This window comes from Mycobacterium sp. PDNC021 (assembly GCF_048282635.1).
GTDB classification, from domain to species: Bacteria; Actinomycetota; Actinomycetes; order Mycobacteriales; family Mycobacteriaceae; genus Mycobacterium; species Mycobacterium llatzerense.
In genome coordinates this window covers 5,190,642-5,246,905 of sequence record NZ_CP182502.1, presented here as the reverse complement: position 1 = coordinate 5,246,905, position 56,264 = coordinate 5,190,642, and the positions used below count along the sequence as shown (strand labels likewise).

55 protein-coding genes (2 of these 55 cut by a window edge) are annotated in these 56,264 nt (G+C 67.8%); 30 read left to right on the top strand and 25 right to left on the bottom strand.

The features are described 5' to 3' along the window. From dapE to ACNO8X_RS24990, 3 genes are all read left to right on the top strand, one after another. A protein-coding gene (gene dapE, locus ACNO8X_RS25000) for a succinyl-diaminopimelate desuccinylase (RefSeq protein ID WP_418003179.1) crosses the window boundary here: on the top strand, nt 1–967 show its 3' portion. Its footprint begins 98 nt before the window's first position; only the last 967 of its 1,065 coding nucleotides appear in the window; its start codon lies beyond the left edge, outside the window; its stop codon occupies nt 965–967. Then, complete coding sequence (locus tag ACNO8X_RS24995) at nt 964–1,326, top strand: RNA-binding S4 domain-containing protein (protein WP_043395497.1); 363 nt, start codon at nt 964–966, stop codon at nt 1,324–1,326. The genes dapE and ACNO8X_RS24995 overlap by 4 nt, the downstream gene beginning before the upstream one ends. Nucleotides 1,327–1,470: 144 nt before the next feature. After that, nucleotides 1,471–3,060 (top strand): ABC-F family ATP-binding cassette domain-containing protein, encoded by a 1,590-nt coding sequence (locus ACNO8X_RS24990; RefSeq protein WP_418003178.1) that lies wholly within the window; start codon nt 1,471–1,473, stop codon nt 3,058–3,060. A 165-nt stretch (nt 3,061–3,225) separates the two neighbouring features. Here ACNO8X_RS24990 and ACNO8X_RS24985 read toward each other — a convergent pair whose 3' ends face one another. After that, nucleotides 3,226–4,056, bottom strand: a complete 831-nt coding sequence (locus ACNO8X_RS24985) for a type VII secretion target (RefSeq protein ID WP_418003177.1) — start codon at nt 4,054–4,056, stop codon at nt 3,226–3,228. Between the two features lie 71 nt (nt 4,057–4,127). Continuing rightward, entirely contained in the window at nt 4,128–5,783 is a 1,656-nt protein-coding gene (locus tag ACNO8X_RS24980) for an AAA family ATPase (RefSeq protein WP_418006027.1), read from the bottom strand. 101 nt (nt 5,784–5,884) lie between these two features. Here ACNO8X_RS24980 and ACNO8X_RS24975 point away from each other — a divergent pair, with 101 nt between their 5' ends. The 7 genes from ACNO8X_RS24975 to ACNO8X_RS24945 all read left to right on the top strand — a co-directional run bounded on the left by ACNO8X_RS24975 (nt 5,885) and on the right by ACNO8X_RS24945 (nt 11,475). Beyond that, the gene (locus ACNO8X_RS24975) at nt 5,885–6,460 is read left to right on the top strand and encodes a TIGR00730 family Rossman fold protein (RefSeq protein ID WP_418003176.1); all 576 of its coding nucleotides are present in this window, start codon (nt 5,885–5,887) and stop codon (nt 6,458–6,460) included. Nucleotides 6,461–6,471: 11 nt separating this feature from the next. After that, nucleotides 6,472–8,253, top strand: a complete 1,782-nt coding sequence (gene fadD6 / locus ACNO8X_RS24970) for a long-chain-acyl-CoA synthetase FadD6 (protein WP_418003175.1) — start codon at nt 6,472–6,474, stop codon at nt 8,251–8,253. A 214-nt stretch (nt 8,254–8,467) separates the two neighbouring features. Continuing rightward, nucleotides 8,468–9,292, top strand: a complete 825-nt coding sequence (folP, locus tag ACNO8X_RS24965; RefSeq protein WP_043984842.1) for a dihydropteroate synthase — start codon at nt 8,468–8,470, stop codon at nt 9,290–9,292. 14 nt (nt 9,293–9,306) lie between these two features. Next, nucleotides 9,307–10,230, top strand: a complete 924-nt coding sequence (locus ACNO8X_RS24960) for a glucosyl-3-phosphoglycerate synthase (protein ID WP_418006026.1) — start codon at nt 9,307–9,309, stop codon at nt 10,228–10,230. Nucleotides 10,231–10,267: 37 nt separating this feature from the next. Beyond that, complete coding sequence (locus ACNO8X_RS24955) at nt 10,268–10,573, top strand: DivIVA domain-containing protein (RefSeq protein ID WP_418003174.1); 306 nt, start codon at nt 10,268–10,270, stop codon at nt 10,571–10,573. Continuing rightward, complete coding sequence (locus tag ACNO8X_RS24950; protein ID WP_418003173.1) at nt 10,570–11,154, top strand: DNA-3-methyladenine glycosylase I; 585 nt, start codon at nt 10,570–10,572, stop codon at nt 11,152–11,154. The genes ACNO8X_RS24955 and ACNO8X_RS24950 overlap by 4 nt, the downstream gene beginning before the upstream one ends. Before the next feature lie 153 nt (nt 11,155–11,307). Then, on the top strand, nt 11,308–11,475 hold the full coding sequence (locus ACNO8X_RS24945; protein WP_005059648.1) for a DUF3117 domain-containing protein: 168 nt from the start codon (nt 11,308–11,310) through the stop codon (nt 11,473–11,475). Nucleotide 11,476: 1 nt separating this feature from the next. Here the strand turns inward: ACNO8X_RS24945 and glgA are convergent, their stop codons facing one another. Continuing rightward, nucleotides 11,477–12,646 (bottom strand): glycogen synthase, encoded by a 1,170-nt coding sequence (glgA, locus tag ACNO8X_RS24940; protein WP_082067846.1) that lies wholly within the window; start codon nt 12,644–12,646, stop codon nt 11,477–11,479. A 75-nt stretch (nt 12,647–12,721) separates the two neighbouring features. Here glgA and glgC point away from each other — a divergent pair, with 75 nt between their 5' ends. Further along, nucleotides 12,722–13,936 (top strand): glucose-1-phosphate adenylyltransferase, encoded by a 1,215-nt coding sequence (glgC, locus tag ACNO8X_RS24935; RefSeq protein WP_043395484.1) that lies wholly within the window; start codon nt 12,722–12,724, stop codon nt 13,934–13,936. Here glgC and ACNO8X_RS24930 read toward each other — a convergent pair. From ACNO8X_RS24930 to ACNO8X_RS24905, 6 genes are all read right to left on the bottom strand, one after another. Then, nucleotides 13,933–14,541: a DUF4126 domain-containing protein gene (locus ACNO8X_RS24930; protein WP_418003172.1), complete on the bottom strand. Its 609-nt coding sequence runs from the start codon at nt 14,539–14,541 to the stop codon at nt 13,933–13,935. The genes glgC and ACNO8X_RS24930 overlap by 4 nt on opposite strands. A 72-nt stretch (nt 14,542–14,613) precedes the next feature. Beyond that, nucleotides 14,614–15,288 (bottom strand): methyltransferase family protein, encoded by a 675-nt coding sequence (locus tag ACNO8X_RS24925; protein WP_418003171.1) that lies wholly within the window; start codon nt 15,286–15,288, stop codon nt 14,614–14,616. 8 nt (nt 15,289–15,296) lie between these two features. After that, nucleotides 15,297–16,934: an ABC transporter permease gene (locus ACNO8X_RS24920; protein ID WP_418003170.1), complete on the bottom strand. Its 1,638-nt coding sequence runs from the start codon at nt 16,932–16,934 to the stop codon at nt 15,297–15,299. Beyond that, the gene (locus tag ACNO8X_RS24915; protein ID WP_418003169.1) at nt 16,931–17,854 is read right to left on the bottom strand and encodes an ATP-binding cassette domain-containing protein; all 924 of its coding nucleotides are present in this window, start codon (nt 17,852–17,854) and stop codon (nt 16,931–16,933) included. Before ACNO8X_RS24915 ends, ACNO8X_RS24920 begins: the two co-directional genes overlap by 4 nt. Then, on the bottom strand, nt 17,851–18,504 hold the full coding sequence (locus tag ACNO8X_RS24910; RefSeq protein ID WP_418003168.1) for a TetR family transcriptional regulator: 654 nt from the start codon (nt 18,502–18,504) through the stop codon (nt 17,851–17,853). Before ACNO8X_RS24910 ends, ACNO8X_RS24915 begins: the two co-directional genes overlap by 4 nt. Before the next feature lie 187 nt (nt 18,505–18,691). Continuing rightward, nucleotides 18,692–19,447: an O-methyltransferase gene (locus tag ACNO8X_RS24905; protein WP_418003167.1), complete on the bottom strand. Its 756-nt coding sequence runs from the start codon at nt 19,445–19,447 to the stop codon at nt 18,692–18,694. A 249-nt stretch (nt 19,448–19,696) separates the two neighbouring features. On the opposite strand from ACNO8X_RS24905, the gene sigE reads away from it, so the two are divergent. The 4 genes from sigE to tatB all read left to right on the top strand — a co-directional run bounded on the left by sigE (nt 19,697) and on the right by tatB (nt 23,019). Next, nucleotides 19,697–20,530, top strand: coding sequence for an RNA polymerase sigma factor SigE (gene sigE / locus ACNO8X_RS24900; protein ID WP_418003166.1), 834 nt, complete (start codon nt 19,697–19,699; stop codon nt 20,528–20,530). Nucleotides 20,531–20,614: 84 nt separating this feature from the next. Next, on the top strand, nt 20,615–21,022 hold the full coding sequence (gene rseA / locus ACNO8X_RS24895; protein ID WP_133764405.1) for an anti-sigma E factor RseA: 408 nt from the start codon (nt 20,615–20,617) through the stop codon (nt 21,020–21,022). A gap of 84 nt (nt 21,023–21,106) precedes the next feature. After that, nucleotides 21,107–22,600 carry a S1C family serine protease gene (locus tag ACNO8X_RS24890; protein ID WP_418003165.1) on the top strand — a complete coding sequence of 498 codons (1,494 nt, stop codon included), beginning with the start codon at nt 21,107–21,109 and terminating at the stop codon, nt 22,598–22,600. After that, nucleotides 22,600–23,019 carry a Sec-independent protein translocase protein TatB gene (gene tatB, locus ACNO8X_RS24885; protein ID WP_418003164.1) on the top strand — a complete coding sequence of 140 codons (420 nt, stop codon included), beginning with the start codon at nt 22,600–22,602 and terminating at the stop codon, nt 23,017–23,019. Before ACNO8X_RS24890 ends, tatB begins: the two co-directional genes overlap by 1 nt. Before the next feature lie 5 nt (nt 23,020–23,024). On the opposite strand, the gene ACNO8X_RS24880 is transcribed toward tatB, so the two are convergent. After that, nucleotides 23,025–23,732, bottom strand: coding sequence for a TetR/AcrR family transcriptional regulator (locus tag ACNO8X_RS24880; RefSeq protein WP_081936675.1), 708 nt, complete (start codon nt 23,730–23,732; stop codon nt 23,025–23,027). Nucleotides 23,733–23,875: 143 nt separating this feature from the next. Here ACNO8X_RS24880 and ACNO8X_RS24875 point away from each other — a divergent pair, with 143 nt between their 5' ends. Both ACNO8X_RS24875 and ACNO8X_RS24870 read left to right on the top strand, forming a co-directional pair. Beyond that, a complete protein-coding gene (locus tag ACNO8X_RS24875; RefSeq protein WP_418003163.1) occupies nt 23,876–24,961 on the top strand; it encodes an oxygenase MpaB family protein in 1,086 nt (361 codons plus the stop codon). A 42-nt stretch (nt 24,962–25,003) separates the two neighbouring features. Then, the gene (locus tag ACNO8X_RS24870; RefSeq protein ID WP_418003162.1) at nt 25,004–26,695 is read left to right on the top strand and encodes an aldehyde dehydrogenase family protein; all 1,692 of its coding nucleotides are present in this window, start codon (nt 25,004–25,006) and stop codon (nt 26,693–26,695) included. Between the two features lie 290 nt (nt 26,696–26,985). Here the strand turns inward: ACNO8X_RS24870 and ACNO8X_RS24865 are convergent, their stop codons facing one another. Then, nucleotides 26,986–27,933 carry a DUF222 domain-containing protein gene (locus tag ACNO8X_RS24865; protein ID WP_418003161.1) on the bottom strand — a complete coding sequence of 316 codons (948 nt, stop codon included), beginning with the start codon at nt 27,931–27,933 and terminating at the stop codon, nt 26,986–26,988. A gap of 103 nt (nt 27,934–28,036) precedes the next feature. Here ACNO8X_RS24865 and ACNO8X_RS24860 point away from each other — a divergent pair, with 103 nt between their 5' ends. Beyond that, entirely contained in the window at nt 28,037–29,422 is a 1,386-nt protein-coding gene (locus ACNO8X_RS24860) for an IS256 family transposase (RefSeq protein ID WP_418002103.1), read from the top strand. On the opposite strand, the gene ACNO8X_RS24855 is transcribed toward ACNO8X_RS24860, so the two are convergent. Next, nucleotides 29,385–29,876, bottom strand: a complete 492-nt coding sequence (locus ACNO8X_RS24855; protein ID WP_418003160.1) for a DUF222 domain-containing protein — start codon at nt 29,874–29,876, stop codon at nt 29,385–29,387. The two genes, ACNO8X_RS24860 and ACNO8X_RS24855, sit on opposite strands and share 38 nt — an antisense overlap. A gap of 265 nt (nt 29,877–30,141) precedes the next feature. Here ACNO8X_RS24855 and ACNO8X_RS24850 point away from each other — a divergent pair, with 265 nt between their 5' ends. Further along, entirely contained in the window at nt 30,142–31,053 is a 912-nt protein-coding gene (locus tag ACNO8X_RS24850) for an acyl-ACP desaturase (RefSeq protein WP_418003159.1), read from the top strand. Between the two features lie 10 nt (nt 31,054–31,063). On the opposite strand, the gene ACNO8X_RS24845 is transcribed toward ACNO8X_RS24850, so the two are convergent. The 5 genes from ACNO8X_RS24845 to ACNO8X_RS24825 form a co-directional block, all read right to left on the bottom strand. Beyond that, entirely contained in the window at nt 31,064–32,068 is a 1,005-nt protein-coding gene (locus tag ACNO8X_RS24845) for a beta-ketoacyl-ACP synthase III (RefSeq protein WP_418003158.1), read from the bottom strand. 28 nt (nt 32,069–32,096) lie between these two features. Then, nucleotides 32,097–33,230, bottom strand: a complete 1,134-nt coding sequence (locus ACNO8X_RS24840; protein WP_418003157.1) for an Mrp/NBP35 family ATP-binding protein — start codon at nt 33,228–33,230, stop codon at nt 32,097–32,099. A gap of 43 nt (nt 33,231–33,273) precedes the next feature. Next, nucleotides 33,274–34,779 (bottom strand): lytic transglycosylase domain-containing protein, encoded by a 1,506-nt coding sequence (locus tag ACNO8X_RS24835; protein WP_418003156.1) that lies wholly within the window; start codon nt 34,777–34,779, stop codon nt 33,274–33,276. Nucleotides 34,780–34,849: 70 nt separating this feature from the next. Next, nucleotides 34,850–35,482 (bottom strand): DUF1003 domain-containing protein, encoded by a 633-nt coding sequence (locus ACNO8X_RS24830; protein ID WP_418003155.1) that lies wholly within the window; start codon nt 35,480–35,482, stop codon nt 34,850–34,852. Beyond that, the gene (locus ACNO8X_RS24825; RefSeq protein WP_418003154.1) at nt 35,479–36,792 is read right to left on the bottom strand and encodes a magnesium transporter MgtE N-terminal domain-containing protein; all 1,314 of its coding nucleotides are present in this window, start codon (nt 36,790–36,792) and stop codon (nt 35,479–35,481) included. The genes ACNO8X_RS24830 and ACNO8X_RS24825 overlap by 4 nt, the downstream gene beginning before the upstream one ends. A 25-nt stretch (nt 36,793–36,817) precedes the next feature. Between ACNO8X_RS24825 and ACNO8X_RS24820 the strand changes: the two genes are divergently transcribed. Continuing rightward, entirely contained in the window at nt 36,818–37,783 is a 966-nt protein-coding gene (locus tag ACNO8X_RS24820) for an HpcH/HpaI aldolase/citrate lyase family protein (protein WP_043984806.1), read from the top strand. A 9-nt stretch (nt 37,784–37,792) separates the two neighbouring features. Here the strand turns inward: ACNO8X_RS24820 and ACNO8X_RS24815 are convergent, their stop codons facing one another. Both ACNO8X_RS24815 and ACNO8X_RS24810 read right to left on the bottom strand, forming a co-directional pair. Next, nucleotides 37,793–38,017, bottom strand: a complete 225-nt coding sequence (locus ACNO8X_RS24815) for a DUF4190 domain-containing protein (RefSeq protein WP_418003153.1) — start codon at nt 38,015–38,017, stop codon at nt 37,793–37,795. 5 nt (nt 38,018–38,022) lie between these two features. Next, nucleotides 38,023–38,658 carry a DUF4190 domain-containing protein gene (locus tag ACNO8X_RS24810; protein ID WP_418003152.1) on the bottom strand — a complete coding sequence of 212 codons (636 nt, stop codon included), beginning with the start codon at nt 38,656–38,658 and terminating at the stop codon, nt 38,023–38,025. Between the two features lie 80 nt (nt 38,659–38,738). Here ACNO8X_RS24810 and ACNO8X_RS24805 point away from each other — a divergent pair, with 80 nt between their 5' ends. The 6 genes from ACNO8X_RS24805 to ACNO8X_RS24780 all read left to right on the top strand — a co-directional run bounded on the left by ACNO8X_RS24805 (nt 38,739) and on the right by ACNO8X_RS24780 (nt 44,247). Next, complete coding sequence (locus ACNO8X_RS24805; RefSeq protein ID WP_260942470.1) at nt 38,739–39,239, top strand: general stress protein; 501 nt, start codon at nt 38,739–38,741, stop codon at nt 39,237–39,239. A 113-nt stretch (nt 39,240–39,352) separates the two neighbouring features. Then, complete coding sequence (locus ACNO8X_RS24800; RefSeq protein WP_418006025.1) at nt 39,353–40,762, top strand: ABC transporter substrate-binding protein; 1,410 nt, start codon at nt 39,353–39,355, stop codon at nt 40,760–40,762. Continuing rightward, on the top strand, nt 40,759–41,637 hold the full coding sequence (locus ACNO8X_RS24795) for a carbohydrate ABC transporter permease (protein WP_418003151.1): 879 nt from the start codon (nt 40,759–40,761) through the stop codon (nt 41,635–41,637). Before ACNO8X_RS24800 ends, ACNO8X_RS24795 begins: the two co-directional genes overlap by 4 nt. A gap of 1 nt (nt 41,638) precedes the next feature. Next, nucleotides 41,639–42,475, top strand: coding sequence for a carbohydrate ABC transporter permease (locus tag ACNO8X_RS24790; protein ID WP_133764677.1), 837 nt, complete (start codon nt 41,639–41,641; stop codon nt 42,473–42,475). A 3-nt stretch (nt 42,476–42,478) separates the two neighbouring features. Continuing rightward, the gene (locus tag ACNO8X_RS24785; protein WP_418003150.1) at nt 42,479–43,654 is read left to right on the top strand and encodes an ABC transporter ATP-binding protein; all 1,176 of its coding nucleotides are present in this window, start codon (nt 42,479–42,481) and stop codon (nt 43,652–43,654) included. Further along, the gene (locus ACNO8X_RS24780; RefSeq protein WP_418003149.1) at nt 43,651–44,247 is read left to right on the top strand and encodes a suppressor of fused domain protein; all 597 of its coding nucleotides are present in this window, start codon (nt 43,651–43,653) and stop codon (nt 44,245–44,247) included. The genes ACNO8X_RS24785 and ACNO8X_RS24780 overlap by 4 nt, the downstream gene beginning before the upstream one ends. Here the strand turns inward: ACNO8X_RS24780 and ACNO8X_RS24775 are convergent. Together ACNO8X_RS24775 and corA are read right to left on the bottom strand one after the other, a co-directional pair. Further along, nucleotides 44,244–44,522: a hypothetical protein gene (locus tag ACNO8X_RS24775; protein WP_418003148.1), complete on the bottom strand. Its 279-nt coding sequence runs from the start codon at nt 44,520–44,522 to the stop codon at nt 44,244–44,246. The two genes, ACNO8X_RS24780 and ACNO8X_RS24775, sit on opposite strands and share 4 nt — an antisense overlap. 89 nt (nt 44,523–44,611) lie before the next feature. After that, complete coding sequence (gene corA / locus ACNO8X_RS24770) at nt 44,612–45,718, bottom strand: magnesium/cobalt transporter CorA (protein WP_418003147.1); 1,107 nt, start codon at nt 45,716–45,718, stop codon at nt 44,612–44,614. 136 nt (nt 45,719–45,854) lie between these two features. Here corA and ACNO8X_RS24765 point away from each other — a divergent pair, with 136 nt between their 5' ends. Continuing rightward, nucleotides 45,855–46,997 carry an NAD(P)-dependent malic enzyme gene (locus tag ACNO8X_RS24765; protein WP_418006024.1) on the top strand — a complete coding sequence of 381 codons (1,143 nt, stop codon included), beginning with the start codon at nt 45,855–45,857 and terminating at the stop codon, nt 46,995–46,997. Between the two features lie 5 nt (nt 46,998–47,002). After that, entirely contained in the window at nt 47,003–47,863 is an 861-nt protein-coding gene (locus ACNO8X_RS24760) for a glycine betaine ABC transporter substrate-binding protein (RefSeq protein ID WP_418003146.1), read from the top strand. Here ACNO8X_RS24760 and ACNO8X_RS24755 read toward each other — a convergent pair. Then, complete coding sequence (locus ACNO8X_RS24755; RefSeq protein ID WP_133764669.1) at nt 47,860–48,690, bottom strand: SDR family NAD(P)-dependent oxidoreductase; 831 nt, start codon at nt 48,688–48,690, stop codon at nt 47,860–47,862. The two genes, ACNO8X_RS24760 and ACNO8X_RS24755, sit on opposite strands and share 4 nt — an antisense overlap. A gap of 27 nt (nt 48,691–48,717) precedes the next feature. After that, on the bottom strand, nt 48,718–49,554 hold the full coding sequence (locus ACNO8X_RS24750) for an SDR family NAD(P)-dependent oxidoreductase (protein ID WP_260942439.1): 837 nt from the start codon (nt 49,552–49,554) through the stop codon (nt 48,718–48,720). Nucleotides 49,555–49,647: 93 nt separating this feature from the next. Between ACNO8X_RS24750 and ACNO8X_RS24745 the strand changes: the two genes are divergently transcribed. Further along, the gene (locus ACNO8X_RS24745) at nt 49,648–50,622 is read left to right on the top strand and encodes a TIGR04222 domain-containing membrane protein (protein WP_418003145.1); all 975 of its coding nucleotides are present in this window, start codon (nt 49,648–49,650) and stop codon (nt 50,620–50,622) included. After that, nucleotides 50,619–51,698 (top strand): DUF692 domain-containing protein, encoded by a 1,080-nt coding sequence (locus tag ACNO8X_RS24740; RefSeq protein WP_418003144.1) that lies wholly within the window; start codon nt 50,619–50,621, stop codon nt 51,696–51,698. Before ACNO8X_RS24745 ends, ACNO8X_RS24740 begins: the two co-directional genes overlap by 4 nt. On the opposite strand, the gene ACNO8X_RS24735 is transcribed toward ACNO8X_RS24740, so the two are convergent. Together ACNO8X_RS24735 and ACNO8X_RS24730 are read right to left on the bottom strand one after the other, a co-directional pair. Next, nucleotides 51,695–55,417: a multifunctional oxoglutarate decarboxylase/oxoglutarate dehydrogenase thiamine pyrophosphate-binding subunit/dihydrolipoyllysine-residue succinyltransferase subunit gene (locus tag ACNO8X_RS24735; RefSeq protein ID WP_418003143.1), complete on the bottom strand. Its 3,723-nt coding sequence runs from the start codon at nt 55,415–55,417 to the stop codon at nt 51,695–51,697. The two genes, ACNO8X_RS24740 and ACNO8X_RS24735, sit on opposite strands and share 4 nt — an antisense overlap. 187 nt (nt 55,418–55,604) lie before the next feature. Continuing rightward, nucleotides 55,605–56,264 carry the 3' portion of a hypothetical protein gene (locus ACNO8X_RS24730; protein ID WP_260942430.1) on the bottom strand. Its footprint extends 93 nt past the window's final position, so 660 of the gene's 753 nt are visible here — the last part of the coding sequence; its start codon lies off the right edge, out of view — the gene reads right to left on this strand; its stop codon occupies nt 55,605–55,607.

The following is a 56,264-nucleotide window of genomic DNA, read 5'->3' as shown; positions in this document are numbered from 1 at the left end:
GACCGCGCTCAAGGCGCAGGCCCCGCACTTCGAAGTGATTCGCAACGGCGACGCGGTGCTGGCCCGGACCAACCTGGGCCGGCCGTCGCGAGTGCTGCTCGCCGGGCACACCGACACCGTCCCCGCCGCCGACAACCTGCCCAGCCGAATCGAAGGCGACGAACTCTGGGGCTGCGGCACCTCCGACATGAAGGCCGGCGACGCGGTGTTCCTGCACCTGGCGGCCACCATCGCCGAGCCGACGCACGACATCACCCTCGTCATGTACGACTGCGAAGAGATCGAGTCCAGCGCCAACGGTCTCGGTCGTATCGAGCGTGAACTGCCCGACTGGCTCAAGGCCGACGTCGCGATTCTCGGCGAGCCCTCGGGCGGCCTCATCGAAGCCGGCTGCCAGGGCACGTTGCGCGTCATCATCCACGCCACCGGCACGCGCGCGCATTCGGCGCGATCGTGGCTGGGCGACAACGCGATTCACAAGCTCGGCGCCGTGCTGGATCGGCTCACCGCCTACCAGTCGCGCTCGGTCGACATCGACGGCTGCGTCTACCGCGAGGGCCTCTCCGCGGTCCGGATCGACGGCGGCATCGCGGGCAACGTCATCCCCGATGCCGCGTCGGTCACCGTCAACTTCCGGTTCGCCCCGGACCGCAGCGTCGAACAGGCGCTCGCGCACGTGCACGAGGTCTTTGCCGGTCTCGATGTGACCATCGAGCTGACCGATTCCGCAGCGGGTGCGCTGCCCGGTCTGGCGCAACCGGCCGCGGCCGCGCTGGTGGCGGCCGCCGGGGGACAGGTGCGGGCCAAGTACGGCTGGACCGACGTGGCGCGCTTTGCCGCCCTTGGCATTCCGGCGGTCAACTACGGGCCGGGTGACCCGAACCTCGCACACAAGGTCGACGAGCGGGTGTCGACGCAGGACATCACCGCGGTCACCGACATCTTGCGGCGGTACCTGACAAGTTGAGTAGCGTCCGCGTCGACAGCTGGATTTTCGCGGTCCGGATCACCAAGACCCGGGCGCTCGCTGCCGCTGCGTGCCGGGCCGGACATGTCCGCGTCAACGGCGTCACCGTCAAACCGGCCCAGCTGGTCAGTCCGGGTGACGAGGTTCGCGTCCGGATCGAGGGCCGTGAGCGCATCGTCGAGGTCATCCGGCCGATCGCCAAGCGGGTGGGCGCGGCCGTCGTGCCGGAATGCCTGATCGACCGCAGCCCGCCGCCACCGGCCAAAGAGACGATGCCCGCGGTGCCCATCCGGGACCGGGGCGCCGGCCGGCCCACCAAACGTGAACGGCGACAGCTGGATCAGCTGCGCGGCTACTGAGCGACGATAAATCAGTTGCGCCCGTGCGTATGGTGGGTTTTGCAACTGCTGTCAACGAAGGTGGGCCGAAAAACATGCTGGGAGAAGACATCTCCGGATAACCGGAGTACGCCCTCGCCCTGTCACTCTCACGAGAGCTCTTGCATGTCTTCTATCACCTGTGCCCATTTGTCGTTTTCCTGGCCCGATGACACCGAGGTGTTCTCGGATCTGTCGTTCACCGTCGGCGCCGGCCGCACCGGACTGGTAGCTCCCAACGGCGCCGGTAAGAGCACACTGCTCAAACTCATCGCCGGAGAGCTCCAGCCGACCGGCGGCGGCGTAACCGTCGACGGGTCGGTGGGCTACCTGCCGCAGACGCTGCCGTTCGCCACAGACCTGACCGTCGCCGAAATGCTCGGGGTGGCACCCATTTTGGCCGCGCTCACGGCGCTGGCGGATGGCGACGCGTCCGAGGCTGTCTTCGCCGCCATCGGCGACGAGTGGGACATCGAGGAACGTAGTGCGGCGCAGCTGGCGCGACTCGGCCTCGACGTCCCCCTCGACCGGGTGCTCGGCGCGCTGTCCGGCGGAGAGGTGATCACTCTCGGGCTGGCCGCGCAGTTGCTGCGGCGGCCCGACGTCCTGCTGCTCGACGAACCCACCAACAACCTGGATATTGCTGCACGACAACGGCTCTACGACGAACTCGACCGCTACCCGGGCGCCTTGCTGCTGATCAGCCACGACCGTGCGCTGCTCGATCGGATGGATCGCATTGCCGAACTGCGCGACGGTGACGTCCAGTTCTACGGCGGGAATTTCACGGCGTACCAGGACGCGGTCGCCGACGCGCAACGTGCCGCTGCAGATGAGATGCGCAATGCGGAGTCGCAGCTCAAACTTCAGAAGCGCCAGATGCAGCAGGCCCGGGAACGCGCGGCCCGCCGAGCCGGCACCGCCGCCCGCAACCTGAAGGACGCCGGACTGCCGAAAATCGTTGCCGGAAAGCTCAAACGCAATGCCCAGGAATCGGCCGGCCGCGCCGACGAGGTCCATGCGCGCCGGGTCGACGACGCCCGGGCGCGCCTCGACGCCGCCGAACGGGCGGTGCGCGACGACGACGTCATCGCCCTCGATCTGCCGAACACGGAAGTCCCCGCAGGCCGTACCGTGCTGAGTGCGAGTGGCCTGAACATCCAGCGTGGTGGTCGGATGCTGTTCGCCGACAACGGAATCGACCTCGACATCCGCGGCCCGGAGCGCATCGCCCTGACCGGTCGTAACGGTGCGGGCAAGTCCACGCTGCTCCGGATGATCAACGGCGACATAGAGCCCGATGCCGGCACCCTGACTCGCGGCGACGGCCGGGTCGCGTACCTGTCACAGCGCCTCGACCTACTGGACGAGCAGCGCAAGGTCTTGGAGAACCTGATGTCCTGGGCGCCGACCCTCAGTATCACGCGGAGGCGGCACCTGCTGGCGCAGTTCCTGTTCCAGGACAACAGGATTGATCTACCTGTATCGGTGCTCTCCGGCGGCGAGCGGCTGCGCGCGACGCTGGCCTGCGTGCTGTACGCGGAACCGGCGCCGCACCTGCTGCTGCTCGACGAACCGACGAACAACCTGGATCTGGTGAGCGTCGGGCAACTGGAATCCGCGCTGAACGCCTACCGCGGCGCCTTCATCGTCGTCAGCCATGACGAACGCTTCCTCGAGGCGATCGGCATCGAGCGCCGGATGACGCTGCCCTAGCCCGACCCGAGCCTGGTAGGTCGGCGTTCGAGGCGCCAGCCGGTCTGTACCCCCAGTTCGGTTGGCGGCCGTCAGCTTTCCTTGACGTCAGGGAAAGCTGACGGGTTCAGATCGAACATGTCCTAGAGAGAGGTACGGCTGCGGCCATAGTGGCGGCGAATCGCGCTAGATGTCCTGCGGCCGGGTCTGGGCCGGGCGGCGCGGCGGGGGAGTCGCGCCTGCCGGCCCGGTTGCCGACTCCGCATCGGCAGCACCGGACTGGCCGCGGTGCTCAACCGACAGGATCCGTTTGTCGTCCTCGCCCTTTTCGTGACGCTCAGGGTCCCGCCGCTCCCGGTCGCGATCGTCATCATCCGACTTATCGTGTTCCCCAACGGTATCCACGCCGCTGGGGTCGCTCAGTCCGCCGAGCCCAGCTCCCGCGGCGTGCCCGGCGCCGGCACCGTCGGCCCCGCCCAGCCCGCCGAGCAGTCCTCCCAATACGCCACTGACGCTCTGCGCCAACTGGCCCGGAATCTGACCCAACGACTGCGCCACGCCTTGGGCGATCTGCCCGGCCTGTTGGCCGACCTGCCCGAGCGTCTGCGCCACGTCACCACCACCGGCGGCCGGGCTGCCCGGCACCGCCGCGCCGAGGCCACCCGGCGTGCCGGCACTGACGCCACTGCCACCCCCTGGGATGCCCTCGGCTGCCGAGGACAGGCCACGCGCGCCCTGCTCGTCGCCGGCCCGGTAGGACTCGGCGGCGCGGTGCAACCGCTCGGACATCTGCTGGCCTGCCGCACCCGTCGACTGCAGGATGTTGTCCCGCCGTGCCATGACCCCGCCGAGCGCCGAATTCATCCCGAAGGCGATCAACCCGTGTGTGGTCGCGGGGCCGACCGACTGCCCCAGACCGCCGCCGTTCTGCAGCTGTCCGAGCCCCGCGGCGACCGCGTCGTGCACCCGGGCCATGCCCAACACACCCTCGGTATTGACGTACAGCGGATCGCCCATGACCTGCTCCCTCGATGACCTGTTGCGGTCAATCCTATGGCGGGTCGGACGACCGGCCGTGCGGCAAATGGTCAGGCGCGCTCGGCGGCGACCCCCGTCGCCACCGCGCGGGCCTGCCGGCCGAAGGCACAGTCGACGCTGACGCGGTCGAAACAGCCGGCGGCCCGGACATCGCCCAGGCGCGCCGCGTCGTGCAGCGCGCGCAGGGCCACGGCCGACTGGCCGCCCCGCTCGGCGGCGCGGAACGCCTCGCGGGCAGCGGCCACGGCGCCGTGCTGATCCCGCCGAGCCGCGTTGGTCCAGGCGCGGGCCAGCGCCAATTCGGGGGCGAACAACATCGACTTCAGCCCGTGCCGAGCCTCGGCACGGGCCAGGGCGCGGCCGGCCTCGGCGGTCGCTCCGCGCCGGCCGAGCGCCTGCGCCAGCAGCATCCACGCCAGCGGACCCCACGAATATCCGGTGGGTGCCAGCACCTTTGCGGCATCGCCGAGCAGCTCGATCGCGGAGTCGAGTTCGCCTCGCGCGATCAACACGTCGGCCAGCAGCACCTCGCCGATGGCCCGCCCGGGTTGCTGCGACTGGGTGAAGTCGATCAACTCGTGGGCCAGTTCCTGAGCCTGGTCCGGTGCCCCGTCCAGCAAGAGGGCCGTCGTCTGCCCGAAGCCACTGGTGAACCGCAGCAACCCCGGTTGCCCGGCGGCCAGGGCACGTTCGGCGAAGGCGTCCACTTCGGTCAACCGGCCCGTGCGGGCGCAACTCAGCGCCGCCGCCGACGCCGCCCAGCCGACGGCGGTGTCGCTCGGGTCGTCACTGGCCAGCACCGAGTCGGCCAGCTGCATGGCCCGGCCGAGATTGCCCGCGTTCATCGCGAACGTCGCCGACAGCGCGTCCAACGTGACCTGCGCGGCCGTGGTCTGTACCCGGCTTCGGATGGTGCGGAGGAAGGCCGTCGCGCGCTCGGGCTCGGACAGCATCCAGAACTGATTGGCCGCGCGGGGCAGCGCCCACGTCATCAATGCCGGCTCGGTCAGCGCCGCCGGATCGACCTCGGCCAGCACGGCATCGGCGTCCAGGCCGCGACCCTGCCAGGCCAGCGCGTAGCTCAACGTCACCCGGGTGGCCAGGCCGCCGGCCGGCAGTGCGGCCCGACCCAGCCGTTCGGCCAACTCCAGATCGCCCAGGCGCAGGGCATCGTCGGCGGCGGCAGCCAGCTCGGCCACCCGCGCAGCGGCACCGCCGTCGAGTGCCCGCACCGCGCGCCGCAGCCGGGCGACGACGCCATCGCCGTCCAACGGTGGCAGCTCCGGCGCCTCGAACGCGGCAGACGAGCCCGGCCCGTCAGCCGCCACCGGAACCGCCAACCGGTCCCGCGCCAACGACGAAATGCCCTCGGGCAGAGACTGATTCGCTTCCGCTGTCACGATGACCCGGGCCGCGCCGGACACCGCGAGCTGATACACCAGCGACGCCGAGAGCCGGTCCAGTAGATGCCCGTCATCGACGACCAGCAGCAGTCCCGTCCCGAGCGCCTCCCGCGCCGCTCGCAACACCTGCACCGTCCGCCCGGTCTCGGGCACGGTGAACAACCGCTCGAACGCCGCGAACGGCACGCACGAATCGGCCGCGCTGCCGGCAATCCAGGCCGCTCGCTCGAACCCCGGTGCCAGCTCCTCGTACGCCGCCCGCGCCGCCGCGGTCTTGCCGGACCCACGGGCACCGGTCAGCAGCGCACCGGCCCCGGATTCGACGCCCGCTTTCAGCTGGCTGAGCACCACGATCCGATCCTATGGCTGAGCGCCGGACGGCACGGCTCGATTAGCGTTGTGCTGTGCTGGCCGACAACATCCCCGAAAACTCTTATGCCGTCTGTGTCTACTGCGCCGCCGGTCCCCGTCATCCCGAATTGCTCGCTCTCGCCGCCGACGTCGGCCGGGCCATTGCCGCGAAAGGCTGGACCCTGGTGTCCGGCGGCGGCAACGTCTCGGCGATGGGCGCCGTCGCCGACGGCGCCCGGGAGAACGGCGGCCGCACCGTCGGCGTCATCCCGAAGAAACTGGTGCACCGCGAACTGGCCGACGTGAACGCCGCCGAACTCATCGTCACCGACACCATGCGCGAGCGGAAGCAGATCATGGAGGACCGCTCCGACGCGTTCATCGCGTTGCCCGGCGGCATCGGCACCCTGGAGGAATTCTTCGAGGCCTGGACGGCCGGCTACCTCAACATGCACGACAAGCCGCTGGTGATGCTCGATCCGCACGGCCACTACGACGGCCTGCTGACCTGGCTGCACACGCTGGTCGACACCGGATACGTGCAACAGGCCGCGCTCGACCGGCTCGTGGTCGCCCGTGACGTCGACGAGGCGATAGCTGCTTGTGCACCCGGTCACATCGCTCACTAGGCTCACCACGCATGAGTGACGACACTTCACGCACCGGCGTCGGCCTGCTGGACATCGCCAAGCAACTGCCGGGCTTCCTGGCTGACGCTCCGGTGATCGCTCGGGGCTTGATCACCGGTTTCGGTGCCAGCCCGACGGCGAAGACATCGATCGGCAAGGTGTTCCAGGAACGCGCCGAAGCGAACAAGAACAAGGTCTTCATCAAGTTCGACGACCAGCGCATCACCTACGGCCAGGCCAACGCGACGGTGAACCGCTACGCGTCGGTGCTGGCGGCCAAGGGCGTCGGGCCGGGCTCGGTGGTCGGCATCATGCTGCGCAACTCGCCGGACGCGGTGCTGCTGATGCTGGCGACGGTCAAGTGTGGCGCGATCGCCGGGATGATCAACTACAACCAGCGCGGCAACGTGCTGGCACACAGCCTGGGCCTGCTCGGCGCCAAGGTCCTGGTCGCCGAGGCGGACTTCGTCGAGCCCGTCACCGAGTGCGGTGCCGATCCGGAGCTGACGCAGGGCCTGGTCTCGGTCGAGGAGCTGCGCGAGCTCGCCGTCGGCCAGTCGACCGCCAACCCGGCGGGCACCAGCCAGATCCTGGCCAAGGAGAAGGCGTTCTACATCTTCACCTCGGGCACCACCGGCCTGCCGAAGGCCAGCGTGATGACGCACTACCGTTGGCTGCGCGCGCTCGGTGGGTTCGGCGGGCTGGGACTGCGCCTGAACAGCAGCGACACCCTGTACTGCTGCCTGCCGCTGTACCACAACAACGCCCTCACCGTCGCAACGTCGTCGGCCCTCAACGCCGGCGCCGCGCTGGCACTGGGCAAGTCGTTCTCGGCCTCGCGCTTCTGGGACGAGGTCATCAAGTACGACGCCACCGCCTTCATCTACATCGGCGAGATCTGCGGGTACCTGCTGAACCAGCCGCCCAAGGCGACCGACCGGGCGCACCAGGTCCGGGTCATCGCCGGCAACGGTCTTCGCCCCGCGATCTGGGACGAGTTCACCTCCCGCTTCGGCATCAAGCGCGTGTGCGAGTTCTACGCCGCCAGCGAGGGCAACACCGGCTTCGTCAACGTCTTCAACATCGACAAGACCACGGGCATCTGCCCGTCGCCGGTCGTGTACGTCGAATACGACCTGGAGACCGGTGAGCCGGCCCGTGGCCCCGACGGCCGGCTGCGCAAGGTCAAGCGCGGCGAACCGGGCCTGCTGCTCAGCAAGGTCAACAACCTGCAGCCGTTCGACGGCTACACCGACAAGTCGGCCAGCGAGAAGAAGCTGGTGCGCAACGCGTTCAAGGACGGCGACGTCTGGTTCAACACCGGCGACCTCATGCGGTCGCAGGGCTTCGCGCACGCCGCGTTTGCCGACCGTCTCGGTGACACCTTCCGGTGGAAGGGCGAGAACGTCGCCACCACCGAGGTCGAGGCCGCGCTCGGTGGCGACGACCAGGTCGAGGAGTGCACGGTCTACGGCGTCGAGGTGCCGGGCTGCGGCGGCCGCGCCGGGATGGCATCGGTGCAGCTGCGCGACGGTGCCGAATTCGACGGCGCCGCGCTGGCCAAGGCCGGCTTCGAGCACCTGCCGGCCTATGCGGTACCGCTGTTCATCCGGATCGTGCCCGCGTTGGCGCACACCTCGACGTTCAAGAACCAGAAGGTCGACCTGCGCAAACAGGGCTACGGCGCCGAGGTATCGGACCCGATCTACGTGCTGGCGGGGCGCGAGGACGGCTACGTGCCGTTCTACCCGGAGTACCCGGCCGAGGTGAAGGACGGCAAGAAGCCGCGCTAGCCCGATGGGCCGCTGATGGTGCCGGTGTGACTCCCGGGGCGATTGGCGGCCGTCGCGGGCAGCGAATGTGCCGTCAGCGCGCCCGTTTCGGCGGCTCCGCGCGCTGAGTGCACATTCGGCGCGTCCGAGACTTCCGGTTAGCCTGGGAGCCGTGCAGTCCTCCGCAAGGGGCCAGTTCCTGGGTCGCCAGGTGGCCGGCGATCGCGCGCTGATCATGGCGATCGTCAACCGCACCCCGGATTCCTTCTATGACCGGGGGGCGACCTTCAGCGACGGCGCAGCCAAGGACGCAGCGCACCAGAAGATCGCCGACGGGGCCGACGTCATCGACATCGGCGGCGTGAAGGCGGGGCCGGGCAGCACCGTCGACGCCGACGAGGAGATCGCGCGCGTTGTGCCGTTCATCGAATGGCTCCGCGGTGAGTACCCCGACCAGCTGATCAGCGTCGACACCTGGCGGGCGAACGTGGCCAAGCAAGCCTGCGCGGCCGGGGCCGACCTGATCAACGACACCTGGGCCGGCGCCGATCCCGGGCTGCCCGAGGTGGCCGCCGAATTCGGGGCCGGGCTGGTCTGCTCGCACACCGGCGGGGCAGTGCCGCGGACCCGGCCCTTTCGCGTCAACTACGGCGTCACCGAACGCGGTGTGGTGGACGACGTCATCGCCGAAGTGACCGCCGCGGCAGCGCATGCCGTTTCCGTGGGCGTCCGCAAGGACGCCATCCTGATCGACCCGACGCACGATTTCGGCAAGAACACTTACCACGGTCTTAGTTTGTTGCGCCATGTAAAAGATCTTGTAAATACCGGATGGCCAGTGCTGATGGCCCTGAGTAACAAGGATTTCGTAGGGGAGACTTTAGGAGTCGAACTGACCGAGCGCCTGGAGGGGACGCTGGCCGCGACGGCACTTGCCGCCGCTGACGGCGCCGCCATGTTCCGGGTGCATGAGGTGGGCCCCACCCGGCGCGTCCTGGAAATGGTCGCGTCGATCCAGGGCGGGCGTCCACCGAGCCGAACAGTGAGGGGACTCGCGTGACCCTAAGTCCTGAATTGACCGCAGAAGGCATCGCTCGCCATGCCTGGCTGGCGGAACGCAGCTGGAGCCGGCCGACGTGGACCATCGCCGAGCTCGAGGCCGCCAAGGCCGGCCGCACCGTCTCCGTCGTGCTGCCCGCGCTGAACGAGGAAGATACCGTCGCCGACGTCATCGACAGCATCAGCCCGCTGGTGGGTGGCCTGGTCGACGAGCTCGTGGTCCTCGACTCCGGTTCGACCGACGAGACGGAACTGCGCGCCATCGAGGCCGGGGCGCGGGTCGTCAGCCGCGAACAGGCTCTGCCCGAGGTGCCGGTCCAGCCTGGCAAGGGCGAGGCCCTGTGGCGCTCGCTGGCGGCCACGACCGGCGACATCGTCGTGTTCGTCGACTCCGACCTGCTCGACCCCGATCCGATGTTCGTGCCCAAGCTGCTCGGGCCGCTGCTGCTGGCCGACGGCGTGCATCTGGTCAAGGGTTTCTACCGGCGGCCGCTGAAGATCAGCGGCGGCGAGGACGCCAACGGCGGCGGCCGGGTCACCGAGCTGGTGGCACGTCCGCTGCTCGCGTCCCTGCGGCCCGAGCTGACCTGCCTGCTGCAGCCGCTGGGCGGCGAGTACGCCGGTACCCGGGAGCTGCTGACGTCGGTTGGGTTCGCGCCGGGCTACGGCGTCGAGATCGGCCTGCTGATCGACACCTATGACAAGCTGGGCCTCGACGCCATCGCTCAGGTCAACCTCGGGGTGCGCACGCATCGCAACCGGCCGCTGACCGAGCTGGCCGCGATGAGCCGTCAGGTGATCGCCACCCTGCTGTCGCGCTGCGGCATCAGCGACTCCGGCGTCGGGCTGACCCAGTTCTTCCTCGACGGCGACGCCTACACGCCGCGGACGTCGACGGTGTCGCTGATCGACCGTCCGGCGATGAACACCCTGCGCTGATCCCACTTTGTCGGTGCGATCCGGCAGGATCGTCGGTGTGACGCTGATTCTCATCTACCTCGTGGTGCTGATCCTGGTCGCGGTGGTGCTGTTCGCCCTGGGCACTGTGTTGTTCGGCCGCGGTGAGCAGCTGCCCCCACTGGCGCGGGGCACCACAGCCACCGTGCTGCCCGCATCCGGTGTCACCGGCGCCGATGTCGATGCCGTGAAGTTCACGCAGACCCTGCGCGGCTACAAGACCAGCGAGGTCGACTGGGTGCTGGACCGGCTGGCGCAGGAGCTGGACTCGCTGCGCGGCGAGCTGACGACATTGCGTGCGCAGACTGCGGATGCCGAGCAGTGACTGCTCCCGACGGCCGGGTCCGGTGCGGCTGGGTCGACATCGGCGCTTCCGCCGACGCGACGCAGTACCGCGACTACCACGACACCGAGTGGGGCCGCCCGCTCCGTGGCACGCAGGCGCTGTTCGAGCGCGTCTCGCTGGAGGCGTTCCAGAGCGGTCTGTCGTGGCTGATCATCCTGCGTAAGCGGGAGAACTTCCGGGCTGCGTTCCACGGATTCGATGTGGCGAAAGTGGCCGGTTTCGGGGAGCAGGACATCGACCGGCTGCTGGCCGACCAAGGCATCGTCCGCAACCGCGCCAAGATCGAGGCGACTATCGCGAACGCCCGCGTGATCGACGGCGGTCTGGACCTCGACGAGCTGCTGTGGTCGTTCGCGCCGCCATCGCGGCCGCGGCCTGTTGACCTGGCCCAGGTCCCGGCGACCACACCGGAGTCGGTGGCCATGGCCAAGGAGCTGAAGCGCCGGGGGTTTCGGTTCGTCGGCCCGACCACGGCGTATGCGTTGATGCAGGCCACCGGGATGGTGGACGACCACATCGAGGCCTGTTGGGTGCCCCGGCACAGCTCATCGGAGGTCTGACGGGCGGGTCTTTCACACCCGCCGGTAGCGATAGGGAACAATAGACATAGTTCAGTTGCAGTTCAGTGCCGTGAGCCGACCACGTCAGTGGGTCGTTCCGGCCTTGATCCGGGACCGTGGATGCGGTCCGGGCGCGTGCGGAGGGAGCACCCGATGGCGGCGATGAAGCCCCGGACCGGCGACGGTCCACTGGAAGCAACCAAAGAGGGGCGCGGCATCGTCATGCGGGTACCGCTGGAGGGTGGCGGTCGTCTGGTGGTCGAGCTGACCCCGGATGAGGCCGCGGCCCTGGGCGACGAACTGAAGAACGTCACCAGCTAGTTCAGCTGCAGACGCTCCGATAGATATCGAGCGTCTGCTGGGCGACCTGCAGCCAGGAGAATTCCTCGATGCACCGCCGACGGCCGGCCTGCCCGAACGCGCGGGCCTGTTCGGGGTCGCGGACCAACGCGTTGACCGCGTCCGCGAGCCCCGTCTCAAACTCCACCGCGTCAGCGGCGTCGTAGTGCACCAGTAGTCCGGTGGTGCCGTCGTCGACCACCTCGGGAATGCCGCCGACGTCCGATGCGACCACGGCGGTGCCGCAGGCCATCGCTTCGAGGTTGACGATGCCCAGCGGTTCGTAGACCGACGGGCAGACGAAAACTGATGCCGTCGCGAGTATTTCGCGGATTTTCTCGGTCGGCAGCATCTCCTGGATCCAGTGCACCCCGGCGCGGGTCGCGCTGAGCTCCTTCACCGCGGCAGCCACCTCGGCGGCGATCTCCGGGGTGTCGGGCGCGCCGGCACACAACACCAGCTGCACGTCGGGGTCGAACCGGTGGGCCGCCGCGATCAGATGGCTGACGCCCTTCTGCCGGGTGATCCGCCCGACGAAAGCCACGATCGGCCGGTCCGGATCGACGCCGAGGTCGGCCAGGGTTTGGCCTGCCTCGACCGGATACCAGTCGTCAGTGTCGATCCCGTTGCGCACCACGTGCACTCGCGCGGGGTCCAGCTGCGGGTAGGTGGCCAGGACGTCGGCCCGCATACCCGCACTGACGGCGATGACGGCGTCGGCCGCTTCGATCGCGGTGCGCTCGACCCACGACGAGATGCGGTAGCCGCCGCCGAGCTGCTCGGCCTTCCACGGCCGCCTCGGCTCCAGCGAGTGCGCGGTCAGTACGTGCGGGATGCCGTGCAGCAGCGCGGTGAGGTGTCCGGCCATGCCGGTGTACCAGGTGTGCGAATGCACCACCGTGGGTACGGCAGCCGGTCCGGCGAAGGCGTTGTTCACCATCGCCAGATCCGCCGACAGCGTTGTCAGGGCCGCGTTGGCCCCCGCGAGCAGCGGATCGGGCTGGGCCACGAAGGCGTCCCTGCGGTGCACACCCATGCAGTGGACGTCGACGTCGCACAGCTTCGTCAGCTGCCCGACGAGTTCGGTCACGTGCACGCCCGCGCCGCCGTAAACCTCCGGCGGATACTCCCGAGTCATCATCGCAACGCGCATGTCGATGACGTTAACGCGTGACAGGTTGGGACGTATGTCTGGCCGCTTCGGTTGGTGGCTATTAGGTTTGGTGCCATGAGGGAACAGCCGCAGGTGCTGGGAATCGTCTTGGCAGGCGGTGAGGGCAAGCGGCTGTATCCACTGACCGCGGACCGGGCCAAGCCCGCCGTCCCGTTCGGGGGCGCCTACCGGCTCATCGACTTCGTCCTATCCAACCTCGTCAACGCCCGGTACCTGCGGATTTGTGTTCTGACGCAATACAAGTCGCATTCCCTGGACCGGCACATCTCGCAGAACTGGCGGCTGTCGGGTCTGGCCGGCGAGTACATCACCCCGGTTCCGGCGCAGCAGCGGCTGGGCCCACGGTGGTACACGGGTTCGGCCGACGCCATCTATCAGTCGATGAACCTCATCTACGACGAAGACCCCGATTACATCGTGGTCTTCGGCGCCGACCACGTGTACCGCATGGATCCCGAGCAGATGGTGCAGTTCCACATCGAGAGCGGAGCGGGCGCGACCGTCGCCGGCATCCGGGTGCCGCGAGCCGAGGCGTCGGCGTTCGGCTGCATCGACGCCGACGAGTCCGGCCGCATCCGCAGCTTCATCGAAAAGCCGGCGGACCCGCCGGCATGCACCGACGACCCGGACCAGACGTTCGTGTCCATGGGCAACTACGTGTTCACCACCAAGGCGCTCATCGACGCCATCCGGGTGGACGCCGAGAACCACGATTCCGATCACGACATGGGCGGCAACATCATTCCGCAGATGGTTGCCGACGGGATGGCCGCCGTCTACGACTTCAACGACAACGAGGTGCCCGGGGCCACTGAGCGTGACCACGGCTACTGGCGTGACGTCGGAACGCTGGACGCGTTCTACGACGCTCATATGGACCTGGTGTCGGTGCACCCGGTGTTCAACCTCTACAACCGGCGCTGGCCCATCCTCGGCGAGTCGGAGCACCTGGCCCCGGCCAAGTTCGTCAACGGCGGTTCGGCGCAGGAATCGGTGGTCGGCGCGGGCAGCATCATTTCGGCTGCGTCCGTGCGCAATTCGGTGCTGTCGTCCAACGTCGTGATCGACGACGGCGCCATCGTCGAGGGCAGCGTCATCATGCCCGGGGCGCGGGTCGGTCGCGGCGCGGTGGTGCGGCACGCCATCTTGGACAAGAACGTCGTCGTCGGGCCCGGCGAGATGGTCGGTGTGGACCTCGAGAAGGACCGCGAACGCTTCTCGGTGAGTGCCGGCGGCGTGGTCGCGGTCGGTAAGGGCGTCTGGGTCTAGACGGCCGGCGGCGTTGCGTCGACCGTTTTCGCCTTTCCGCGACGGCGGCGTCGGAGCAGGGCCACCGCAGCCCAGACCAGCCCCGCCAGCACGACCAGCACCAGCACGGGCAGCACGATCGCGACGATGACCAGCCCGACGCTGGCCACGTCCTCCAGCGTGCTCAGGACCGGCGCTGCGAGCCCGCCCGTGGCGACATTGGCGACCGGCCGCACCGTGGATTTGGTCAGGGACACCACCAGCGCGGTGACGGCCCCGATCACCACGGGAATCCACTGTCCGGAACTGGCGAACGCGCCAGGGTCGGTGACAGCCGCGGTCTGCGCCGCGGTGCCGGAGCCGAAGACGATGCCGCCGGAGGTCGGCCGTACGAACGTCTGGATGGTGTCGTTGATGCTGTCTAGGGCCGGCACCTTGTCGGCGACGATCTCGACGACCAGTAGCACGGCCACGATGCCGATCACCCAGCCGTTGGTCAGCCACGCCCACGGGTGCGGTAGCTCGACGAGATTGGTGAAGCGTCCCAGCAGGCCCATCGCCAGCAGTGGGATGTAGGCGTTGAGGCCCGATGCGGTGGCCAGGCCGAGCCCGGTGAACAGTTCCACCGGTTCAGTCTCCGCGATTTGTGCACGATTTCTCGCGCTGTCCGCGGATTTTCGTGCACAAGTCGTGGGGTGTCACCACACGTAGGGGAGCAAGCGGTAACGCACCTTCTCGGTGTACGCGACGTAGCCGGGCAGCTCGGCGCGCAGCATCTTCTCCTCGTCGAAGATCCGGGCCATGAGCGCCGGGGCGGCGGCGAGCACCGGGACCAGGCCCCAGTAGGAGCCGAGCGCCAGCGGGGTCGCGAGCATCATGATCAGGGCGCAGATGTACATCGGGTGCCGCACGATGCCGTACAGCCCGGTCGAGATCACCGGCTGCCCGGTCTCGACGGTGATGCTCGCGCCCGCGAAGTTGTTCTGGATCACCACCCACTGGGCCGCTACCAGCGAGGCGCCCACGACGACGTTGCCCAGTACGACGACCGCCGTCGGCACGTGGGACCAGCCGAACCGCCAGTCCAGCGCGCTGACCACCCCGGTCGCGACCACCGACGCCAGGACCGCCCACATGATGAGTTTTTGCACGGGGCGGGTCTCGGCCGTCGGTCCGCCGTGCATCCGCCGGGCCAGGGCGTCGGGGTGCTTGATGGCCAGGTACATGCTCGGGCCCATGGTCGCGATCATGAAGACCGCGATGAAAACCCAAGCCTGCCAATAGTGAATCGTGCCGGCCGGCACGCACAGCAGCAGCGCGAAGAAGACGACGCCGAGTGCCGCTGAGGCGAGCGCCTGCAAGGCGAGCTTCATGGTTCCTCCTACCGTAGGTCGCGGCGCCGGAAGGCCAAGGCGCCGACGATGATCAGAGTTGCGTCCAGGACCAGCAGCCAGGCCACCGGCGTTGCGGTGAAACTGTCCGACCCGACCCGCGGGATGTGGCTGAACGGATCGAGGTCCAATATCCAGTGCGGTGAATTCGCCAGCGAACCAAGCAGATACACCGCGATGAAGCCGACCAGCACGCCCCAGGCCGCCGGGGCGAACCGCGGCACCGCGCCGAACAGGATGGTCGTCACCGCCACCAGGAGCCAGACGGCGGGCAATTGCACCGCGGCGGAGCCGAGCACCTGCGGCAGCTTGCCACCGATATCGCCGGCAGCGGCTCCGTAGGTCACGCCGGCCAGCAGGCCTGAGGTGAGCATCGCGACCGTGGTACCGGCCAGCGCGATCACCAGATATCCGGCCAGCCAACGGATTCGGCTCACCGCACCCGCGAGCAACGTCTCGGCGCGCTGGCCGGTCTCCTCCTGATGAGGCCGCAGCGCCAGCGATACCGCGAACGCCGCGGTGACCATGCCCAGCATGTTGAAGGCGATCGCGATGAACGCCTGCTCGAGCGCGCCGGTGCCACCGAGCCGGGTGATGATGTCGCGCGCCGAGCCACTGCCGCCCAGCTCATCGCCGATGCCGTGCACGACGCTGCCGACCAGCAGTCCGTACAGTCCCAGCCCGACGGTCCACACCAGCACCGAACCGCGGCTCAGCCGCCACGCCAATCCAGTTGGGCCGCTCAGCATTCCGGTGGCCCGGGGACGGCCGCGGCGCTCGGCGAACATCCCGGCCCCGACGTCGCGGGTGCCCTGAAGTTGGTAGGCCAGCACCACCAGCGCGACGGTCAGCGTCAGATGCAGAGCCAGCACCCCGAACCGATCGCCGGCATACGGGCGCACCAACAACGACCACCCCAACGGCGAGGCCCAGGACAGCTCGCTGCCGCTGGCGTCGCCCACCGCCCGCAGGGTGAACGCCGCGCCGAGCACACCGAAGGCGACGCCGCGGGCAACGCGGGCACTGGCGGACAGTTGTGCGGCCACCGCGGCGACGGCGGTGAAGACCAGCCCGGAGGCGGCCAGCGCGCAGCTGAAGGCCAGCGAACCCAGCACGGGCACATCGGTTTTCAGCAGTCCGAGGAACCCGAGCAGCCCGGTCAGTAGCGAGGCGCCACCGGTCAGCAGTAGCGCCGCGGTCAGACTCGCGTTGCGGCCCACTGCCGTCGAGTCGATCAACTCGGTGCGGCCGGCCTCTTCGTCGGCGCGGGTGTGCCGGATCAGGGTCAGGATGACGGCGACGGCGATCAGCACGTGGAACATGCCCGCTTTCCAGATGCCGGCGGCGCCCAGGCTGTCGTTGCAGATGTTGCCGTAGATCGCGCGCTGCGCCGGGCTGGCCATGATGCTCGCGACGAATCCGGCGCGGCCCGCCGCGGTGGGGTAGACGGCCTCGATGCTGCCGATGTACACCGTGGACAGCGGCAGGGACAGCAGCAGCACCCACAGCGGCAGCACAATCCGGTCGGTACGCAGGTAAAGTCGAAGCAGCCCAACGGTTCCGGTGAAGCTGGAAGCGCCGGCGGCAGGTCGGGCGGACCCTGCCGGGCGGTCCAGTACGGCGGTCATGCCCGCGCCTGCTCGGGTTCGCGGCGCGCACGACCGTTGTCGTAGTGCCGCAGGAACAGGTCCTCGAGGGTGGGCGGCTGGCTGACCAGCGAGCGCACCCCGGCATCGCCGATGGCCTTGATGACGGCGCCGAGGCTTTCGGATTCCACCCGGGCCGTGAGCGTCCGGCCGTCGAAGAAGATGTCGGAAACCCCTGGGAGATGGTCGATCCGGCCCGGGTTGTTGATCATGTCGGCCTTGATGGTGGTGCTCGACAGGTGCCGCATCGACTCCAAGGTCCCGGTCTCGACGGTGCGGCCGGCGCGGATGATGGTCACCCGCTGGCACAGTCGCTCGGTCTCGGCCAGGATGTGGCTCGACAGCAATACGGTGGCGCCGCGGCCGGCGGCTTCGGCCACGCACTGCTGGAAGATGTTCTCCATCAACGGATCCAGGCCGCTGCTGGGCTCGTCGAGCAGCAGCAGGTCGGCGTTCGAGGCGAAAGCGGAGATCAGCGATACCTTCTGCCGGTTGCCTTTCGAGTACGTGCGGGTCTTCTTGGTGGGGTCCAGGTCGAACCGCTCGGTGAGCTCGGCGCGGCGCCTTTCGTCGATGCCGCCGCGCATGCGGGCCAGCAGGTCGATGGTCTCGCCACCGGTCAGCGTCGGCCACAGCGTGACATCGCCTGGTACGTAGGCGATGTGGCGGTGCAGTGCGACCGCGTCGGTCCACGGGTCGCCGCCGAGCAGGCGCACGGTGCCGGAGTCGGCGCGCACGAGCCCGAGCAGGATGCGGATGGTCGTCGACTTGCCCGCGCCGTTGGGTCCGAGGAAGCCGTGCACCTCACCTCGCTCGACTCTCAGGTTCAGCCCGTCGAGTGCCCGGACTGCGCCGAAGTTCTTCGTCAGGGTGTCGATTTCGATGGCGGCGTTCACATTCACTCCTCGGTGGTGGTGACGATGGGCTGGCCCGATTCCTGTTGCGCCAGAAAGGCTTCGTACATGGTCGAATCGACCATGAGGCCCTCGGTGTACAGCTCGAGTGCCGGCAGCAGCATGTCCTGCGCGTAGTCATGCAGCACCTGGCGGTAATTCGTCGGGTTGTCGTGCAGCTGGATGTACGTCAGGAAGGCGCCGCCACCGGTCAGGGCCAGGAAGCGGGCGCGTGCCTTGGGGTCGTGACTCGGCTTGATGGTGCCGGCCCGCACGCCCTCTTCGAGATAGCCTTCGGTGTTGTCGATCATGTTCTGCCACAGCGATTTTGACAATTCGCCGCCGGTCTGCAGAGCCTGCATCAAATAGGCCGTCAGCGGTGCGAAGGATTCGATCTCGGCGATCTGCGCGAACCATGCGCTCGGGCTGGCGTTCTGCATCGACTCGCTCTTGGCCGCCCGGACGGTCTCGATGACGTAGGCATCACACGCCTCGCGCAGTTTTTCCTTGGAACCGAAGTGGTGGATCACCAGGGCCGCGCTGACCCCGGCGGCCGTGGCGATACTGCGCACGCTGGCAGAGAACCCGTTTTGGCCGAATTGTTCGATGGCCGCGTCGCGGATTCGGGCGACGGTGGTGAAGTCCTCGGCTGAACGCATGTTCAATACGCTAAACACGCGTTCAGCCGGCCGTCAAGCATCCGGCCGTCAAGAGCCCGTAAAAATTCGACAACAACGACAACGGCCCGGCGATTCGCTCGCCGGGCCGGTCGTTGATTCTGCGGTGAGGGTGTCGGCTACTCGACTTTCCGCGCCCTGGGTTCAGGGTCAACGCAAGTAGGCGCCCCTAGTCGCGGACGGCCGCCAACAGCCCGTCGCCCAGTGGCACCAGAACAGGGGTCAGCCGCTCGTCCTCGGCGATGGCGCGAGTGGCCTCGCGTACGGCCGTCACGTCGCGATCGTTGGCCGCGGCGTCACCGGCCCGGCCACCGAGCGCGGCCCGGTGCACGACGATCACGCCGCCCGGCCGCAGCAGGCGGACGCCCTCGGCGACGAACTGCGGCTGGTCGACGGGCTCGCCGTCGATGAACACCAGGTCGTAGGACTCGTCGGCCAGCCGGGTCAGGACTTCCTGCGCGCGGCCCACGATCAGCCGGGTCCGGGACGGTCCCACACCGGCGCCGACGAACGCCTGCTTGGCCAGCCGCTGGTGCTCGGGCTCGATGTCGATGGTGGTCAGCACGCCGTCGTCGCGCATGCCGGACAACAGCCACAACCCGCTGACACCGGCGCCGGTACCGACCTCGACGACGGCCTTGGCCGACGCGATCTTCGCCAGCACGCTCAGCAGCGCGCCCACTGCCGGGGTGATCGGGTTGGCCCCGCTCTCCTCGGCCCGTTCCCGGGCCGCCGCGGTGATCGGTTCCTCGGTGATGGACCGCTCGGCGTGCTTGACGATGGCCTCGGCCGTGCTGGGCTTGGGAGCGGCAGCGGGTGCAGCTGCGACGGGCTGGGCCGGCGTCGCCTGCGCAGGGGCGGCCGGAGCCGGCTGGGCCGGCGCGGGCTGGCCGGCCGAAACCGTCGGGTCATCGGTGCTGGACATATCCGCAGCGTAACGAACACCCAGCAAGCCGCCGCTCAGCACACGCTCAACGGAATGAGGTGGCGGGCCGGCCCATCGGGAGGCTGAGAGGCAACCCTGAGCGGCAGCGCGACACACCCGGGACGCAAGGTTAAGTTTTGGCGAACATTCTCGGGGTATCCGCAGGTCATGGCCCTGGAATCCGGTTTCTCAGGAAAAGTTCAGTTTGCTCATACATCAACCTCACCAGGGTGGGGAACCGTAATCGCCATGCACGCAAGTGTGAACGATCTGCAAAGCGATTCCGGGCTCCGGCAGTCGCCGGATATCCGCGGCATCGGGAATATCGGACTCCAGGTACCGGTTGCTGCTGATGCGTCGTGTAACTACAACGATGAACCGACCGAACTGGAGATTGCCACGACCGCCATGCCGGCCCCCGCGATGCTTGCCCCGACGCACATGTCCCATGTCTCGGCGCCCGAGGTTGAGTTGGATTGGGCCGAAGTCAGCGACGAGCTGACCGGCACCGCCGTCTTCGACGCCACCGGCGACGTAGCGACCATGCCGTCGTGGGATGAGCTGGTCCGGCAGCACGCCGACCGCGTGTACCGGCTGGCCTACCGGCTGTCGGGTAACCCGCAGGACGCCGAAGACCTGACTCAGGAGACCTTCATCCGGGTGTTCCGCTCGGTGCAGAACTACCAGCCGGGCACCTTCGAAGGCTGGCTGCACCGCATCACCACCAACTTGTTCCTGGACATGGTCCGGCGCCGCGCCCGTATCCGTATGGAGGCGTTGCCCGAGGACTACGACCGGGTGCCGGCCGACGATCCGAACCCCGAGCAGCTGTACCACGATTCCCGGCTGGGGCCGGATCTGCAGGCTGCGCTCGACTCGCTGCCCCCGGAGTTCCGCGCAGCTGTCGTGCTCTGCGACATCGAAGGTCTGTCGTACGAGGAGATCGGCGCGACGCTCGACGTCAAGCTGGGCACCGTGCGCAGTCGTATCCACCGCGGCCGGCAAGCGCTGCGGGAGTACCTGGCCAGCCACCCCGGTGACTACTCCGAGGCGGCTGCGGCGATCTCCGCCAAGTCTGCCTGAGCGTTGTGACGCGTCCGTCCCAGGTTGTCGCGCTACATTCAGTAGTAACGGCAACGCGGACGTGGCGCGGAGAGGAGCTCGGTGATGGTCGACCGGGGACAGTTGTTCCGTCGTGCGTTCTCCTGGCTGCCCGCCCAGTTCGCCTCCCAGAGTGACGGGCCCGTCGGCCCGCGGCGCTTCGGGTCGACGGAGCACCTGGCCATCGAGGCCATCGCCGCATTCGTCGACGGTGAACTGCAGATGGGCGCCCACCTGCGTGCCGCCCATCACCTCTCCCAGTGCCCGGATTGCGCCGCCGAGGTGGATGCCCAGGGTCAGGCCCGGAGCGCGTTGCGCGATTCGTGCCCGATCATCGCGCCCAATTCTTTGCTGGGCGCCTTGGCGAACATCCCCAACGACGCATCGATGCAGTTCGTGGATATTCAGGCGTCAGGAATTGAAGACCAGGACTTTGCCGACCGGCCGCCGCGGGAACGTCGTCGTCGCCGGTAGGGTTGAGCCTGAATTTTGACTAGCCGTCACGCCCGCCCAGGCGGGCCGTACGGACAAAGCCAGCAGATGGGGAGTGGAACACCGGTGACGAATCAGGACATGTCCGGCGATCGCCCCCGTCTGGCTCCGCGTCCGGTGACGCGCACCCCGGTGGACCCGGCGTCGCAGCGTGCGTTCGGCCGGCCCGACGGCTTCACCGGCTCGTTCCTCGCCGAGGACCAGATCCGGAACCAGGGGGAGTACACCCCGACCAATCAGGCGCCCGATCCCGTGCTGGCCGAAGCCTTCGGGCGGCCGGGTGCCGCCACCGACTCGCTGCAACGTCACCCCGCCGACGCCGGCGCGCTGGCGGCCGAGGGCAAGGACGACGACGAGGCGATCGCCGACCCCTGGCGGGACCCGTCGGCCGCGCCGTCACTCGGCACCCCGGCGTTGCCCCCGCCGCCTCCGGTGGTGGTCACCGCTCCCGTCGGCAAGCTCGGCGTGCGTGACGTGCTGTTCGGGCGCAAGGTCTCGATGACCGCGCTGGCGGTGCTGGCCGTGCTGGCGTTGGTGGTCGGCATAGTCGGCGGCGTCGTCGGGCGCAAGACCGCCGAGGTGGTCGAGGCCTTCACCACCTCCAAGGTCACCTTGAAGACCAGTGACGGCGGCGATCTGCCTGCCGGCCGGTTCGCGAAAGTCGCTGCCGCCGTGGCAGATTCGGTGGTCACAATCGAGGCGATGGGGGACACCGACGGGTCGCAGGGCTCAGGCGTGGTGGTCGACGGGCGCGGCTACGTCGTGACCAACAACCACGTCATCTCCGACGCGGCGAAGGACCCCAGCAAGTACCACATCTCCGTGGTGTTCAACGACGGCAAGCAGGTCCCGGCGAACCTCGTCGGTCGTGACCCCAAGACCGACCTCGCGGTGCTCAAGGTCGACAACGTCGACAACCTGACCGTCGCGAAGTTCGGTGATGCCGAGAAGGTCAAGGTCGGTGACGAGGTCATCGCGGCCGGCGCCCCGCTGGGCCTGCGCAGCACCGTCACCCACGGCATCATCAGCGCGCTGCACCGCCCCGTGCCGCTGTCCGGCGAAGGGTCCGACACCGACACCGTCATCGACGGCATCCAGACCGATGCGTCGATCAACCACGGCAACTCGGGTGGCCCGCTGATCAATATGAATTCCGAGGTCATCGGGATCAACACGGCCGGAAAGTCGTTGTCCGACAGTGCCAGTGGTCTGGGCTTCGCCATCCCCGTGAACGAGGTCAAGGCCACCGTCGAGGTCCTGATCAAGGACGGCAAGATCTTCCACCCGACGCTGGGCCTGAACGCCAAGTCGGCCAGTGACAAGGTCGCCTCGGGCGCCCAGGTCGTGAACGTCGTCGCCGGCAGCCCGGCCGAGAAGGGCGGCATCCTCGAGAACGACGTCGTGGTCAAGGTCGGTTCCCGCAAGGTCGCCGACGCCGACGAGTTCGTCGTCGCCGTACGGCAGCTGCAGATCGGTCAGCCGGCGCCCATCGAGGTGATTCGCGATGGCCGGCACGTGACGCTCACCGTGGTACCCAACGCCGACACCCCGGCCAGCTGATGTTCGGCAACATCGGATGGGGCGAGATGCTCGTGCTGGTCATCGCGGGCCTGGTGATCCTGGGTCCGGAGCGGTTGCCCGGCGCCATCCGGTGGACGGCCGGCAGCCTCAAGCAGGTGCGGGATTACCTCAGCGGCGCGACCAGTCAGCTGCGTCAGGATCTCGGCCCGGAGTTCGAGGACCTGCGTCAACCCCTCAGCGAACTGCAGAAACTGCGCGGTATGACGCCGCGCGCGGCGCTGACCAAACATCTGCTGGACGGTGACGATTCGTTCATCACCGGTGCTTTCGGCACCGCGACCCCGGACCAGACGAAGCCGCTGACCACGCCGGAAGTCAATGGTGTGGCGCCCACACCGGGCACCACCGAACCCGCACCGCAGCCGGGGAAGACGACGTTCGACCCCGACGCGACGTGACGCGGCTAGAGATTCAGGGCTTGTAGGCGCGCCGGATCCCGGTAGCGATCCGAATTCTCGGCGATCTCCGCGGCCGGCGGCAGGATTTCGTCCGCGGCGACGTAGACGCCGCCGGCGCGCAGTGAGTCGTCCAGCATCAACCAGATCCAGCGGGTCAGGTCGGCGACCAGCGCGTCCTGGCTGTCGCGCAGCGGCTGTTCGAGCCAGTGCCCCGCGGCGGTCTCGACCAGGCCGACGATGCTGTAGGACAACCGCTCGGCGTCGGCCTGCACATCGAATGCCGCCACGTACACCTTGAGCACCGCGGTCAGCAGGTTGGCGATGGTGATCTTGATGTCGGCGAAGGCGTTGAAGCCCTCATCGATGGAGCATCGCTGCAGGTATCGGTACAGATTCGGGTGTTGGATCAGGAAGTGGACGTGCGCGCCCACGCCGGCTTGCACGATCTGCGCCATGCTGCCCTCGGGCCGCCACACCGGCGCGAGTTCGGCGGTGATCATCTGGCTGGTGCGGTGCGCGACCTCGCGCTGCAGGTCAGCGGCGTCGACGAAGTGCCGGTACAGCTTGGTGCGGCTGACGCCGACGTGCGCGGCGATCTGTTCGGTCGAGGTCTGGGGTCCGTGTTGCTCGATCACCACGAGGGCAGCGTCGATGAACTCAGCGCGCCTGCGCTCGCGTTGGCCGGCCCAGCGACCGGTGGTGGCATTCGCCATGGCTCCTTGTTTACCTCATGTACCTGGTCGGGAGTTACCTGATGCATCCAATCAGTGGGAGTCTAGCTATCTAGTGGTACGTGGCGTACCATCTAGCGCGTCGCGCCAGAGGGTGGCGCCTTCCTGTTCAAAGGGGAACGACGATGGATGCCGTATCCACATTTCGCCGCGTTGCCGGCCTGCCCGTCGCCGATACGAAGCTGACGCCCGCGGTCGACTACGGCTTTTTCGGACCCGACTCAGTGACCTGGCGGGTGTGGAGCTACCCGACGTCACTGCTGCTGGGCTTCGCCCGCGCTGTGACCATCGAGCACCTCGACCCCTACCTCGCGGCCGCGGTGGACGCCAGCGGCCAGGTGTACGCCCGGACCCGGCTGCGCTACGACCGCACCATGCAGTACTTCGCGCTGGTCGCCTTCGGTGACGCAGAGGCTGTGCTGGACGCCTCCGAGATCCTGGTCAAGATTCACGGCAAGGCCATCGGCACCGAGCCGATCACCGGCAAGCAGTTCGACGCCAACGATCCGTACTCGCAGCTGTGGATCCACCTGACCGCGTGGCACTCGATCCTCTACACCTACGAGATGTTTGGACCGGGCAAGCTGACCGAGGCCGAAGAACTGCAGTACTGGGAAGAGTGCGCGCGCGCCGCCGAATTCCAGACCATCAACCCCGACGACGTGCCGCGCACGCGCGAGGGCATCCAGCAGTACTTCGAGCAGTACCGGCCGCAGATGGCCGGCTCCGAGGTGGCCCAGAACATGATGAACTACCTGGTCGACCTGGGTTATCACATCCTGCCCGAGCGGGTGCCGAGCTGGATGCGCCGCGTGTTCAACTGGCCGATGCGCCGCGCGATCATCGCCACGATGCCGAAGTGGATGCGCACCCTGGGCGGCATCCCGCAGAACTACTCCGATGACGTCATCGCCAAGTTGGTGGCGCGACCGTTCCTGCGGGCGGTGTCTAGCATCCCGCGCCTGGAACTGGCGATCCTGGACTTCACCACTCCGCACACCACGCCGATCGTCGGCCCGACGCTGATGAAGATTCCGGCGCAGAACCCCGTCACCTACACCCCGGCCGAGGCGCGGGAGAAGTTCGGCCGGACCACGCCGTTCGAGCAGTACCAGGCCCTCGTCGCCAAGCGGGCGGTCGGGCAGGGTCCCAAGCCGTACGAGCACAACCACAGCGACGCGCTGCTGGAATTCGAAGCACACGCCGGCTGATTCCGGCCCATACCGACCACACCACCGGGGAGAATTCAGTACATGACGGACACTGCGTACACGGCCCTGGTTGACCAGGCGCTGGATGAACTCGCCGAAGGCGAGAAGGCTTGGGCGGCAACCCCTCTGGCGCGACGCCGGGAGATTCTCGACGACGTGCAGCAGCTGGCGGTGCAGCACGGCGCCGAGTGGGTCGAGGCCGCGGTCCGGATCAAACAACTGAATCCGGACTCGCCGCTGGTCGGTGAGGAATGGATTTCCGGGCCCTACCCGCTGGCTGCGGGGGCTGCCGCGTTGTCGGCGAGCCTGGCCAAGCTGGAGGCCGGCAAGAGCCCGCTGGACGGTGCCACGTTCGGCACCGCTGCCGGCCGCACAACGGTGAATGTGTTGCCGCTCAACGTCTTCGACAAGCTGCTGCTGTCCGGGTTCAGTGCGCAGGTGTGGCTGCAGCCGGGCGTCGGCCGGGACGAGGCGGTGCGGACTGCCGGCCTGGCGCAGCGGGATCCGGGCAAGACGAACGGGATCGGCGTCGTCCTCGGCGCCGGCAACATCACGTCGATCGCCCCGCTGGACACCGTGTACGAGCTGATCGCCAACAATCGGGTGGTCGCGCTCAAGCTCAACCCGGTCACCGACCCGATCCTGCCGGTGCTGACCAAGGTGCTGGCGCCGTTCATCGCGCTCGGTGCGGTGCGGATTCTCACCGGTGGCGCGGACGTCGGCACCTACCTGGTGCAGCACGACGCGGTGGACCACGTGCACATGACCGGCAGCGCGCTGACGCACGACGCCATCGTCTTCGGCGTCGGCGAAGAGGGCGCCCAGCGCAAGGCCGCCGGCGAGCCGATCCTGCACAAGGACATCACCAGCGAGCTGGGCGGGGTGTCGCCGACCATCGTGGTGCCCGGCAAGTGGAGCCGCGCCGACATCGAATTCCAGGCCAACCACATCGCCACGCAGCGGCTGCACAACAACGGCTACAACTGCGTGGCGTCGCAGGTCGTGGTGCTGTCGTCGAAGTGGGCGCAGCGCGACGAGTTCGTGGCGGCGCTGACCAAGGCCATCGCCGCGGCACCCGGGCGCGCGGCGTACTACCCGGGTTCCGATGCCCGCGTCGCGAGCGCGGAGGCCACGTATCCGAAGGCTCAGCGGCTCGGCGATCGCGTGCTGGTGGTGGACCCCGAGGACCGCACCGCGCTGCTCAACACGGAGTACTTCTCGCCGGTGTACGGCGTCATCGACCTGGACAGCGACGGCGTCGAATTCGTCCGTGAGGCCACTCGCCTGGCCAACGAGGACTTCGTCGGCACCCTGGGCGTCAACATCGTCGCGGCGCCCGCCACCATCAAGGCGTTGGGCAAGGCCTTCGATGCCATGATCGAGGCGTTGCACTACGGCACCGTGGCGGTGAACGCCTGGACCGGCGTCGGGTACCTGACCCCGCACGCCACCTGGGGCGCGTTCCCCGGGCATACGCTCAGTGACGTGCAGAGCGGAATCGGTGTGGTGCACAACGGATTCCTGCTCGAGAAGCCCGAGCGCACGGTGGTGCGCGGGCCGTTCCGCCCGTCGCCGCGCTCGCTGATCGGTGGCGAGCTGTCGATCTCGCCCAAGCCGCCGTGGTTCGTCAACAACCGCACGGCCGCCTCCACGGGCCGGCTCCTCACCGCCTTCACCGGCAAGCCCAGCTGGGCCAAACTGCCCGCGATCTTCGTCTCTGCGCTGCGGGGCTGATGGATTTCCCCGGGGGTCGTTGATCCGAATGGCCGGTCTGTCGTCAATCGCAGGCCGGCCTTTTGGATCTCTTGGATCTCTTGGATCTCGCGACTGTTTTCGGCGTGACGAGTAACCATGGCAGCGTGGGGAGGCTGCGTGGGCACTCCGTCGACCACCGCCGCGTCTACCTCGAACTGGCGCCGCAGATCGTCAGCGCCTTCGGCGTGGTTTCGGCGTGACATGGGTGCCTATCGGTTCGGTGGGCAGCTCTCGGTGGCGCGGGGCGTGATGCTCGCGCTGGCGGTGAATCAGATTGCGGGACTGTCACTTTCGCCATCGCCATCCCCTTCCTCCTCGGTGGGGTAGAGCGTGGGGTGGTGGTATTGGTTGGTTCGGGGTTGGCCGACATCTAAGAGTGGTGGTGGGGTCCAGTGGGCGCGGCCGTTTTTCATGGTGGTGGTCCAGCCGCCGGTGTCGGCGGCGCGGTTGTCGGGGCCGCAGGCCAGGGCGAGGTTGGTGATGTCGGTGCTGCCGCCGTGTTTCCACGGGATCAGGTGGTGGGCTTGGCTGCGGGATGCGGGGGCGGTGCAGTTGGGTCGGGTGCAGCCCCGGTCGCGGGCGAATAGGGCGAGGCGTTGTCCGGGGGTTGCGGTGCGGCGTGCTCTGCCGAAGTAGAGCGGTACGCGGGTGTGGTTATGGAAGATCAGCAGGTAGTGGTGGGCGCCGCCGGCGGCCATGCGGATCAGGTCCGGGATGGGGAGTTTGGAGCCGGTGTGGGTGACCGCGAGGCCGGTGCCGCGTTCCAGGTCGGCGATGGTCGCGGTCGCCACCACGGTGACGGGGAGGCCGTTGTGTTCGCCGAGCATCCCGGAGGTCAGGGCGAGGCGGGCGATCCACATCTGCGCGTCGTGTTGGCGTTGGGCCTGGGTGCGGGTGTCGTTCGCGATCTGCTCGGCGGTCGGCGTGCCCGACGTGCACGGGGTTTCGTCGGCGGGGTTGCACATGCCGGGGGCGGCGTATTTGTCGTAGATCGCGTCCCAGTAGGCGCGGGCTTCGGGGGTGAGGGTGCCGGTGACCTCGCTGGTGCCGTCGCGGCGTTGGTTGCCGTGGGTGATGCCGCGTTTGCGGTCGCGTTCGGTGTCGTCGGGTTCGGGGCCGTCTTGGTCGAGTTCGTACAAGAGTTTGTTGGCCGCGGCCCGGAGTTCTTCGGGGGTTTGGTGTCGGGCTCGGGCGACCAGGGTCTGCTGACATTGCATGGTGGTGGCGGGATCGACCCAGTTGGGCAGGTTGGCCAGGAAATGGACCTGTCAGATGGTTTGTGTAGGAGCTGCATGAGCCAGATGGAGCACGATGATGTCCATGGTTGTTCGGCAGGACAGTCAGGCCGCTGACGGCGAAGACGATGATGATGCGGACCGGTTGGTTTCGGGCCGGCAGGCGTTCGAGGAGTTGAAGGCCGCGGGCGGTTTCGATGAGGTACTGGCCAAGATCGACGCCGGTGAGCTGCAGTTGACCGGCGAGGGTGGCTTTCTGCAGGAGATGGTCAAAGCGGTCCTCGAGCGAGGCCTGCAGACCGAGCTGTCCAGCCATCTGGGCTATGACAAGGGAGATCCCGTCGGTCGGGTGTTACCCAACTCCCGCAACGGTTTTAGCGCCAAGACAGTGGCCAGTGAGGTTGGTGATGTGACGCTGGCGATCCCGCGTGATCGCGACGGCAGCTTCATCCCGATGCTGGTCCCCAAAGGGTCGCGGCGCGTGGGCGGACTGGATTCGATGATCATCAGTCTCTACGCCGGCGGCATGACCATCCGCGATATCGAACATCACCTAGCCACCACGATCGGGACCGAGATCTCGCGGGAAACGATCAGCAAGATCACCGATTCGGTGCTCGAGGAGGTCCTCGAATGGCAACACCGACCGCTAGACCCGATGTATCCGATCGTCTATCTGGACGCCTTGGTGATCAAAATCCGCGACGGCAACCAGGTCCGCAATAAAGCTGCTCACATCGCCGTTGGCATCGATATCGACGGTATCCGCCATGTCCTGGGGATTTGGGTTCAGCCCACCGAGGGGGCGAAGTTTTGGGCCGGTGTATGCGCTGAACTGGCCAATCGTGGCGTCAAGGATGTGCTCATCGCCTGTGTGGACGGGTTGACCGGTTTCGGTGACGCGATCGCCGCGACGTGGCCGCAGACCATTGTTCAAACGTGCACCGTGCATCTGATCCGGGCCTCGATGCGTTTTGTCGCCTACGGCGATCGCAAACCAGTGGCCGCCGCACTGCGTGGCATTTACACCGCACCCACCATCGATGCTGCTGAAACCGCTTTGCACGAGTTCGCCGGCTCAGCGTGGGGGCAGAAGTATCCCACCGCAGTTCGGGCCTGGGAATCGGCCTGGGAACGGTTCACCCCGTTTCTGGCGTTCCCACCCGCGGTCCGCAAAATCATCTACACCACCAACGCGATCGAATCGCTGAACTACCAACTCCGCAAGATCATCAAGAACCGTGGGCATTTCCCCAACGATCAAGCGGCAGTGAAGCTTTTGTGGCTGGCGATCTGCAACATCGAGGACAAACGGGCCCGAGAACGCGTCCGTCAGCGCGAGCGACTGGCACCTCGCGACAACAAACGGACAGACCGCCTCGTCGAAGGCGCCATCGTCGTCGGCCGGAAACACGCACTGGCCGCCCTCGTCCTTAACTACCCAGACCGACTAGAGCCCTACATCTACTAAATGACCGCCACTCATACACAAAAATCTTGACAAGCTCCAGGAAATTGGCGATGACTTCGACGTGCTCGGTGTTGATGGCGCCCTCAGCTTGGGCGCGGGCTACCTCTTCCCATCGGGGCGGCAACACTTCGCCGGTCAGGCTGGTGCGGGGCGCGAAGTGTTCCATGTCGCGGACCCGCCGGCGGGCTTCCTTGGCGGAGATGTGCAGCCGGATGCGCAGCACGTCGGGCCAGTTTTTCCCGCCGATCTCTTTGGCCGTGGTTTGGGCTACCAGGGCCGCGAGGATGCGGTGATCGACCGCTTCGGCGGCGCAGCGTGATCGTTCGCGGCGGGATTGCAGATCGAGGAGCTGTTGCACGTCCAGGCCGCTGTGATCCAGGGACGCAAGCCGGGCCTGCGCAGCTTCGAACTCGGCGTACGCCTGCTCGATAACGGCCGGATCGGTGAACCCCACACATCGAACATTAGTTCGAACATCCGACAAGAAACCGCGGGAAATGTGACGCCAGTTACCTACTGTGACCAGCGCAAACAAAGTGACCAAAGTTTTTTCGGAATCGGTCCCAGTCGCGTCTCGCATCGCCTGCTTGTGAGCCGCTGGCGCGGTGGAGATCGTCATTGCCTGGCCATCGAACGCTAACCTACGCTACCGTAGGTTACGGTACCGTAGGTTTGTGAAATGTGGACCTGTCGCTGACCAACGATGGAGGGATTGATCCATGGATACCCAGGCAGCTGTGCTGTATGAACTGGAGCCCGTCGTCGCGCAGAACCTCGACCGGCACCTGAGGACGGCGCGGGAGTGGTTCCCGCACGACTATGTCCCGTGGAGCCGCGGGCGTGATTTCGCATTCCTCGGCGGCGAGGACTGGCAGCCGCAGGACTCTCCGCTGGACCCGGTCGCCAAAACGGCGCTGACGGTCAACCTACTGACCGAGGACAACCTGCCGTCGTATCACCGCGAGATCGCCACCCGGTTCTCCCGTGACGGTGCCTGGGGCACCTGGGTCGGGCAGTGGACGGCCGAGGAGGGGCGCCACAGCATCGCACTGCGGGACTATCTGGTCGTCACCCGCGGCGTCGATCCCGTCGCGCTGGAGCGGCTTCGCATGGAGCACACCGTCGCCGGGTATGACGCGGGAGAGCGGAGCGCGCTGTCGGTGCTGGCCTACGTGTCGTTCCAGGAACTGGCCACCCGTGTCTCGCATCGCAACACCGGCCGGGCGTCCGGCTGCCCGCTGGCCGACCAGCTCCTGGCCCGCATCGCGGCCGACGAGAACCTGCACATGGTCTTCTACCGCAACCTGATGGCCGCGGCGCTGGACATCGCCCCGGACGCCGCGATGGTCGCCATCCGCGATGAAGTCATCAATTTCGCGATGCCCGGCCAGGGGATGACCGACTTCGCCAAGAACGCACTCACCATCGCCAAGGCCGGCATCTACGACCTGCGCATCCATCACGACGACGTCCTGGTCCCGGTGCTGCGCTTCTGGAACATCTTTGACCGCAACGACTTTGGCCCGGTTGGCGAACGGGCCCGGGAGGAACTGATCGGGTTCCTCGGGCTGCTCGACGAGCGCGCGCGGTTCTATGAGGAGAAGCGCAAACTGGCCACCGTCTCCGGGTGAGCCGCGGGAGTTATCCCGGCAGCCGGATGACCTGGGCGGCGTAGGCCAGACCCGCACCGTAGCCGAGCAGCAGTGCCACGCTGCCGGGCTTGGCCTCGCCACTGTCCAGCAGGGTGAACATCGCCAGCGGAATCGAGGCGGCTGAGGTGTTACCGGCGTCCTGAATGTCTTGGGCGATAACGGTTTCGGGCCCCAGCTCCAGCCCCTTGGCGAGCAGCTCGTTGATCCGGCCGTTGGCCTGATGGGGGATGAACACGTCGATGTCGTCCACCGTCAGGCCCGCCGCCGCGATGGCGCGCTTGCCGACGTCGACCATCTGGAAGGCTGCCCAGCGGAAGACGGTCTGGCCCTCCATGCGCAGGAAAGGCCTTGGTCCGGAGGGGTTCTCGGCGTAGTCGATCCAGCTGAGGTCCTGCACGATGGCGCCGGACTGCTCGCCGTCGCTACCGGCGACGGTGGGCCCGATGCCTTGCTCGTCGGTCGGTCCCACCACCACCGCGGCGGCGCCGTCGGCGAAGATGAAGGCATTGCCGCGGTCGGTCATGTCGATGGCGTCGGACAGTTTCTCCGAGCCCACCACGAGGATGCGGCCCGCGCTGCCCGCCCGGATCATGTCGGCGGCCACGCCCAGCGAGTACCCGAATCCGGCGCAGCCCGCGGCGACGTCGAAAGCCGGAATGCCCTGTGCGCCAATCTCGGTGGCGACCTGCGGCCCGCACGGCGGGGTGTTGCGGAAGTTGGTGCTGGTGGCGACGATCACCGCGTCGATGTCGGTGCCGGACAGTCCCGCGGCCGCGCAGGCCCGGCGGCCGGCCTCGCACGCCATGCTGACCGCGGACTCGTCGGGCCCGGCGAACCTACGGTTCTTGATGCCGGTCCTGGAGTAGATCCATTCGTCCGAGGAATCGATGGTTTCACAGATTTCGTCGTTGGTGACGACGCGTCCGGGGCGGTAGGCCGCCACGCTCAGCAGGCCGACGTTCTGTGCGCCGCTGCGCGTATGGATATGTGTCACTTGATGATTCCTGTCGGACAGAGGGAGGTCAGCGCCCAGCCGGGTCGAGCCCGAGTGACATGCCGGCCAGGCCGCGCTTGCGGCTGGACAACTTATCGGCGACCCCGCGCAGCGCTTTCCCCGCAGCCGAGTCGGGATCGGACAGCACCAGCGGCACACCCGTGTCGCCGGCCGAGACCAGCCGCGGGTCCAGTGGGACCTGGCCCAACAGCGGAACCTCGGCACCGACTGTGCGCGTGAGGCTTTCGGCGACCTGGGCGCCGCCGCCCTCGCCGAACAGCTGCATGGTGGTGCCGTCGGGCAGGGTCAGTCCGGACATGTTCTCGACCACGCCGACGATGCGCTGACGGGTCTGCACCGCAATGGCGCCGGCGCGCTCGGCGACCTCGGCGGCAGCCATCTGCGGCGTGGTGACGACGAGGATTTCGGCACTGGGGATCAACTGCGCCACCGAGATGGCGATGTCGCCGGTGCCGGGCGGCAGGTCGAGCAGCAGGACGTCGAGGTCACCCCAGTACACGTCGGCCAGGAACTGCTGTAGCGCCCGGTGCAGCATCGGCCCGCGCCACACCACCGGGGTGTTGCCCTGGGTGAACATCGCGATGGAGATGACCTTCACGTCGTGCGAAACCGGCGGCAGGATCATCGAATCAACCTGGGTGGGGCGATCCTGCACACCCATCATCCGGGGCACCGAGTGGCCGTAGATGTCGGCGTCGAGCAGCCCGACCGACAGGCCCTTGGCGGCCAGTGCGGCCGCCAGGTTCACCGTCACGCTGGACTTACCGACGCCGCCCTTGCCGGACGCCACCGCGTACACCCGGGTCAACGAACCAGGCTGGGCGAACGGGATGACAGGTTCCTTGTCGTCGCCGCGCAGCTGCTTGCGGAGTTCTGCGCGCTGCTCGTCGTTCATCACGTCGAGGGTCACCTTGACGGTGCCGGTGCCCGGCACGTCGGTGACGGCCGCGGTGACCCGATCGGTGATCTCGGTCTTCTTGGGGCAGGCCGACGTGGTCAGGTAGATCTCGACGTGGACGGCGCCGTCGGATTCGACGGTCACGTCCTTGACCATGCCGACCTCGGTGATCGGACGGCGCAGTTCAGGGTCGATAACTTTGCCCAGTGCGGCGCGCACGGCGGCATTCAGCTCAGCAGACATCAGCGGCGAGTCTATGCCTGCCGGTCAGCAGACCCGCAGCTGGTCACGGCAGGGATGGGAAGGCAGGCGCCGCGGGACCCATCGCTTCGGCGGGCGGCGGGCCGGCGGGAGCCTGCGGCGCCGGGACCGCTGCCGGTCCGGGGACAGGTCCCGGTGCGGCGCCGACCGGACCGGCGGCCGGGGTACCCACGCCCACGGCGGTGACCGGAATCGGACCCGCGGGCGCCGGAGCCGGCGCGACGGGCGCCGGCGGCGGTGCCATCGGAGCCGGCGGTAGCAGGAACGGCGGCACGTTGAACGGGTTGGCCGGGGGCGCGTCCAGCGCCGGGGCGTCCGGTGCGGGCACGGCGGCCGGCGCGGGCCCACCGGACAGGCAGAACACGGCGCAGTTCTGTTTCGGTTCGGCCGGTCCGGGCAGCGGGCCCGTGCGCCCCATCTGCAGTGCGGGCGTCATCGCCAGCGGGTCGTCGGACGGCAGGCCCATCGCGTTGATCGGCAGGCCCGGCCCGAGCCCCTCGGGGTTGTCGAGGTGCTGGTCGCCGATGGCGGGCGGCGGGCCGACGATCGGCGGCAGGTCGACCGGTGCGATACCGGTGACGTACGCCTTGGCCCAGCCCAGCACGTTCTGGGCGTACGGCATCGAGTTGTTGTAGCGCAGGATCGCGGTCAGCACCTGGGACGGATCACGCAGGTTCAGCCCGCCGCTGCACAGGTACCGGGCCGCGGCCAGGGACGCGTCATAGACGTTCTGCACGTCGGGCTTGCCGTCGCCGATGGCGTCCGCGGCGTACCGGGCCCAGGTACCGGGCAGGAACTGCATGGGTCCGAGGGCCCGGGCGTAGGTCACGCGGCCGGCTGCGATGCTCTGCACGATGACCTCGTTGCCGGCCAGGGTGCCGTCCAGGACCGGTCCGAGGATCGGTGTGATCGCGGTGCCCCGGGCATCGGTGGCGCCACTGTTGGCGTGCCCGGACTCGATGCGTCCGATGCCCGCCAGCAGGTTCCAGCTGATGCCGCAGCCCGGCGCGTTGGTCGCCATGATCTTCTCGGCGGTGCGGTAGGCGTTCAGGACGACCGGCGGGATCCGCAGCCCGCCGGGTGCCATCACCAGCGACGCCGGCGGCGGCGACAGGGCAGTGGTCGGGTCCATGTGCAGGGCGCGGGGAATCTGATCGGATGCCACCACCGTCATGCCGGCCCGGTTGCGTGGTCCGGGGGTGGTGGGCGTGACGGCCGCCATCGGCGTGACGCCCGTGGTGGCGCTGTTGTGCACCGTCGTTTGCCGAGTCGGCGCCGAACCGCCGACGGCAAGCATCAGAACCAGCGGTGCGACGACCGCGACGCCGGCCAGGGGGCGGCGCAGCGCCCGGGCGATCTGTCGGCGACGTCCGGGAACGGCACTATCGACCGGGTCGGCCTCGTCATCGACTGCGGCGTCGTAGTCGTGTATTTCGTCGTCAACCAGCGCAGAGTCACTGGGAAGTGCGTGGGAGTCAGTAGTAGGCGCAGTGTTGTCCGCAGCGTCTGCGGCGTCGCCCCCGATGTGCACTAAGCCATCCTATGGAAGTGGAATACCGGAGTGACCCCGGTGACCTGTGTTGTGATCCAAGTCACCATACCTACTCTGCGGGCGGTTGGCGTAGCAATGTTTCCGCAGAGTGGAAACTCTCATCGGCGGCAGCGTCGGAGCTGGTCGCCGGGTCGCCGGAAACGTCGCTTTCCTCGGCCGGCGGACGTGACTTTCCGGCCTTGCGCTTGCCCGACCCGCTCTTGGCGCCGTTCTGCTGAGCAATCAACGTGCGCAACTCATCGAGTTCGCGGCGGAGGTAGTCGCGAGTGGCCACCTCGCCGACCGCCAGCCGCAGCGCGGCCAGTTCCCGGGCCAGGAATTCGGTGTCGGCCTTGGTCTGGGCCGCGCGCCGGCGGTCCTCTTCGAGCGCCACCCGGTCCCGGTTCTCCTGGCGGTTCTGGGCCAGCAGGATCAGCGGCGCGGCGTAGGCGGCCTGCGTGGAGAACGCCAGATTCAGCAGGATGAACGGGTACTCATCCCATTGCAGCTGTACCGCGAAGACGTTCAGACCGATCCACACCACCACGATCACGGTCTGGATGAGCAGAAACTTGCCGGTGCCCAGGAACCGGGCGATCGATTCGCTGAACCGGCCGACGGACTCGACGTCGACCCGTGGGGTCAGCCGGAATCGGGACGTGCGCGGAATGTCCAGACGCTGCCTGGCTGAAGGCTCGCTCACCGCTTGACTCCAGAGATGTTGTCGGTGATGGCCTGGGTCGAGCCCGGCCCCGGTTCGTCAGCACTGCGCCAGCCGGTAGGCAGCAGGTGGTCGAGCAGGTCGTCGACGGTGACGGCGCCCAGCAGATGATTCTCGTCGTCGACCACCGGCGCGGATACCAGGTTGTAGGCGGCGAAGTAGCGCGTCACCTCGGCCAGGGAGCTGGTCGGTGACAGCACTGGGAGGTCCGCGTCGATGATGCCGCCGACCTGGGTCGCCGGGGGTTCGCGCAGCAGCCGTTGGGTGTGCACGCAGCCCAGGTATTGGCCGGTCGGTGTCGCGGTCGGCGGCCGGGTCACGAACGTCAGCGACGACAGCGCCGGCGTCAGCTCGGGGTCGCGGACGCGCGCGAGCGCCTCGGCGACGGTGGTGTCCGGGGTGAGCACGACGGGCTCGGGCGTCATCAGACCACCGGCGGTGTCAGGGGAGTGCTGCAGCAGGCGGCGCACGGGCTCGGAGTCCTCGGGGTCCATCCGGTCCAGCAGCACGGCGGCGCGGGTTGCGTCGAGCTCTCCGAGCAGGTCGGCGGCGTCGTCGGGATCCATCTCTTCCAGCACGTCCGCGGCACGTTCGGTGCCCAGCTGGTTGAGCAATTCGGCCTGCTCGGGTTCGGAGAGCTCCTGCAGGATGTCGGCGAGGCGCTCGTCGTCGAGAGCTCTCACGACCTCGTGGCGGCGTTTGGCCGGCAGGTCGCGCAGCGCGTCGGCGACCTCGACGGGACGCTGACCGGCGAACTGCTCCAGCAGTTGGGCCACGCCCTGACCCGGTAGCGCGAGCGCCGACGGCGTCAGTCCGGTGACGTTGTGCCAATCGACCACGTGCACCGTGGTGCGCCGGCCCAGCCGGCGGTGGCGCACCGCGACGCGGGTCACCACCCAGTCGCGCGACCGGGCCTGCTCGATGGCCAGGTCCACCACGACGACGTCGATGCCGGCGAGCTGTTCGAGCTCCGGATCCGTGACGCGGACGCGAGTGTCCAGAATCTGCCCGAGCACCAGCGCCTCGCCGGGGCGCTGGGTGAACCGGCGCAGCGAGATGGTCGCCCCCGTGAGGGTCACCGAGTTGTGTTCGATGGAGGTCACCCGCAGGATCGGGACGAAAATTCGGCGGCGCGAGGTCAGCTCCACGACCAGGCCGAGTACCCGCGGCTGCTGGCGGATGACGCCCATGCTCACGACCACGTCGCGCACCCGGCCGACCGACTCTCCGTCGGGCCCGAGAACGACCAGTCCAGCGAGTCTGGCCACGTAGACCCTGTTGACCGCCACCATGCACCACAGGGTAGAGAGTGGGGTTGTGGAGAACCAGTATCGGCCCCGCCGTACCTGCCTGTCGGTTCCGGGCAGCAGCGACAAGATGATCGCCAAGGCCAAGACGTTGCCCGCCGACCAGGTGTTCCTCGACCTCGAAGACGCGGTGGCGGCCGACGCGAAGGCCGCGGCGCGAACCCGGGTGGCGCAGGCGCTGTGCGAGCCGGGTTGGGCGGGGCAGCTGCGCGGACTTCGGGTCAACGACTGGACCACACCGTGGACGCACGCCGACGTGATCGAGGTGGTCACCGCGGTGGCGCGCGGCGGCGGTGAGTTGGACGTCATCGTGTTGCCGAAGGTCAGCGACGTCTCGCACGTGCAGGCCCTCGATCTGTTGCTGACCCAGCTGGAGCGCGCACACGGACTGCCCGTCGGCCGCATCGGCATCGAGGCCCAGATCGAGGACGCCAAGGGGCTGACCAACGCCGACTCCATCGCCGGCGGACCGCGGGTGCAGGCGCTGATCTTCGGGCCGGGCGATCTGATGGCCAGCCTGAACATGCGCACCCTGGTCGTCGGGGAGCAGCCCGTCGGCTACGGCGTCGGCGACGCCTATCACCACGTGCTGATGACCATCCTGGTGGCGGCGCGGGCGCACGGCATCAACGCCATCGACGGCCCATATTTCAAGGTGAAGGACACCGAGGCGTTCACACGCGTTGCCGGGCAGACCGCAGCGCTTGGGTACGACGGGAAGTGGGTGCTGCACCCCGACCAGATCGCCGCCGGAAACCAGATCTTCAGTCCGCGCCAGGCCGACTACGACCATGCCGAGCTGATCCTCGAGGCCTATGAATGGCACACCTCGCAGGCCGGCGGCGCCCGCGGCGCCGTGCTGCTCGGCGACGAGATGATCGACGAGGCCAGCCGCAAGATGGCGCTGGTGATCGCGGGCAAGGGACGTGCCGCCGGGATGACGCGCACCGGCGAGCGGTTCACTCCGCCGGCGTGAGCGGGCCGGCTAGGTGTCGCCGAGGACCAGTACGACCAGGAAAAGGTTGAGCAGAAACGCCAGGGCGCCGCACACGATGCCGCTCACGGCCAGGACGCTGCCGCGGGTTCCGCTGCCGGGAATGCGCTCGTAGGCGACCACACCGAGCCCGACGCCGATGAGCGCGATGGGGCCGAACACCACGCCGGCCAGTGCGCACACGACCGAGCCGACCGCCAGTCGGTTCACCCGCACGCCGATCACACGTTCGGGTCTTGGTGAATCGCCCAGTCGTAGAACAGCACGAAGCCGAGCAGGCCGATGACGATGGACGCGCCACCGATGGCGATGCCCGAGATGGCCATGGTCCGGCCGCTGGTCCGTGGCCGGCCCTTGCTCTGCATCATGGCCACGATGCCGAGCACGATGCCCAGCAGCGAGACGACCGGACCGATGAAGCACATGAAATAGAGCGGCAGCGCGACCAGCGAGCACACCAGTGATCCGATGGCCATCCCGTCGTTCGACGGCGGTGGCGGGTACGACGAGTACAGCGGGGGCGGCAGGTAGCCCGGCGGCGGATATCCGGGCGGCGCCATCCCCGGCGGCGGGCCGAACGGCCCGGCCGGCGGGGCACCGTAGAAGCCTGGTGGCGGCGGACCGGGAGGCGCGGGGAACGGACCCGTCGGCGGCTGCGGCTGAGGCGCTGGCGCCGGTGCGGGCGGCCCCTGCTGCCAGGGTGTGGAGGTGGGTCCGGGCTCTTCGAGAGCCGGGTACTCGTACACCGGATAGTCACTGGTCGCTTCGGCGTCGGTACCGGACGGCGGGCGGACCGGATCGGCCGGGCGCGACGGACCCCAAGAGGGCTGCCCCGACTCCCCGCCCGGACTTGTCATGCCGACCAACCTAGCCTAAGAGATCATGGCATCGTGGTAGCCGAAGTGCGTTCCGCGGCGACTGACAGGAGACCAGGAGCATGACGAATCCGCTGCAACCCGACCGGACCCCGGGCCCGGGTGGACAGCCGGGATTGCCGACTCCGCCGAAGGGCTGGCCCATCGGGTCGTACCCGACCTACGCCGAGGCGCAGCGGGCCGTCGATTACCTGTCAGACCAACAGTTTCCGGTGCAGCACGTGACCATCGTGGGCGTCGACCTGATGCAGGTCGAGCGGGTCACCGGGCGGCTCACCTGGCCGCGCGTCCTCGGCGGCGGCATCCTGACCGGGGCGTGGCTGGGCCTGTTCATCGGGCTGGTGCTGGGGCTTTTCGGCACCAACGCGTGGGGCTCGTTGCTCACCGGCCTGATCGCCGGCGTGTTCTTCGGCTTGATCACCTCGGGCGTGCAGTACGCGATGTCGCGTGGCACAAGGGATTTCAGCTCCACCATGCAGCTGGTCGCGGGACGCTACGACGTCCTGTGCGACCCGGTGTGTGCCGAACAAGGCCGCGACCTGCTGGGGCGCCTGTCGCTGTAACGGCTGCCTGTCCCGCCACCTGATCCGTTCCTGTCGTGCAGATATGTTGCACGGCACACCCGTGGCGCTCTACGGTTTGCGCGCGGGAGGTTCCCGTGAGACAGGAGGCGTCCGTGGTGCGCGCGGGAAAGCTGCGGGCTGCGCTGGCAGCGGGTGCTGCGGCGTGCACGGCTGCCACGCTGGTGTCCGCGTGCGGGTCCGGTGCCGACGGCAACGTCGTGAGTTTCTACACCTCGGCCAATGAGATGGGGACGTTCTCGGCCCTCGCCAAGCGGTGCAACGCCGAATTCGACGGCCGCTTCAGCATCAAGCAGGTCAGTCTGCCCAAGGGTGCCGACGATCAGCGGCTGCAGCTGGCGCGCCGGCTGACGGGTAACGACAAGAGCCTCGACATCATGGGCCTGGACGTGGTGTGGACCGCCGAGTTCGCCGAGGCCGGCTGGGCGGTGCCGCTGGCCGACGACCCGGCCGGAAAAGCCGAAGCCGACGCCGCCGACGACACCTTGCCCGGACCGCTCAAGACCGCGCAGTGGCAGGGCCGGCTGTTCGCCGCGCCTATCACAACCAACACCCAGATGCTCTGGTACCGCGCTGATCTGATGCCCGAGCCCCCCGCCACCTGGGACGACATGGTGGCCCAGGCGACTCGCCTGCATGCCGCCGGGGGACCGAGCTGGATTGCCGTGCAGGGCAAGCAGTACGAGGGCCTGGTGGTTTGGTTCAACACCTTGCTCACCAGCGCCGGCGGCAGCGTGCTGTCCGACGACGGCAAGACCGTCACCTTGACCGACACCCCTGAGCATCGGGCCGCGACCGTCAAGGCGCTGCAGATCATCAAGTCGGTGGCCACCGCCCCCGGCGCCGACCCGTCGATCACCCAGACCGACGAGGGGACGGCGCGCCTGGCCCTCGAGCAGGGCAAGGCCGCGCTCGAGGTGAACTGGCCGTTCGTGCTGCCGTCGATGCTGGAGAACGCGGTCAAGGGCGGTGTGCCGTTCCTGCCGCTGAACGAGCGTGCGGATCTCAAGAGCGCCATCAACGACGTCGGCACGTTTGCGCCCGACGATGCGCAGTTCACCACCGCCTACGACGAGAGCAAGAAGGTGTTCGGCTTCGCGGACTACCCGTCGGTGCAACCCGATGTGCCGGCGAAGGTCACCATCGGTGGGCTGAATCTGGCTGTGGGCAAGGACAGTACGCACAAAGCCGAGGCGTTCGAGGCCATCCGGTGCCTGCGCAGCGCGGCCAACCAGGAGTACACGTCGATAGAGGGTGGGCTGCCCGCGGTGCGCGCGTCGCTGTACGACGATCCCAAGTTCCAGGCCAAGTACCCGCAGTACGCGGTGATCCGTCGCCAACTCGCCGATGCCGCGGTGCGGCCGGCCACGCCGCAGTACCAGGCGGTGTCGACGCGGATTTCGGCGACGCTGGCCCCGATCACCAAGATCGACCCGCAGAGCACCGCCGACAAGCTGGCCTCCGAGGTGCAGCAGGCGATCGACGGCAAGGGGCTGATCCCGTGAGCAGCGGCACGGCTGAGCGCCGGCTCGCGTACTCACTGATCGCCCCCGCCGTGCTGGTGATGCTGGCGGTCGCGGCGTACCCCGTCGCCTACGCGGTGTGGCTGAGCCTGCACCGGGACAACCTGGCGGCGCCGAGCGAGACCCGGTTCGTCGGGCTGGACAACTACGCGACGATCCTCACCGACCACTACTGGTGGACGGCCTTCGTCGTCACCCTCGGCATCACGGTGGTGTCGGTGGCCATCGAGTTCGTGCTCGGCATGGCGCTGGCGGTGGTGATGCACCGGACCATGTTCGGCAGCTCCGTGGTGCGCACCGCCATCCTCATTCCGTACGGCATCGTGACCGTAGCCGCTTCCTACAGTTGGTATTACGCGTGGACGCCGGGTACCGGGTACCTCGCGAATCTGCTGCCCACGGGCACCGCGCCGCTGACCGAGCAGTTGCCGTCGCTGGCCATCGTGGTGCTCGCCGAGGTGTGGAAGACCACTCCGTTCATGTCACTGCTGCTGTTGGCCGGGCTGGTGCTGGTGCCCCAGGACCTGCTCGACGCTGCCCAGATGGACGGCGCGGGCCGCTGGCAGCGGTTCGCCAAAGTGACTCTGCCGCTGATGAAACCGGCGATCCTGGTGGCCCTGCTGTTCCGCACGCTCGACGCGTTCCGCATCTTCGACAACATCTACGTGCTCACGGGCGGCACCAACAACACCGGCTCGGTGTCGATCCTGGGTTACGACAACCTGTTCAAGGCGTTCAACATCGGCCTCGGCTCGGCGATCAGCGTGCTGATCTTCGCCACTGTCGCGATCATCGCGTTCATCTACATCAAGATTTTCGGTGCCGCGGCGCCCGGCGCGGAAGCCGAGGTGCGCTGAGATGAGCGATCAGACGCGTGGCGGCCGGCTGGCGGGCTGGGGTGTGGTCAACGTCCTGGTGGTGGTCTACGCGCTGCTGCCGGTGCTCTGGATTTTCTCGCTGTCACTCAAGCCGACGTCAACGGTCAAGGACGGCAACCTGATTCCGCGTCAGGTCACGTTCGACAATTACAAGGGCATCTTCACCGGCGGCGGCTTCGGTTCGGCACTGATCAACTCGATCGGCATCGGGTTGATCACCACCGCCATCGCCGTGACGATCGGCGGCATGGCCGCCTATGCCGTGGCCCGCCTGGACTTTCCGGGTAAGCGGCTGCTGGTCGGTCTGGCCTTGCTGATCTCGATGTTCCCCCAGATCTCCCTGGTGACGCCGCTGTTCAACATCGAGCGCACCGTCGGGCTGTTCGACACCTGGCCGGGCCTGATCCTGCCGTACATCACCTTCGCGCTGCCGCTGGCGATCTACACCCTGTCGGCATTCTTCCGGGAAATCCCTTGGGATTTGGAGAAGGCCGCCAAGATGGACGGCGCCACACCGGGGCAGGCCTTCCGGAAGGTGATCGCGCCGCTGGCCGCGCCCGGCATCGTCACCGCGGCGATCCTGGTGTTCATCTTCGCCTGGAACGACCTGCTGCTGGCGTTGTCGTTGACGGCCACGCAGCGGGCCATCACCGCGCCGGTGGCGATCGCGAACTTCACGGGCAGTTCGCAATTCGAGGAACCGACCGGTTCCATCGCCGCCGGGGCGATGGTCATCACGGTGCCCATCATCATCTTTGTTCTGATCTTCCAACGACGGATCGTCGCGGGCCTGACGTCCGGTGCGGTTAAGGGGTAGTTCATGGCCGAAATCGTTTTGGACCACGTCACCAAGAGCTACACCGGTGGGGCGACCGCCGTGCAGGACCTGTCGCTGACCATCGCCGACGGTGAGTTCCTGATCCTGGTCGGGCCGTCGGGGTGCGGAAAGTCGACGACGCTCAACATGATTGCCGGGCTGGAGGACATCAGCTCCGGCGAACTGCGCATCGGTGGCGAGCGGGTCAACGAGAAGGAGCCCCGGGACCGGGACATCGCGATGGTGTTCCAGTCGTATGCGCTGTACCCGCACATGACGGTGCGGCAGAACATCGCGTTCCCGCTGACCCTCGCCAAGATGCCGAAGGCCGACATCGCGGCCAAGGTGGAGGAGACCGCGAAAATCCTTGACCTGACCGCACTTCTGGACCGCAAGCCCGCCCAGCTGTCCGGTGGCCAGCGCCAGCGCGTGGCGATGGGACGTGCCATCGTGCGCAGCCCCAAGGCCTTCCTGATGGACGAGCCGCTGTCCAACCTGGATGCCAAGCTGCGGGTGCAGATGCGCACCGAGATCGCCCGGCTGCAGGCCCGGCTGGGCACCACCACCGTCTACGTCACCCACGACCAGACCGAGGCGATGACGCTGGGTGACCGGGTGGTCGTGATGAGCGGCGGTGTCGCGCAACAGATCGGCACCCCCGACGAGCTGTACAACCGGCCGGCGAACCTGTTCGTCGCCGGCTTCATCGGCTCCCCGTCGATGAACTTCTTCCCGGCTACCCGGACCGACGTCGGGGTGGAACTCCCGTTCGGTGAAGTCACCCTGAGCGACGACGCCCGCGCGGCGCTGGACCAGCACCGGCCGTCGGCCGACCTGATCGCGGGTGTGCGCCCCGAACAGTTCGACGACGCCTCGGTGATCGACGCCTACGCGCGCATCCAGTCGCTGACCTTCGAGGTCGATGCCGAGCTGGTGGAATCGCTCGGCGCGGACAAGTACGTGCACTTCCGGATCGACGGTGCCGGCGCTCAAGCTGCCCAGCTGGACGAGCTGGCTGACGACACCTCCGACGCCGGATCGAGTGAGAACACTTACGTGGCAAGGGTTTCGGCCAAGTCGTCTGCGACGGCGGGCGGCAAGGTCGAGCTGGCCCTCGACACATCCAAACTGACCCTGTTCGATCCGGCGACGGGTCGCAACCTGTCGCTACCGCAGTGACCGACGTCCTCGCAGCGGTAAGGGCCCACGTGACGGCGTATTTCGCCGGCCGCGGCAGCACCGCCGAACCGGTGGGCGCCAGCGTCACCTTTCTCGGTGCCGACCCCATCGAGGTGCTGCGCTACGGACCGACCGACAACGACGTGTATCACTATGCGTCCCAAGGGTGCTCGCGATACCCCATGGCGGACCCGACGGACATGATGGCCGATGGGATCAGCGGTCCCCGGGCGGAAGCGGTGCTGTCGCTGCGCGGCCCCACACCGCCGGGGCTGGCCCGCTCGATCGCGGTGCTGGCATCGGCGCCGGCCGTCGAAGGCCTGATCCTGGAGCCCGATGCTCTGATCGACCTACAGGAACCCGTGTGGCAAGGGGCTGCGTTCACCGCATTCCTGTTGGGCGCCAGTGAGATCGGCGATGTCGAACTGCCCGATCCCTACCAGCCGGTGCGGATCCTGACCGCCACCCCGATCACCGCCACCGAGGCCGCCTGGGTGCGGCTCAAAGGCGCCGACGCCATGCGCGATGCGTGGCAGCAGGACGGCGTCGACGTCCTCGATCAGCGGCGCCGGGCCGCGGAACCACGCGCTTAAGACGTGTTGTTCGGGCAGGCGACATCAGCCCACACGACGTCACCCTCGGCAGGTTCGTCGGAGGACGGGTTGTTGACCCGGACCACTGTGCAGCGTTGCAGCAACGTGGGCTTGTTCCCGTTGAGCCAGTTGAGTCTGACGGTATAGCCCTCGGCTTCGAGGTCTCTGATGACGGCGTCCGCGCCGTTGGCGTGGGCGGCGGGTGCGGTGATGCCGGTGAGCACACCACTGGCAACGACCAACGCGACTACGGTGGACTTGCTCCCAATTTTCATTGGAAGATCATGCCCCAACAGTTGTTACCGGTGGTCCGTTTTGCTATAGGACGCGTCGCTCAGCGCCAGATTGCCGGAAGCTCACACAGCTACAGCCAGTGGTTGTGCCGGAACGTCCGGTACAACCCCGTGCACACCAGCACCATCAACGTCAGCACCCCGAAATACCCGTAGTGCCAATGTAGTTCGGGCATGTTGTCGAAGTTCATGCCGTAGATGCCGGCGATCATGGTGGGCATGGCGGCGATGGCGACCCACGCCGAGATCTTGCGCATGTCCGCGTTCTGTTCCATCCCGACCTTGCCCAGTGCGGCCTGCACCAGGGAGCTCAGCAGGTCGTCGAACCCGGTGATCTGGTCGGCGGCCTGACTGTTGTGGTCATGCACGTCGCGGATGTAGCGGCGAACTTCTTTGGAGATCAGGTCGTTGTGGTCGGACAGCAGTCGCTGCAACGCCATGGTCAGCGGGTTCACCGAGTGCCGCAACTCGACCACCTCGCGCTTGAGCAGGTAGATGCTCTCGATGTCGGTCTGGGTGTGTGAGGAGAAGACGGTCTGCTCGACGGCGTCGATGTCTGTCTCGACCAGCCCGGTGACTTCGAGGTAGCTGTCCACCACATGGTCGGCGATGGCGTGCATCACCGCGTAGGGCCCCAGCGTGAGGATGGTGGGCGACTCGTCCAGTCGGTGCCGCACCCCGGCCAGTCCGCTGTGCTCGCCGTGCCGGACGGTCACCACGAAGTCGGGTCCGACGAACACCATGATCTCGCCCGTTTCGACGATCTCCCGGGCGTTGGCCACCGACTCGTGCGCGACGTAGCTGACCGTCTTGAGCACCAGGAACAGGGTCTGGTCATACCGCTCCAGCTTGGGCCGCTGATGGGCGCAGACCGCGTCCTCGACCGCCAGTTCGTGCAGCCCGAACACGTCGGCGACGGCTTGCATCTGGTGCTGATCGGGCTCATGGAGCCCGATCCAGACGAACGCCTCCTCTCCGGCCGCGCGCAGCTCGCGCACCTTGGCCACGGCGGCGCCGTGGGTGTATTTGCCGGGCAGGCGCGTGCCCATGGAGTAGACGCCGCAGTCGACCGTGGCGCGCGCGACCGGAACGTGGATCGAGCTGGCATCGGGGCCGGTAGGCACCTTTTTCGGGATCGGGCGGAAGTTCGACGGCTGTAGTGCGCGGAACGAGGGCATGAGGCTGACCTCCCGTGGGGCGGACTTTCTGGACCTATAGACCAGGGGCAAATGCTACGCGTAACCCGCGGGTAGCTTTTGTGTGAAGTAGCCTGACGCGGTGTCAGATAAGTCAGGTGCTGTGCGCACACCCCAGGTGGTCATCGATGATGCGGAGATTTTCGCCGCCCACGAAGGGGGCAAGCTCTCCGTAGCCCTCAACGAGCCGCTGGATACCCAGCGTGCGTTGTCGATCGCCTACACCCCGGGTGTCGCCCAGGTCAGCCGCGCCATCGCCGCTGATGCGACCCTGGCCAAGAAGTACACCTGGGCCAACCGCCTGGTCGTGGTCGTCAGCGACGGCAGCGCCGTGCTCGGCCTCGGAGACATCGGCCCGGCGGCTTCTCTGCCGGTCATGGAGGGTAAGAGCGCCCTGTTCAAGACCTTCGGCGGGCTGGACTCGATCCCGATCGTGCTGGACACCAAGGACCCCGACGAGATCGTCGAGACCCTGATCCGGCTGCGTCCGACGTTCGGCGCCGTGAACCTGGAGGACATCTCCGCGCCGCGATGTTTCGAGATCGAGCGCCGCGTCATCGAGGCGCTGGACTGCCCCGTCATGCATGACGACCAGCACGGCACCGCCATCGTGGTGCTCGCAGCGCTGCTGGGCGCCACCAAGGTGCTCGAGCGCGACATGCACGACCTCAAGGTCGTGGTGTCCGGCGCCGGTGCGGCCGGCGTGGCCTGCACCAACATCATGCTGGCCAGCGGCATCCGCGACATCGTCGTGCTCGACAGCAAGGGCGTCGTGCACTCCGGCCGCGACGACCTCAACTCCTTCAAGGCCGAACTCGCCGGCCGCACCAACCCGCGCGGCATCACCGGCGGTGTCGCCGAGGCGCTCGACGGCGCCGACGTCTTCCTCGGCGTCTCTGCCGGTCTGGTGCCCGAAGAGCTCATCGCCACGATGGCCCCGAACGGCATCGTGTTCGCGCTGTCCAACCCGGACCCGGAGATCCACCCGGACGCCGCCCGCAAGTACGCCGCGGTGGTGGCGACCGGCCGCAGCGACTTCCCGAACCAGATCAACAACGTGCTGGCGTTCCCCGGTGTGTTCCGTGGGGCCCTGGACGCCGGTGCCCGTCGCATCACCGAGGCCATGAAAGTGGCTGCCGCAGAAGCCATCTTCTCGGTCGTCGGTGACGATCTGTCCGTCGACTACATCGTGCCCAGCGCGCTCGACCCGCGCGTGGGTCCGGCCGTGGCGGCCGCAGTGGCCGCCGCGTCGCAAGCCTGAGCACCGTGAGCCGCCGGGTCGCGGTGGGCAGTGCGGCGCTGGCCGCACTGATCGCCGCGACGACGGCGGGCTGCAGCACCGGGCAATCCGTGCCGGGGCCGCCGGCGTTGACCGTCGGGGCGGCGCCGACGCCCGAGTCGAAGCTGCTGGCCCATCTGTATTCCGCGGCGCTGGGATATTTCGGTATCCCGACCCGCGTGCATCTGGTTCCGGATCCTGTTGCGGCCCTTGATTCCGCCGACGTCACGGTGGCGCCGGGTCTGACCGGCGAACTGCTCGCCAGGTTCGTCCCGCACGCCACGGCGCGGGCCGACGAGCAGGTGTACCGATCGATGATCTCGGCGCTGCCCGAAGGGGTGGCCGCTGCCGACTACACCGCGTCAGCGCAGGACAAGCCGGCTGTCGCGGTCACCGCGGCGACGGCCGACCGTTGGGGCACAAAGGATGTCGCGGCATTGCCGGGCCATTGCGGCGGACTGTCTGTCGGAGTGGTGACGGGTGACGTCCACCCGGCTCGGGTGGGGGATTGCGTCCTGCCGGCGGCCCGTGAATTCACGGACACCGCAAGCCTTTTCGCTGCGCTGAAAGCCGGTGCGGTGACATTGGCCTGGACCTCGACCGCAGCGCCGGCGGCACCATCGGGCGTGACGGTGCTGACCGACCGGACCGCATTGATCCGCGCCGAGAACGTGGTGCCGTTGTACCGGCGCAATGTCCTGGCCGAGCAACAGGTGTTGGCGCTCAACGGAATTGCCGGAGAGCTCGACACCGCGACGCTGACCGACATGATCGGTCAGGTCGACAAGGGCGCCGATCCGGCGGCGGTAGCGGGTGCGTGGTTGGCCCAGCACCCGCTGGACCACTAGCCGAGCTTCGGCAACACCCGTCCCGCGATGGCCGCGAACAGGCCCTGGTAGGCGCCTGACCCGGTGATGCGGACGATCACGTCGACGATCTTGGCGTCCGGTCCGACCAGTACCCGGGCATGGCCCTTGCGGACCGCCTCGAGAATGATCTTGGCGGCCTGTTCCGGGGTGGTGAGGGCTGCCTTGTCGAACAGCTTGTTCAGGCCCGCGGAGTCGATGTCCGCGGCGGCGGTCGAGTTGCGCACGATGTTGGTCTTGATACCGCCCGGGTGCACCGTGGTGACCTTGACCGGGTGCCCGGCCAGCTTCATCTCCTGGCGCAGTGCCTCGGTGAAGCCGCGCACCGCGAATTTGGCTGCGTTGTAAGCGGATTGGCTGGGCACCGCGAACAGGCCGAAGATGCTCGAGACATTGACGACATGCCCATCACCCGAGGCGATCAGGTGCGGCAGGAAGACCTTGGTGCCGTTCACGACGCCCCAGAAGTCGACGTCCATGACCCGTTCGATGTCCTTGAACTGGCTGACCTCGAGATCACCGGTGAAGGCGATGCCGGCGTTGTTGTAGATCTGGTTGACCTTGCCGAAGTGCTTGACCACGTCGTCGGCGTAGAGCGCGAAGGCCTCGCGCTCGGCGACGTTGAGCCGGTCGGCCTTCACCGGGGCGCCGATGGCCTTGACCTGTTCCTCGGTCCTGGCCAGGCCCTCGGTGTCGATGTCGCTGATCGCCAACAGCGCACCCGAGCGCGCCAGTTCGATGGCCAGTGCTTGCCCGATGCCCGATCCTGCTCCGGTGATCACACAGACCTTGCCGGCGAATCCCTCCATGAACGCTCCTTTGCGTTGGTTGACGGGTCAGTGCGAACGTGTCGGCAGCACGCGTGAGGTGACGCGCGAGAACAGGTCCTGGTAGGCGCCCGAGCCGGTGGCCCGGATGATCAGGTCCAGCAGCTTGGCGTCGGGCCCGACGAGCACGCGGGCGTTGCCCTTGCGGACGGCCTCGAGGATGATCTTGGCGGCGCGTTCGGGGGTGGTCTTGGCCAGCTTCGCGTCGAAGGTCTTGGCCAGTTCCTTGGGATCGAGGCCCTCGACGGCGGTGGAGTTGCGGGCGATTCCGGTCTTCACGCCGCCGGGGTGCACCGTGGTGACCTTGACCGGGTGCCCGGCGAGCTTCATCTCCTGGCGCAGTGCCTCGGTGAAGCCGCGGACGGCGAACTTGGAGGCGTTGTAGGCGGCCTGGCCGGGGACGGCGAACAGGCCGAAGACGCTGGAGACGTTGATGACGTGCCCGTCGCCGGAGGCGATCAGGTGCGGCAGGAATTCCTTGGTGCCGTTGACGACGCCCCAGAAGTTGACGTCCATGACGCGCTCGATGTCTTTGAACTGGCTGACCTCGATGTCGCCGGTGAAGGCGATGCCGGCGTTGTTGTAGATCTGGTTGACCTTGCCGAAGTGCTGGGCAACGGCGTCGGCGTACAGCGCGAAGGCTTCGCGCTCGGTGACGTTGAGGCGGTCGGCCTTGACGGGGGCGCCGATGGCCTTGATCCGCTCTTCGGTCTCGGCGAGGCCCTCGGTGTTGACGTCGCTGATGGCCAGCTTGGCGCCCGAGCGGGCGAGTTCGATGGCGAGCGCCTGGCCGATGCCCGATCCGGCTCCGGTGACGACGCAGACTTTTCCGGCGAAGCCCTCCATGAACACTCCCTTGTGTTGACGCGTGATGACCTGGCGTCAGGCTAGCCGATACCCGCGGTTCTGATTGAGCCGGACGCCGTCCGCCGCCGGCCAATGTGTGGATCGCGCAAGGAAATCAATGATGCCAGGGCTTTGAGCTCGGTTTCGCCTGTTGTCGTGAGCATTCTGAAAACGCTTCATCGGCGGGATGTCAACGTAGACAGGAGGCGGGCGATGCACGAACCGTGGGGTCTGTCAGGACCGGATTTTTTGGTGCAGTTCATCGGGGTCTATGTGCTCGCGGTGTTTTTGGTGTTCTGGGTCAGAGGGATTCTGTCCGGTTCTCGTGGGCTTCAGGTGGGTAAGCCGCTCGATGATGCCTATCGGACGGCGTTTCTTGCGGGTGGTCCGAGGAGAGTCGTGGATACCGCGATCGCGCAGACGGTCTTGAGCGGCCGGATGCTCGTCGCTCGGGAGGGCGGGCTGACGGTCGCCGCGGGTTCCATCGGTCGCGACGCGGTGGAGGAGGCGGTGCTCGAGGCCGCGCGCGAGACGGGTTCAGCGGGGCGACGACGCATCAAGGGACTGCGTGACCATCCGCAGGTTTCCGCGGTTGGTGAGCACTTGAGAGCCGACGGCTTGCTACCCACGGGCGTACGGGTGGTGTTCTGCCGCGTCGTTGCGCTGCTGCCTGGTGCGGTGTGGGTGGTCGGCGTCGTCCGGGCGGTCAACGGCGCTGAGCTCCACCGTCCCGTCGGTGTACTGATTGTCGTCCTGGTGGTGACGGCGTTGGTGTCGTGGGTTGTCTGGTGCATGGCCGCGGTGGGCGCCGGGCATCGCCCGACCGCGGACGGACGGCGGGAGCTGGAAGCTGTGCGCGAGGAGTACGACGCGCGCGTAGCGGATGGTTCGGTGCTCGGGTCGGCGCAGGTGATGGGTGTGGCGCTATTGGGCTTCGCGGCGCTGACCGACCCGGATCTGCGGAGTGCGCTGGTCGGCGCCACCGGCAGCGACGGCGGCGGGGGCGGTTGCGGCGGGGGTGGCTGTGGCGGTGGTGGTTGTGGGGGCTGCGGGGGTTGCGGGGGATGAGCACCGCGATCGGTATCGGCTGGCGCCCCGAAATCGACCTGTCGATCGAGCGGCTGCCCGGCGTCGAGTTCGTCGAGGTGATCGCCGAAGGCATCAAACCCGAGCGACTGCCCGCCTCGCTGCAGGCATTACGGGCCCGCGGCATTCCCGTTGTCCCGCATGGTGTTTCGCTCTCACTCGGTGGGGCACAGGTGCCTGAGCCGGCCCGCCTGGCGCACCTCGCCGCATGTGCGGCGGCTCTGGATGCGCCATTGGTCAGCGAGCACATCGCCTTCGTGCGCGCTGGCGGCAGCGAGGCCGGGCACCTGCTGCCGGTGCCGCGCACCCGCGCGGCCCTTGATGTCATCGTCGAGAACGTTCGGATTGCCCAAGACACGCTCGGTGTCCCGCTGGCCCTGGAACACGTTGCGGCAGTGCTGGAATGGCCCGACCGCGAGTTCACCGAGGCCCAGTTCCTGACCGAGATCGCCGAACGCACCGGCGCGCTGCTGCTGCTGGACGTCGCGAACCTCTACACCTCGGCCGTCAACTTCGGCGCGGACCCTCTCGATGCGCTCGAAACACTGCCGCTGGAACGAATCGCCTACGTCCACGTGGCCGGCGGCGCCTTGCGCGACGGCATCTGGCACGACACCCACACCGCCGCTGTGCCCGGGCCGGTCTTCGAGTTGCTCGCAGAGCTCGCGAGTCGAACGACGCTGCCCGCGGTCATGCTGGAACGTGACGGCGCCTACCCGGCCGCCGACGTGCTCGCGGGGGAACTCTCGGCCATCCGGTCCGCTGTCGGCCGCGTCGAAGGCGACGCGGTTCGGCCCTGGGCCGCAGGTGTGGACCGGCTGCCCGGTAGCCCGGGATCTGAGCCGTCCGACATCATCCGTCGATCGCTAGCCGATGCCGAGGACGCACTGCTTCAGGCGCTGCTCGGACTGACCGATCCGCCGCCGGGCTTCGACGCAGCCCGGGTTGCGGTCGCGGGGGCCGTATTGGCCCACAAACGAGCGCACAGTCCCGCGAAAATGAGCTTGGGTGCGAAGTTCCGCCGGAAGTTCGCACCCAAGCTCACGTTCGGGCGTTAGGGGGCGAAGGCCTCGTCGATGATGGCCTGCTGCTCGATGGCGTGCACCTTCGAGCTACCCGACGACGGCGCACTCATGGCCCGGCGCGAGATGCGCTTGATGCCGGTGAGGCGGTCCGGCAGCAGTTCCGGCAGGCTCAGGCCGAACGTCGGCCAGGGTCCCTGGTTGGCCGGCTCTTCCTGCACCCAGAAGTACTGCTGCACGTTCGGGTACTGGGCCAGCGTGGCTTCGAGACGGCGCTTGGGCAGCGGGTACAGCTGCTCGATGCGAACGATGGCGACGTCTTCTCGGTTCTCCTTGGCCTTGCGTGCCACCAGGTCGTAGTAGAGCTTGCCGCTGCACAGCAGCACTCGCGTGACCTTGGCCCGGTCGCCGACGCCTTCTTCGTAGGTCGCCTCTTCGAGCACCGAGCGGAACTTGATCTCGGTGAAGTCCTTGACGTCGCTGACCGCGGCCTTGTTGCGCAGCATGGACTTCGGGGTGAAGACGATCAGCGGCCGGTGGATGCCGTCGAGGCCGTGGCGGCGCAGCAGGTGGAAGTAGTTGGCCGGGGTCGACGGCATGGCGACCGTCATCGAACCCTCGGCACACACCTGCAGGAACCGCTCGATGCGGCCCGACGTGTGGTCCGGACCCTGGCCCTCATGGCCGTGCGGCAGCAGCAGCACGACGTCGGAGAGCTGGCCCCACTTGGCCTCACCCGAGCTGATGAACTCATCGATGATCGACTGCGCGCCGTTGACGAAGTCACCGAACTGGGCCTCCCACAGCACCATGGCGTCGGGGTTACCGACCGAGTAGCCGTACTCGAAGCCGACCGCGGCGTACTCAGACAACGCCGAGTTGTAGATCAGCAGCTTGCCGCCGGTCGGGGTGCCATCGGTGTTGGTGGCCAGCAGCTGCAGCGGGGTGAACTCCTCGCCGGTGGTGCGGTCGATGAGGACCGCGTGCCGCTGGGTGAACGTGCCGCGCTGGGTGTCCTGACCGGAGAACCGGATCAGGCGGCCCTCGGCGACCATCGAGCCCAGGGCGAGCAGCTCGCCGAACGCCCAGTCGATCTTGCCCTCGTAGGCCATCTCACGACGCTTCTCCAGCACAGGCTTGACGCGCGGGTGCACGTTGAAGCCCTCGGGCACCGCCAGGTGCGCGTCGCCAATGCGGGCCAGCAGTGACTTGTCGACCGCGGTCAGCAGGCGCTGCGGGATGGTCTGGTCGGACTCCACCGATTCGCTGGGCTCGATGGTGTGCTTCTCCAGCTCGCGCACCTCGTTGAAGACCCGCTCCAGCTGGCCCTGGTAGTCGCGCAGGGCGTCCTCGGCCTCTTTGATGGAGATGTCACCACGGCCGATGAGGGCTTCGGTGTAGGTCTTGCGGACGCCGCGCTTGGTGTCGATGACGTCGTACATGTACGGCTGGGTCATCGACGGGTCGTCGCCCTCGTTGTGGCCGCGGCGGCGGTAGCACAGCATGTCGATGACGACGTCCTTCTTGAACGCCTCGCGGAAGTCGACGGCGATGCGGGCCACCCAGGCGCAGGCCTCGGGGTCGTCGCCGTTGACGTGGAAGATCGGGGCGCCGATCATCTTGGCCACGTCGGTGCAGTACTCGCTGGAGCGCGAATCCGTTGGCGCCGTGGTGAATCCGATCTGGTTGTTCACGACGATGTGGATGGTGCCGCCGGTGCGGTAGCCCTTGAGCAGCGCCAGGTTGAGCGTCTCGGCCACCACGCCCTGGCCGGCGAACGCGGCGTCGCCGTGCAGCATCATCGGCATGATCGAGAAGCGGCCGTGCGCGTCGCTGTCGTCGTGTTCGTCACCGACCAGCAGGTCCTGCTTGGCCCGGACCAGGCCCTCGAGGACGGGGTCGACGGCTTCGAGGTGGCTGGGGTTGGCCACCAGCGACACGTCGATCTCGTTGTCGCCGAACATCTGCAGGTAGTGGCCGGTGGCGCCGAGGTGGTACTTCACGTCGCCGGAGCCGTGTGCCAGGGCCGGGTTCAGGTTGCCCTCGAATTCGCTGAAGATCTTCGAGTACGGCTTGCCGACGATATTGGCCAGCACGTTGAGGCGGCCGCGGTGCGGCATGCCGATGACCACTTCGTCGAGGGCGTGCTCGGCGGCCTGGTCGATGGCGGCGTCCATCATCGGGATGACGGCTTCGGCGCCTTCCAGCGAGAAGCGCTTCTGCCCAACGTATTTGGTGTGCAGGAAGGTCTCGAAGGCCTCGGCGGCGTTGAGCTTGGACAGGATGTACTTCTGCTCGCCGACCGTGGGCTTGTCGTGCTTGACCTCGACGCGCTCCTGCAGCCACTTCTGCTGCTCGGGTTCGAGGATGTGGGTGTACTCGACACCGACGTGGCGGCAGTAGGCGTCGCGCAGCACCGACAGCACGTCGCGCAGCTTCATGAACTGCTTGCCGGCGAAACCGTCGACCTTGAACTCGCGGTCCAGGTCCCACAGCGTCAGGCCGTGGGTGTTGACGTCGAGGTCGGGGTGGCTGCGGAAACGGGTCTTGTCCAGGCGCAGCGGGTCGATGTCGGCCATCAGGTGGCCGCGGTTGCGGTAGGCCGCGATCAGCTCGATGATGCGGGCGTTCTTGTGGGAGATCGAGTCCGGGTTGTCGATCCGCCAGCGCACCGGCTCGTAGGGGATGCCCAGCTCGCGGAAGATCTCGTCGAAGAAGGCGTCGTCCAGCAGCAGGCGATGGACGGTGCGCAGGAAGTCACCGGACTCGGCGCCCTGGATGATGCGGTGGTCATAGGTGGAGGTCAGCGTGATGAGCTTGCCGATACCGAGCTCGGCGATGCGCTCCTCGCTGGCGCCCTGGAACTCGGCCGGGTACTCCATGGCGCCGGCGCCGATGATGGCGCCCTGACCGCGCATCAGGCGCGGCACCGAGTGCACGGTGCCGATGGTGCCCGGGTTGGTCAGCGAGATGGTGACGCCGCTGAAGTCCTCGGCGGTCAGCTTGCCGTCCCGCGCACGCCGGACGATGTCCTCGTAGGCCGCGATGAACTGGCCGAATTGCATTGTGTCGCAACGCTTGATGGCCGCGACGACAAGCTGGCGCGAGCCGTCCTTGTTCTGCAGGTCGATGGCCAGACCGAGGTTGGTGTGCGCCGGCGTGACCGCGGACGGCTTGCCGTCCACCTCGGCGAAGTACCGGTTCATGTTGGGGAACTGCTTGACCGCCTGGACGATCGCGTAGCCCAGCAGGTGGGTGAAGCTGATCTTGCCGCCGCGGGTGCGCTTGAGGTGGTTGTTGATGACGACGCGGTTGTCGATCATCAGCTTCGCGGGGATGGCACGCACGCTCGTGGCGGTCGGCACGTCCAGCGACGCGTTCATGTTCTTGACGACGGCAGCCGCGGCGCCGCGCAGCACCTGCGTCTCCGAGTCCTCGGCCACCACCAGTGCGGGAGCGGCCTTGGCGGGAGCGGCCTTGGCCGGGGCCGGTGCCGCGGGTGCCGGAGCGGCAGCAACGGGCGCGGCGGCAGGAGCCGGTGCGGCCGGCGCGGGTGCCGGGGCCGCGGGTGCCGCGGCGGGTGCCGGGGCTGCTACGGCGACGGAATCCGTTGTGTCCGTTATGGGTTCGGGGTTGTAGTCACGTAGGAAGTCGTGCCAACTCGGGTCCACCGAGGACGGGTCCTCACGGAATTTGCGATACATCTCTTCGACCAGCCACTCGTTCTGACCGAATGGTGAAGGTGATGTGCTCACGGCCGCTATTCGCCTCGTTTCCTTCTGCCCGACGAGCGCTGGACCTCAGCCCGGCATAGCCCGCCATATGTTGTGTTGGCGGTCGCCCGCCCCGGTGCCGCCTAAGGCTAACCCGTCGGTCGATTCCTTGGTCGGCGGAAGTCAGTGAATGGTCAAGTATTGGTGCCTCAGCACCGCGGAGAGTTTGCTAATCCCGCGCCTCGGGCAGCACGTGCAGTGTCTGCCGCCACCGCGCCGGCGGCGGACCGAACGCCGCGCGGGCGTTCTCGATGATCTTCTTGCTCATCAACCGGTTGCCGACGCCACCGATCACCGCGCCGATGCCAACCGGCAGCAGCTTGCCGAAGGCGATGGCGCCACGCTTGAGCGCGTACTTCTTCACGAAGAACTTCAGCAGCCGTGAATTCAGTTGCGAGACAGCCGGCAGTGGCACGGTCGCCGCGCCGTCGGCCAGCCAGGCGCCACTGGTGCGGCCGGTGCCGAGCAGATCCCCGATGGCGTGCTTGCCCTCGTCGCCGACCAGCACCGCGAGCACCAGAGCGCGCCGGCGTTCCCGCTGTTCGACCGGGATGCCGTGCACCTCGGCGACCGCCAGGGCGAACACCGCGGTCGCTTCGAGGAACACCACGGTCTCGCCCGCAACCGCCGACATCGCGACGATGGTGCCGATGCCGGGGAAGGCGGCGGCCGACCCGACTGCGGCGCCGCTGGCCATGGTCGCGGCGAGGTAGTGGGTCTCGAGCTTGGCTATGATCTCGGCCGGGGTGGCGCCGGGTTTGTGTTCACGCAACCGGTTGACGTAGGCCGCCACGGCCGGCGCCTGCACCCGGGCTCCGCCTTCGAGGAT

Excerpts from the sequence above, each read along its gene's own strand:
- ACNO8X_RS24990 (WP_418003178.1), top strand. The coding sequence starts at position 1,471 with ATGTCTTCTATCACCTGTGCCCATTTGTCGTTTTCCTGGCCCGATGAC.
- ACNO8X_RS24985 (WP_418003177.1), bottom strand. The coding sequence starts at position 4,056 with ATGGGCGATCCGCTGTACGTCAATACCGAGGGTGTGTTGGGCATGGCC.
- fadD6 (WP_418003175.1), top strand. The coding sequence starts at position 6,472 with ATGAGTGACGACACTTCACGCACCGGCGTCGGCCTGCTGGACATCGCC.
- folP (WP_043984842.1), top strand. The coding sequence starts at position 8,468 with ATGGCGATCGTCAACCGCACCCCGGATTCCTTCTATGACCGGGGGGCG.
- ACNO8X_RS24945 (WP_005059648.1), top strand. The coding sequence starts at position 11,308 with ATGGCGGCGATGAAGCCCCGGACCGGCGACGGTCCACTGGAAGCAACC.
- glgA (WP_082067846.1), bottom strand. The coding sequence starts at position 12,646 with ATGCGCGTTGCGATGATGACTCGGGAGTATCCGCCGGAGGTTTACGGC.
- glgC (WP_043395484.1), top strand. The coding sequence starts at position 12,722 with ATGAGGGAACAGCCGCAGGTGCTGGGAATCGTCTTGGCAGGCGGTGAG.
- ACNO8X_RS24925 (WP_418003171.1), bottom strand. The coding sequence starts at position 15,288 with ATGAAGCTCGCCTTGCAGGCGCTCGCCTCAGCGGCACTCGGCGTCGTC.
- ACNO8X_RS24920 (WP_418003170.1), bottom strand. The coding sequence starts at position 16,934 with ATGACCGCCGTACTGGACCGCCCGGCAGGGTCCGCCCGACCTGCCGCC.
- ACNO8X_RS24910 (WP_418003168.1), bottom strand. The coding sequence starts at position 18,504 with ATGCGTTCAGCCGAGGACTTCACCACCGTCGCCCGAATCCGCGACGCG.
- ACNO8X_RS24905 (WP_418003167.1), bottom strand. The coding sequence starts at position 19,447 with ATGTCCAGCACCGATGACCCGACGGTTTCGGCCGGCCAGCCCGCGCCG.
- sigE (WP_418003166.1), top strand. The coding sequence starts at position 19,697 with ATGCACGCAAGTGTGAACGATCTGCAAAGCGATTCCGGGCTCCGGCAG.
- rseA (WP_133764405.1), top strand. The coding sequence starts at position 20,615 with ATGGTCGACCGGGGACAGTTGTTCCGTCGTGCGTTCTCCTGGCTGCCC.
- tatB (WP_418003164.1), top strand. The coding sequence starts at position 22,600 with ATGTTCGGCAACATCGGATGGGGCGAGATGCTCGTGCTGGTCATCGCG.
- ACNO8X_RS24880 (WP_081936675.1), bottom strand. The coding sequence starts at position 23,732 with ATGGCGAATGCCACCACCGGTCGCTGGGCCGGCCAACGCGAGCGCAGG.
- ACNO8X_RS24875 (WP_418003163.1), top strand. The coding sequence starts at position 23,876 with ATGGATGCCGTATCCACATTTCGCCGCGTTGCCGGCCTGCCCGTCGCC.
- ACNO8X_RS24870 (WP_418003162.1), top strand. The coding sequence starts at position 25,004 with ATGACGGACACTGCGTACACGGCCCTGGTTGACCAGGCGCTGGATGAA.
- ACNO8X_RS24865 (WP_418003161.1), bottom strand. The coding sequence starts at position 27,933 with ATGCAATGTCAGCAGACCCTGGTCGCCCGAGCCCGACACCAAACCCCC.
- ACNO8X_RS24860 (WP_418002103.1), top strand. The coding sequence starts at position 28,037 with ATGGTTGTTCGGCAGGACAGTCAGGCCGCTGACGGCGAAGACGATGAT.
- ACNO8X_RS24850 (WP_418003159.1), top strand. The coding sequence starts at position 30,142 with ATGGATACCCAGGCAGCTGTGCTGTATGAACTGGAGCCCGTCGTCGCG.
- ACNO8X_RS24840 (WP_418003157.1), bottom strand. The coding sequence starts at position 33,230 with ATGTCTGCTGAGCTGAATGCCGCCGTGCGCGCCGCACTGGGCAAAGTT.
- ACNO8X_RS24825 (WP_418003154.1), bottom strand. The coding sequence starts at position 36,792 with ATGGTGGCGGTCAACAGGGTCTACGTGGCCAGACTCGCTGGACTGGTC.
- ACNO8X_RS24810 (WP_418003152.1), bottom strand. The coding sequence starts at position 38,658 with ATGACAAGTCCGGGCGGGGAGTCGGGGCAGCCCTCTTGGGGTCCGTCG.
- ACNO8X_RS24805 (WP_260942470.1), top strand. The coding sequence starts at position 38,739 with ATGACGAATCCGCTGCAACCCGACCGGACCCCGGGCCCGGGTGGACAG.
- ACNO8X_RS24790 (WP_133764677.1), top strand. The coding sequence starts at position 41,639 with ATGAGCGATCAGACGCGTGGCGGCCGGCTGGCGGGCTGGGGTGTGGTC.
- ACNO8X_RS24785 (WP_418003150.1), top strand. The coding sequence starts at position 42,479 with ATGGCCGAAATCGTTTTGGACCACGTCACCAAGAGCTACACCGGTGGG.
- ACNO8X_RS24775 (WP_418003148.1), bottom strand. The coding sequence starts at position 44,522 with ATGAAAATTGGGAGCAAGTCCACCGTAGTCGCGTTGGTCGTTGCCAGT.
- corA (WP_418003147.1), bottom strand. The coding sequence starts at position 45,718 with ATGCCCTCGTTCCGCGCACTACAGCCGTCGAACTTCCGCCCGATCCCG.
- ACNO8X_RS24755 (WP_133764669.1), bottom strand. The coding sequence starts at position 48,690 with ATGGAGGGATTCGCCGGCAAGGTCTGTGTGATCACCGGAGCAGGATCG.
- ACNO8X_RS24750 (WP_260942439.1), bottom strand. The coding sequence starts at position 49,554 with ATGGAGGGCTTCGCCGGAAAAGTCTGCGTCGTCACCGGAGCCGGATCG.
- ACNO8X_RS24745 (WP_418003145.1), top strand. The coding sequence starts at position 49,648 with ATGTGTGGATCGCGCAAGGAAATCAATGATGCCAGGGCTTTGAGCTCG.
- ACNO8X_RS24740 (WP_418003144.1), top strand. The coding sequence starts at position 50,619 with ATGAGCACCGCGATCGGTATCGGCTGGCGCCCCGAAATCGACCTGTCG.